A 56,731-nucleotide genomic window follows, 5' to 3' on the forward strand; every position below is an offset into this window, starting at 1 on the left:
ACACGTTCTTCAGGCACTTCTGTCCACACATGATAATCTTTCTGCTCACTTTCTGACAGCATACGCTGCAGCTGACGTTCTAAATCTTGGAGCTGATTTTGTTGCTCCTCATGTTTTTTATTCTGTTTGGCTTTGGTGTAATAGTCATCTTCCTTTTCAACACCGGCTTCTTTAAACAGATCTTGTTGCTGCTCCATATAAGTAGATTGCTTTACTTTGTTTTCTTTCGCACGTTTATACAAGGATTCCAATTGCTGTTCTGCATGGGTAATTTTCTGCCTTCTTTGACTTTGGTCTTGGACCCATTCTTTCAAACGATGCCACTGCTGCTCCATATTCTCTTCGTAGAATTCCCACTTTTTCATCTTGTAAAACGCTTCCAGATTTTTTTGGATATCATTCATTATGGAAAGTTGCTCTTCTTTGTCGCGAAGCATCTGGTTTTGTGTACGTTTTTTTTCTTTCAACTGCACAAGAAGATGATAAAGTTTTTCCCAGTGCTCCACGTTTAAGTATGCTAGGAAAGGATAGAGATTACGCTGTTCATCGAGGGTACTTTCCAATCTTCTTTTTCGTTGTTGAAGATGATTAGCCTTCTCCTGCAGCCGAACCTCTTCCTGGTTCAACTGCTTCCACTGCTCACGTAAATGATGGTACTCATTCATATGTGCATCATATAACTGCAGTTGTCTCCTCGCTTGTTCCATTTCTTCTACTGAAGTGGACTTCGTCACACTTTGTTCGAATGATTTCATAATTTTTTTGTGACAGCTGTAACTGTACAAGGCAAAACCAGCGGCTATGGCCAAACACAAGACGAATAGCCCCATTCCTTCCAGAAGCCCCCCCGACAGCCAGTGCAAGGGCCGCTATTACGCCTCCTAACAAACGTCTATTTCTTAATCCCGTTAAGTCCTGGTCAGACGTGGCTGCCATTTGATAACTCTTCTGCAACTTTTCTTCGTATTCTCTGGCTGTTTCCTCACTAATCCTCTCGTCCTCTATCGAATGTTTATGTTCTTCAATCTTTTGAAACTCCCGGGCGATATCATCTAATTGTTCCTTAATAAACGCTTCTTCTCGTTCTACTTCCTCTTTTTCCTTCTTCAATGCTCGCCATGTCTCTTCAATATAAAATGGCAGAGGGTATTCTTCAATTTCATCTGTATCAAAAGGAACATCGATGTGGCTTTTATATTCTTCCAGCTGTTCATTTAGTCGGCTAGTCTGTTGTAAAAGGCGTTCATGTTCGTAGAGAGCTTGCTCATACTTTGGATATCCAGATTCTACGAGCCTTCCTCCTTCACCTTCTTGAGATGGAACATACCCATCTTTCCAATGTTGAATGGAAGCTTCAAGTTCCTCTATATTTGTTTTCAATAGCTTTTGTTCTGATTGAAGAGGCAAAAGGACTTCCTTTACTTGTTGGTAACGCTCCACACCGGCTTCCGGAAAGGAAACCTTTTGTTGATTCTCTACTTCCGACTTTATTAAATGGTAATCAACAATAATAGCTCTAACTTTCAAGACCTGCTCCGTTATGTAGAGTTGATTGATTGTCTCCTTCCATTCCTTCTCCAACGTACTCATGCGTTCGTTCAATGTTTCTTTTGTTTTTTGCAGACGTAAGTAGACTTCTTCTTCTTCATCCAATGTCTTTTTCTTCTGCTGCAACTCTTCAACCACTTGAAGCTGTTCATTGATGAGTGGCTTTTTTCCTTGCGGCTTGAAACGTTCATCCATTTGTTTTTGCAGCCATTTTTCTGTCTGATAAATTTGATCAGATCCGGTTAACCCGATATTTAAAAGGACTTCACCAAGCTCATGACCGGATATATTCCTTAGCTCCATCAAGGCATCCGCATTAAAGCTATAGGTAGATTCAAAAACTCTACGTTCCATTCCATCCAGTAAATTTCGGAGCCAGGATTCATCCTTCTCTTCCCCTGTCTCCAAGTGACAGACCGCTTTTCCATTCTCATATTCGTGTGTTCTCTCAATCGTCACTCTGCCATACTCTGCCGTTAAAAGGACAAGGCGCCCACCCATGCTCCCTCCGGTTTTAGGTGTGAAAGAGAGCCTTTGCTTTGGAGGTAGTCCAAATAACATAAACAAGATAAACTCATAGAGCGTCGATTTTCCTGCTTCATTTTCACCTATGATGAGATGCGGGGATGAATCGGTTAAATCTAAAGAGTAATCCTTCCATTTCCCAAATCCGTATATGAATAAATGGATGATCTTCAAATCGTCCCCCTCCTCTCATGATTGATCATCCGTTCCATTAGTAATGATTTTGCCTGTTCAATGACATCCTTCGTTTCTTCATTATTCATCGGATGAATATACTTGGACACTTTCCGATGGTTGAACAAAGGAGTAAGCCACTGTTCTACTTCTTCTTCATTTAAATGTGAGATGGTCCGCAATAGTTCCCCTGTAAAATGAGAACCTCTCATTAACTCTTCTTCATCCCAGGTTGTGCGACTTTCGATTTTGACCTCCTCAATCCAGATCCAGTCATCGGAATCAAAATCTTCATTCTCATTAATAACCTCCACCCAGTCTTGAATATCCCCTTCAGTTCCTGCATATCCCAACAATGTGATCGTCAACATCACAGGAGAACCGGCAGCGACTTTTCCTTTCGCCTTCTCCAACACTTTCTCCAACTCTTCAGGCGATGTGGTTTCAAGTTTATCCACAGTAGTAGAGACGTATGTTATGCTTTGCAGCGGGACAAAATGATAGTTCCATTCGCCTGAGCTGTGCTCGACAAGGTAACACCCTTTATCCCCGTCTTCCTTTCGTGATCTCCCCTGGATATTTCCGGGGTATAAGATGAGTGGATCTTCCGATAGAACCGAACGCTTGTGGATGTGACCTAAAGCCCAATAGTCCAGCTCTTGCTCTTTTAACTCCTGTAGTGAAAAAGGTGCGTAAACATCATGGTCTGTATTTGTATCCAAACTTCCGTGAAGCATTCCGATGTGATAGTCCGCCTCCTCTTCTTTGGTAAAGAACGGGACTTTACGATCTCGTACTTCTCTTGCCTCATAGCTGAATCCATAAATGTGCGCCAATACTTCCCCATCCTTTTCAAAAGGGATATGTGCGACATTCTGACTTTGAAAAATATGTACATTTTCTGGCATTTCGATGGGGAGTGTTTTTCCCTCTATATAATCGTGGTTACCATAACTGACATAAACATGAATATCCTTTTCTTGAAGACGTTCAAACCCACGCCTAAGATGGACTTGGGCTTTGATACTCCGAATTTCCTCATTGTATAAGTCACCAGCAATCAATAGAAAATCCACCTTATTTTCTATACACGCATCAATTAGACGGTCGAACGCCTCAAACGTGCTGTTTCGCAACCTTTCTAACAACTCACCTGGGTAGTGCCCCTTTGTTTTAAAAAGGCTGTCGATATGTAAATCTGCGCTGTGTATGAATCGAATCGATGATTCCATCATGATCAGCCTCCTTCTCTATTGTTTCCTTCATTTTAACAGAGGCAAAAACCGAATGCACGTTCTCATACAATAAGAGAGTAAAAGGAATTTTGGAAGATTTTCCGAACCATTCATCCAAAGCTGAGGTGTACATCGTTTAACATCCAAACAAAAACCCCCCTTAAGAAAGGGGGGGTTCTCTATTTCTCTTTTTTGGAAAGCTGTAAAGCCGTTTTTAAATCTTTTAAGGAAGTGGACTTCCCGTACATCAACACACCACCACGATAGACACGTGCTCCAATCAACGCTAGTAAGAGAATGGACCCGATGAGAATACCAATAGATAAGGCAATTTCCCAAATCGGGATTTCCAGCATTCCTACGCGTAAAAACATAATTAATGGTGTAAAGAACGGGAAATAAGAACTGATCGTGATGAAGGTGGATTCAGGAATTCCAAGGCCAAACATCGCAATAAGGAAACCAGCTACAATCAGCATAATCATAGGTGCCAACAATTGCTGCGCATCCTCCAAACGACTGACGAGCGATCCCAAGGTTGCCGCTAAGGTAGCATAAAGCAAATAGCCAAGTATGAAGAAAACCACTGCATAGATGATTGTGCCGGGATTAATGTCATTGAAACCGAAGACTTCCAGCATCGAACCATCTCCAAGGGTCTTGCTTTGTTGAATACCCAAGTACCCAGCCAAAATAAGGATAGCGAATTGCGTCAAACCTAACAAAGCAATGCCAAAAATCTTCGCAAACATTTGGGAAACAGGGGATACGCTGGAAACTAAAATTTCCATGACGCGACTTGATTTCTCTGTTGCTACCTCCGTAGAGATCATCTGCCCATACATGATGACAGAAAAATACAGGAAAAAGAGCATCACATAAACAAGTCCGCGAGTCTGGTTAAGTTCCTCTGCCGTTTTTGCACTCTCTTCAAGAGCTACGAGCTCAAAAGTAACAGGAGTATTCATTTGTTGAATAATCGCAGGATCGACATTGGCCTGCTCGGTTACATACTGTACTTTCACTTGTTGAAGTGCCTGTCTGACAGGGTCACTTTCACCTGTATTGGCAATTTTGTTCGCATAATAAGTCGCTTCAGGAAGCCCTTCTTCTCCTTTTTCCACTTCAACGACAGATTGAAAGTCTCCTTCTTCTACCGCTGCTTGGGCTTCTTCTAGACTTCCGTCGTATTTCTGAAGGGTAAGATTGTCGTTCATCGAAACGACCTGATCTAATGACTGAAACCAGCCCTCATTATCCGTCACAACCGCAACTTTCTTTTCTTCATCCACATCGCTGAAAGTCTCAATGATGGATTGCAAATTCGATAAAGCGAAAATGAGTGCGACAGTAACAATTGTGGTAATTAAGAAAGATTTTGATTTAACACGGTTTTTATAAGTCTGGGCAACCATGATAAAGAACTTATTCATAAGAAGCACCCACCTTCTCAATAAAAATATCATTCAACGTTGGTTCTTCCAGATCAAATTTGCGTACAAATCCTTTTCCTTGCAGTTCCTCAAAAATACGCTGAGCAATTTCCTCACTCTCGATTTGGAGTACACAACCATCCCCCAATGGCTTATATTTCGTAACTCCAGGGACACTCTCCAAAAATGCAAGATCAAAATCTGCGATGACTTTCACATTCTTTTTCCCGAATGATTTTTTTATTTCCTTCAATTTTCCATGCACCACGGGTGAACCGTGATGAAGAATACACAGACTCTCACACAATTCCTCTACATGCTCCATCCGGTGCGAGGAAAACACAATCGATGTTCCGGCTTCTTTCAAATCAATGACTGCTTTCTTCAGCATTTCCACATTAACTGGATCAAGACCTGAAAAAGGTTCATCCAATATCAGCAATTTTGGTTTATGTAACACAGCTGATATGAACTGAATCTTTTGCTGATTCCCTTTCGATAATTCTTCAACTTTCTTATTTTTATATTCTGGTACTTTAAACCGCTCAAGCCAGCGTTCAATCTGTTGAACAGCCTCTGACTTCCTCATCCCTCTTAATTTTGCCAAATAGACCAACTGTTCCTGGACCTTAAGCTTCGGATAAAGTCCCCTTTCCTCCGGTAAATATCCGATTAAATGACTCTGGTCGTAGCCGATATCCCCGCCGTTCCATGATATTTTACCTTTTGTTTGATCCAACAAACCAAGTACCATACGGAAGGTTGTGGTTTTACCTGCTCCGTTCGCACCAAGAAAACCAAAGATCTGTTTTTCTGGAATTTCTAATGATAAATCATCAACGGCTGTAAATGACCCAAACTTTTTCGTCACTTTCTCCAAACGTAATGTCATCATTTCTCCCCCTTTGCACCTTATGTACGTAACTTTTAACCCAATGGTTTCAATAATAATTATCTATCATAAAAAAACTGATATTAAAGAATATGGCAGGATTGTGGAAGACTCAGTTTCGAGATGTGTCCGGGGTTCGTTGCCTTGTTGGGCGTTAGGGGTGGTCGGGAAGCTACTCGCTTTCCTGCGGGGATGACGGCAAGCCTCCTCGTGCTACGCACTGCGGGGTCTCGCCGTCATCCCCGCGGGAGTCTCGCAGTTTCCCAACCACCCCTTTCGATGTATTCGTAAAACGAACCCCTTTGCTCAAAGAGACTGCCTTCCACTCTTCCGCTCTTATAAGCATAAGGCCTTCTCTATTTCAGAATCCAAATAAACATAAGGGTGAAGTGTAACGCCCACATTTCCATCGAGCTTGAAAGCTTCTTATTCCAGAAGTGGTTTCGAGACACTTATAAAATTAAGGGGCGGAGCGAACCTTTTCCCGTAGCCCCTAAAATCACACAAACGTCTCGGAACTGTGTCTTCAAGTATAGGGAGCTATTGTGGAAGAATGGAATGGGTGATTTTTTTAATGGAAATTTGCTGTTCAAGCAGGAATATCGACGTCGTATGACAAAAGTAAATAATGAACAGCTATTCATTCAAGGAGGCACAACAATGAAGACATACTACTTAACTGTATTCGAAAAAGATGGGACCAATGTTCTCGATGAAAACTTCCAAGCAGAAAATGATGACCAGGCAAAGAAAATAGGGGCAGAGAAACTTGAGGAGAAAGGGTACAGCAATCACACCCATCGCTGCGCTGCACCTGAAGGACATTTAGTTTTGTTCCACAGATAACACGAAAAACAATGTAAAACCATAAAAAGTCGCGCTTCTAGGCGCGACTTTTTACTATTTACCTTGAAATTCCGGCTTTCTTTTATTCAAGAAGGCTTCAACCCCTTCTCTATGATCAGCGGTTTGAAGTAACCGCCATTGGTTTTCACGTTCTTTCTCCAAGTAGTGAGATAAACGTTCCATTCCATGCTGGTGATACATTTCTTTTGTAGCAATCATGGATTTCAATGGACGGCTGCTCCACTCTTCCGCGAGACGTGCTGCTTCTTCTTGGACAGGTCCATTGACGACGATATCCACAAGTTTATGATCATAGGCTTCTTTTGCTCTCATTTGCTGCCCTTCCCAAGCAAAATGTTTAGCCTGATGTGTCCCTAAACGTTCCTGCAGCCAAAAATGACCTCCACCATCTGGAGCTAATCCAATACCTATAAAGTTCATAGATAATTTGGCGTCTGGTTCAGCTATGACATAATCAGCCGATAAAGCAATACTTAACCCTAGACCTACCACAGGCCCATGCAATGCGGATATCACAATTTTCTGCATGGAATAAAAGGTTTTCACAATGGTTTCAATATTATCCATGACTTCATCATAAGTATCTCTGTCAGACACCTCTTTCATCATGCTCAAATCTCCACCTGCGCAAAATCCTTCTCCATCTCCATATAAAAGTACAATTTGTGCCTCTGACCGCCTCACTTCACGAGCTGCTTCAGCGAATTCTGCTAATAGTTCTGCATTCAATGCATTGTATTTTTCTCCTCGGGCAATTTTCAAATGAACCACATTTCCCTTTTCCTCTACAATGAAATGCTTCATGATTATGGTTTTCCTCCTATATTTGGAAAAATTCTTCTTGGTTTAGTTTTTCGTCATGAAGCACCCACTTTCCTGCAAGAGACGACAAAAAATCCAATTCATGATTAAGAACTATGTAGACATGAATGATAGAAGGCTTATAGTCTGCGGGCTGAATGCAGGCCTCCCGAAGTGCCCTACAGTTAGGAATGGCCACAAAAAAAGGAGCTGGTTCACCAGCTCCTTTTGATTACTATTTATTGTTGTGGTTCTTCAGGGTTGCCGTAAAGCTCTTCAAGAGGCTTCGTAATGATACGGCTGATATCGTTGATGACAGTGTTCAAGCGCTGCTCTTCTTCCATAAGCTTGGAGATTTGAGGGTGTTGTTGTACAAGCTCAACAACTTTACGAGCCTGTTCTACTTCCTCCTCAGAAATTTCCTCTCCTTGCATCTGCTTTTGTTGAAGAGTGATTTGTGTTTGACGGAAATCGTCGAACATTTTTTTAGCAGCTTCGTCGTTCATAACTGCTTCATATGCTTCTTTCAATCCGTTGAATTCCTCACTATTACGGATTGCTTTTTCTAGATCATACGCGTAATCATATAGATTTGCCATAAAAATAAGTACCTCCTAAGTTTTCGTTCTGATACTCCTCCCCCACTATAACAAACTCCTATACGTCTGTATAGGAATACACCATTATCCGAAAAATAGCACAATAATGGCCTGAAGCAAGCCGATCATTCCTCCTAGTAAAGCACCCAGATAGGTAATCATTTTAAATTCCCTCCTGCAAATACCAAGAACCATTTCTTCAAGACGTTCGACTTGGAAAGCTTCGACTTCCTCTTGAACAATTTCAGATAAACGCAGCTGCGTCATCATGCTCTCCACCTTGGCCGATAATAAATCACTGATTTGATCAACAGCAGCCGGAACGAAGGTTTGAAGAATTTTTTCTTCATAAGGACTTGTCCATTCCTCCACCGTTTTTGCCATCCACTGATCTACAGGTAATGCCTGTGCCACGAGCTCACCAAGCTTCGTGCCAACGGTTTCACGACCGATTTGGTCTTCATACCATGCCACTCGCTTCGTCAAAAGTTTTTCTTTCTCCGTATGCAGCATCGTTTCCAGCCAATCCTTCATTTCCCGGTCAGATACATATTTAAGAATCAGTGGATAAATACGCTCTGTAAGCCCGTCTGGTCCCATGAAAGATGATATCATATTACCGAGAAACCCTTGATTATCCAAGTAGTTATCAATTAAGGCTGCTACTTTCTCTTTCCCTTCGGAACTCCGGAAGTAAGTTTCTATACTCGCTTGAATATGAGCAGCCGCCTGATCTACTCCGCGATTTGTCCTTTCTCTTAACGATGGTGTTAACAACTCTTCTATCGTTTTCTCACGATATTCGTCCATGAGCGATTCATAGCGATGTTCCACCCACTGAGAAACATGACTTTGAATGGATGATGTTGTCACTTCAATATGAAATTTCTCAAGCACTTCATTTAACGTATCTTCTTTTTTTAACAACGTTTGAACTTCATCTTTCGCCCATGTGGTCATCTGTGCCTTAAAACTTGAATGAGTGAGCTTTCGACGGATGCCTTCTGGAGTTAATAGATGGTTGACAACCATTTTACCTAACTGTTGAGCTAATTCCTTTTGACGTTTAGGGATCAGTCCCGGGGTAAAAGGCAGACGATAGCTGCCAATATAAATGGATCGATATGGACGAAATAACATTTTTATAGCTAATGAATTCGTAAGCCCTCCAATTAAGGCCCCGATTCCGATCATCATTAAGATTAATAAAACAGGATTCATGTTCCAACCTCTTTCTACACATGGTGTACCAAGTATAATCCATATAAAAGCCAAGTGCCAACGGTAAAACCCCAAACAAAAAAAGGCCTCATGTAGACCTGGCCTCTAAGCTGGAATTAATTTAATCGCCCATAAATAGTGCCGAACCTAGTCGCATGTTCCATCTCATCAGTCATGGCTGTAAATAATGCATGATAAGCGCCGGGGGTTGGAACCATAAACAGCATCTCCCTGTACATCTCAGCCGATTTAAACTCATCTTGTTGGGCTTTGATCACACCATTCTCAAAAGACCGATAATCGATCGTCTTTGGTTCAAATTCATGATATTTTCCTGTCAACTGAAGATGAAGGTGTTGGAACATTTGATAATGCTTTAATTCATCATTCTCGGCATGCTTAATATAGTCCCTGAATAAACGGTTGCTTGTATCCCCTTTTAGCCGGCTGTAAAAATCATGATCCTTCCATTCTTCTTCAATTGACCTTTGCAGCCTTTGGATAAAGGACTCACGATAGTCCTGCATTTGATCTCCTCCCCTTACTAAAGGAATATGAAGGGAAAGGACAAGTTTATGCTCTGTGTTCGTTCATTGAATTTCGGAATCCGGGCAAAATGAAAAGAGGAGGTGAACTTATGGAAAAGCATCATAAACAAGCAGCACCCGAAGGAAAGGATAAATTCGAACTTGACGTCGATCGGATGATCAATGAAGGGATGGCAGGTGGTACGATTAAACCTGTTTACGGGCATGAGCAAATCGGAGAAGCTCACGAAATTCCTGAGCAAAAAGAGGAAAAATGAAAAGAAAAAGCTGTCTCCTGTTTGCCTTTCATCTGACGCAACAGGAGACAGCTTTCTTCATTAGCGGCTTTTAACAATCATCTGCACAGCTTCGTTAATTAACTCTTCCGCTGATTCGCCTTCCTCATGAGCATCACGAATACAGCCTTCTAAATTTTTTGCAACGATATATCCAATCGCACGGTCCATCGCAGAACGTGCGGCTGACAACTGGGTAATGACATCTTTACAATCTTTATCTTCATCCATCATCTTGAGGACACCACGAACTTGACCTTCAATCCTTTTTAAACGGTTTTTCGTTTCAGGACCGTAAATACTTTTATCCTTCACTTGATCCAATTCTTCTCCTCCTCTCTTCAGGTGCGAAGTTTTATACCTTCAACGCTTTGCGGATTTTGTCCATTGTATTACTATAATAGTAAATATCCAACCAAAAAGGAAGAGATTCATGTCAGTTGTAGACCAACTTAAACGATTATACCCTTCAATCACTATGAATAAACTAGGATTTGACAACCATACGGAATACAAATGGTTCCAAACCGAAAATGATGAAATCGTAGGTATTAAAAAAGATGAACTTGACCACCAATCTTCTGAATTGCTCTCTATCTTTCTCACACCTTTAAGCTCAGAAGAATCCACCATGACAGAAAGGGAAAAGCAATGGTCATCATTCCTTTATAAAAATGAATGGGTACAGGAAATGGTGTGGCCGGTATCCTTTCGCTTTGTCCTTTTTTCCATCGAAGATGTGGAAGCAGAGAAAACTATTGTAAAGGAAGCCCTTCAATCCCTATTTCCTCAAGAAATGCCTCTCTTATGGACATCGGACCGTGAGGGGGTCATCATAGAAGAGATTTCATCCAAAGAGCAGGAAACCATGGAATTCGAAGGCATGGCAGATGTTTTAAGCAGTGATTTTTATACAGATATTCATTTCTTTATTAGTGAATTCACTTCAGCTCCGGAGGATGCCTCAAAAATATTGAAGTGGGCCCAGCACGGAGCGAGAATTGCTAAAGAACATAAACCAGGATCCATTATTACCTATAAGGATATTATCCCCTACTTATATATAGACGCACTTCCAGAAGAGGAATGGGAACATATCCGTCGATCCATCTTTAAGGACATCGAAAAGGACAAGGAATTATTGCAGACCATCCGGATTTTCATGGAATCGGGTTCTAATACATCTTTAGCTGCTAAGAAACTGTATATGCACAGAAACAGCTTGCAATATCGAGTGGAGAAATTCATTGAAAAAACGGGCCTTGATATTAAACAATTTGAGGGCGCGGTCATTACGTATCTTGCATTATTACACATGGAATACTGACAATCGACAAAGTGCACAAACAACCCTCTCCCATGTTTGTGCACTTTGTCCATTTACCGTTTTCAGAAACTTCGATACACTGTAATCAATTAAGAAAGCGATTTCAATTTTTCTAGGGGGATATAAAAATGGCAGAAATTAAACTGAACAATATTGATAAAGTATATGATAAAAGTGTAAAAGCGGTGGATGATTTCAACTTACACATCAAGGATAAAGAGTTTATCGTATTCGTCGGTCCTTCCGGTTGCGGAAAATCTACGACACTTCGTATGATTGCAGGTCTTGAAGAAATTACAAACGGTGACTTCATGATTGATGATAAACGCATGAACGATGTAGCTCCTAAAGACCGTGACATCGCGATGGTTTTCCAAAACTACGCTTTGTACCCCCACATGAACGTATATGATAACATGGCATTCGGTTTAAAACTCCGTAAGATGGATAAAAGTGAAATTGAGAAACGTGTAAATAACGCGGCGCAGATCCTTGGCCTTGAAGCTTTACTTGACCGTAAACCGAAAGCGCTATCTGGTGGTCAAAGACAGCGTGTTGCTCTTGGCCGTGCGATTGTCCGAGATGCGAAAGTATTCTTGATGGACGAGCCTCTTTCCAACCTTGATGCCAAGCTTCGTGTACAGATGCGTGCTGAAATCCAGAAGCTGCACCAACGTCTTCAAACAACAACCATCTACGTCACGCACGACCAGACAGAGGCGATGACGATGGCTACACGACTTGTAGTTATGAAGGACGGGGTTATTCAACAAGTGGGTGCACCAAAAGATGTGTATGACAAACCTGAAAATGTTTTTGTCGGCGGTTTCATCGGTTCACCAGCCATGAACTTCCTAAATGGAACACTTGCTGATGGACACATCGAACTGGGAGAGATCAAAATAGCAGTTCCTGAAGGAAAAATGAAACCTCTTCGTGAACAAAACTATATTGGTAAAGAAATCATTCTGGGTGTAAGACCGGAAGATATGCATGATGAGCCTGTGTTTATTGATGCAAACCAAGACAAGAAAATCACAGCAGACATTGAAGTAGCAGAACTGATGGGATCTGAGTCCTACTTATATTCCAAACTGAATGACCAGGACTTCATTGCTCGTGTAGACTCCCGTTCCGATATTAATGGTGGAGATCAGATTACGTTGGCAATCGATATGAACAAAGTTCACTTCTTTGATAAAGACTCTGAATTACGTATACGCTAAATAAAAAAACGCAGCCTTGTTGGCTGCGTTTTTTATGTGGCTTGAATATCGTTTAAACCACAATCTTCACACACAAATAAATGGACACATTCCTCAGTGATGGATGAATTCAGATCACCATCCACGAGGTCTGTATATTTCTGATCAAGATAAGGACTATAATCATCCAAGAAATCCGTGACACGCCCTTGATCTCGCATCGTTCCTTCGCATTTTGGGCAGGGCCTTTCAGAAGCTGCCCACCCATTGCATACACCACATTCCTGCATCGCTCGCCACTTCTTTCAAAACGACCTGGAGAATTCAATCTTCTTGCAACGTATGAATGCTTTAAGACATCCAAAAAATAAAGAGGAAGGGCGCACCCTTCCTCCTTCGTCACAAATATTTATTTGTATTGTTGTCCGCCGAACTGCTGCTCAGCCATTTGGACAAGACGCTTAGTGATCTCACCACCTACAGAACCGTTAGCACGAGCTGTAGAGTCAGCACCAAGTTGCACGCCAAATTCTTGTGCGATTTCATATTTCATTTGGTCTAGAGCTTGTTGTACACCAGGTACAACCAACTCATTTGAACTGTTGTTGTTAGCCATGTGTCTCACCTCCTGTCTTGTGTAATCGTAGTATGGGTCGGTCTGATTGTTTTTATGTCAAAAAAACAGGTGGTAATTATTGGAGAAATTATATTAGGCTAATAACATGGCTAACAACTTAAGAATTATTTCGCGTTTGGTTTCGTCATCGCTTTAGGATCAACGTATTCCTCAAATTGATCTTCGGTAAGAATCCCTAGCTCAACCGCTGTTTCTTTCAATGTCTGATCTTTTTCAAAGGCTGTTTTTGCGATTTTCGCTGCATTCTCATATCCAATATGCGGATTAAGAGCTGTCACAAGCATCAAGGAATCACGCAGATACTTTTCTATTTGTTCATGATTCGGCTCAAGCCCGCTCACACAACGTTCATCGAAAGAAACGATGCTGTCCGCAAGAAGTTGTGCCGACTGCAAGAAATTATAAGCGATCACAGGTTTGAATACGTTCAACTCAAAGTTCCCCTGACTAGCTGCAAAGCCGATTGTCGCATCGTTCCCCATAACCTGTGCTGCCACCATCGTAACGGCTTCACTTTGAGTCGGGTTCACTTTACCAGGCATGATGGAACTTCCCGGTTCATTCGCAGGAACCGTTATTTCGCCGATGCCACAACGTGGACCACTCGCAAGCCATCTCACATCATTGGCAATTTTCATAAGATCTGCTGCTAATGCTTTCAATGCGCCATGAGTGTGGACGAGTTCGTCATGGGAAGTGAGTGCATGGAATTTATTCGGTGCGGAAATAAATCCTTTTCCTGTGGCCTCATTAATTTGAGACACGACCTGATCCGAAAAATCTTCATGGGCATTCAATCCCGTACCTACAGCTGTTCCACCGATCGCAAGCTCTTTTACATACTCCGTGCTCTCAATAAGCATCTTTTCTGTTTTTTCGAGCATGCGGTGCCACCCACTAATTTCCTGACCGAGTGTCAATGGAGTGGCATCTTGTAAGTGAGTACGGCCAATCTTAACGATATCGTTAAACGCTTCCATTTTTTCTTGTAATGTATGTTTGAATTGGATCAAGGCTGGAAGGACGACATCCTCGATCTTTCTGACAGATGCGATATGCATCGCTGTCGGATAAGTATCATTAGAACTTTGCGATTTATTTACATCATCATTCGGGTGGAGGCGTGTTTCACTGCCTTTCTCCTCCAGCCATTGTGAACCTACGTAAGCGATGACTTCATTCACATTCATATTGGATTGCGTCCCGCTCCCCGTCTGCCAGACGACAAGAGGGAAATGCTCGTCCAGTTCTCCGGCAATAATGAGATCCGCTGCATAAGCAATAGCTTCGGCTTTTTCTTCTTCAAGCAACCCAAGTGCTGCATTTGCTTTTGCCGCGCTTTTTTTAAGGATAGCAAAGCCCTCGACCACTTCTTTCGGCATTTTTTCATCACCGATCGGGAAATTTTGTTTACTTCTCTGTGTTTGAGCTCCCCAAAACTTTTCGCTCGGTACTTTGATTTCTCCTATGGTATCTTTCTCAATGCGATAATCCATGAATATCCTCCCTTTGCTCAAATCATTGCATGCCTTTTCATTGTATCAAGAATCTTTTGAACAATCACCACAAGCCCGTTCTTTTTGACAATTTTCTTCAATTTACAAGTCTGATTATTTACATTTTTCAGATATTTATGTATAATGAACCCATCAAGCAAAGGTACATATCTTCCTTCCTTGCTTGACCTCTCAAGTGGGTAAAAAGTGGTGAAAAAGAGCCTTTGCAGAAAGGCTCTTTTTTTTGAATCCACAATTTCACTAAAGCTCCCTATTGTGGAAGACTCAGTTTCGAGACTTTTGTTGAGTGGATGGGGCTGCGGGGAATAGCTCGCTTTCCGCGGGGCTCCACACGAAGTGGGGTCGTTCGATGTTGGCACAGGACGTGCCGAACTTAATCGAACTTCCTCTATTCTTTTGAGCCTCCTCGGACTGCGTCCTGTGGGGTCTCACCCTGCACTTTTTTCCCGCAGGAGTCTCGCCATTCCCCTCCGCCCCTTTGCCATATAAGTATCTCGAAATCCTCCACATGATAATTGGAGGGAAATCAACTCCCCAGAAAGCTATTCTGCATGCGTAAAGCTTGTTATACAGCGCTTTATGCTTATAACATCATGTTAGTGGAGACCCCACAGTGAAGAGGTTCGTTTCTCTCCAACACCGAATGGGGTGGTCGGGAAGCTGCGAGACTCCCGCGGGAATGGATTGGCTGGCGAGACCCCACAGTGCGTAGCACGAGGAGGCTTGCCGTCATCCCCGCAGGAAAGCGAGTAGCTTCCCGACCACCCCTAACACCCAACAAGGCAACGAAACCCGGACACATCTTGAAACTGAGTCTTCCACAAACCTGCCATTTAGTGGAACAATTTTTATAAGGAATGGAGAATGACGATGCCTAATATATGGACACACATACTGTTTGTGGATGAGTTATGTGAGGAACTCGATAGAAAAGACCTTTTAGAAACTTCCTCAGCCCCTTTACATATGGGAGCTCAAGGCCCTGATCCGTTTTTTTATCATAATTTCCTGCCTTTTCTACCAAATAAAGAGGTAGCAGAAATTGGGATGCTGCTGCATACGGAAAAATGCGGACCCTTTTTGTTGGATATGATTGAACGAGGACTCTCAGAGAAAAATCTACTTCAAGCCTTTATCCTGGGATTTGTAAGCCACCACGTCCTTGACCGCCATACTCACCCTTACGTTCACTACCACGCTGGTTATGAGAAAAATAAACACCAGGAACTAGAAGTGCTCTTAGACACAATCATGCTTGGTCGAGAGAGGAATTTGGCAACATGGAGAAACCCTGTACATGAGAAAATAAAAATCAGGAAGCAAATCCGCCCGATTTCTTCCTTTATACATTCATTGCTTTCCAAACATTATCCAGATATTACGACGAAACATAAGAAGAAAGTAATTCAAGAATCTTTTTCCCATATACAAGTGGCGCAAAGGGTGTTGTATGACCCTTGGAAATGGAAGAATCAATGGTTCGGATCGCTTGTATCTTCGTTCTCACATCAACCAATTACTGAAGAAAAAGATTTTTTGAATGAGAGTCGTAAAGAGTGGTACCATCCCGCTACGAGTGAAAAACGCAATGAATCTTTTCTGGATTTATATGAACAGGCTAAGAACGAGGGTATCCTTCTATTTCAGTATATCTTCAAATATTGGGAAACAGGTTCTCCTGACGTTTTGGCGGACATTAAAGAAACCGTGGGAAACATTTCATATGATACAGGAGAACCTCTTGAAAATATGGTGATCAACCAGCTTAGTCAGCCGATTGTGTAAAATTATAAACGAATGACGGGTTCTTCCTCAGAGCGGGTGTAGGCTTCCGCCTGCTCTACCCCTTTATCTACATCAAGCAAATATAAAAGGATCATACCAACGATAAAGAAGAACACGAGCGATAGAATCCCAAGTCGGCTCGACCCTGTTAATTGCCCGACGAGTGCAAAAGCAAACGGTCCAAAGATGGCAGCGAATTTTGAAGAAATTCCATAAAAACCAAAAAACTCCGCATGACGGTCTCCTGGAACCATTCTTCCAAAAATGGAACGGCTTAAAGCCTGAGCTCCCCCTTGAACGAAACCTACACACACAGCCAGGATGTAAAAATGAAGGGCCGATGTCATAAAATACCCTAGTGCTACGATGACCAAATAAATAGATAACGATATCATGAGGGCACGCTTAGGAGTGATTTTACCTGCCAGCCAACCAAAGAAGAATGTACATGGGATTCCGACGAATTGAGTGATGAGTAAAGCTGTAATCAGAGAAGTGCTGTCAATCCCAATATCCCTTCCATAAATCGTGGCCATTTTTATAATTGTCGAAATCCCATCATTATAAAGCCAAAACGCCAATAAGAAGATGAGGAGCTGCTTAAACTGTCTCAATTCTTTCCATGTCCGACGAAGCCGCTGAAAGCCGATGGACACATAAGAGCGCTCTCTTTTTTGCTGCGTCTTCTTTTCCTCTACAATGTTTTTCAAGAGTGGAATGGAAAAAATAAACCACCAAATACCAACAGATACGAAAGAAAGCTTCGTACCGATCAAGGTATTTGGAAGCCCGAACCACTCATACTTCATAATCATAAGCAAGTTGATGGCAAGCAGGACCCCGCCCCCAACATACCCTAACGTGAATCCAGCTGCAGAAACCCGGTCTATATCTTCCTCTTTAGCCACTTCGGGTAAAAAGGCATCATAGAATACATTCGCACCTGAAAAACCGATCGTCCCCACGATTAATAATATAGAGGCAAAGATGTAATCCCCTTCTCCGACAAAGGCAAGCAAGATGCTGGCAATCATCCCCATATAGGCAAAGAACATCAAAAAACTTTTCTTCGCTGCTGAGTAATCACTGATCGCCCCAAGAATTGGAGCAAGGATTGCAACGATTAAAACGGCAATGGATTGGGAATATCCCCAATAGCTTGCTGCTAAAGATTCTTGAACACCTTTAGCTGCTACATCATAATAGAATACAGGCAACACAGCAGCCATGATGGTCGTTGCAAAAGCTGAATTAGCAAAATCATAAAGCATCCAGCTCCAAACGGGCTTCCTTTTCATGGTCATATCCCCCATCTACATTCTTTTTTAGTCAAGCTTAGCAAAAGATTTTCATATGTTACTTAGTCAAAATCAAACTTTACAAATCTTTGAGGTGGTTTAATGAAACTGGCAGTATTCGGTGGGACAGGAAGAGTCGGATCTGAAATTGTAAGATTAGCATTGGGTGATGAGGTGGAAGTAAAAGCACTCGTTCGTGATGAAAAACGGGCGATGGAAGTTATTCCTGGTGTGGAGTTCGTGATAGGCGACGTGAAAAATGAAGAGGACATCAAAAAGACCATTGCCAGTTGTGATGCGGTCATCAGTGCCTTGAACACAGATAAAACCGACACGCTATCAAAGAGTTCTCCTTTGATCATTAAAGCGATGAAAAAAAGAAGGGATCAAGCGTATCGTCACAATCGGAACGGCAGGCATTCTGAACAGCAGGTTCGAAAAAGGAAAATACCGCTACCAGACCAATGAGTCCAAACGAAAGAAAACTTTTGCAGCTGAAGAACATGTTAAAGTATATGAAGCTTTACAGAAAAGTCAGCTGGATTGGACCATCATCTGCCCAACTTATTTGCCTGATGGAGAAAGATATGGCAATATCCGATCTGAGCGTGATTTACTCCCGGAAGGCGGTAAAAAGATTACCGTAGCAGATACAGCATTTTTTGCCTATGAAGAATTACAAAAGAAAGAATTCTTAGCTCACCGCGTTGGAATCTGTTATTAAAAAAAGCCATTTCTCTCTTTGTTGAGAAATGGCTTTCTTTCATTCATCCGAAGGGTATAGGCCAAAAAACTCCTCTAACGTTACGGCCTGTTCATGGACATCTGAAGAAATCTCTTTCCCTACATACCTCAAATGCCAGGGTTCGTACATGTAACCTGTAATGTCTTTGGCACCTTCTCTATAACGGATGATAAACCCGTATTCATGGGCATGGTCGGCAAGCCATTCTCCCTCCGAGGTTTCACCGAAGGATTGCTCCAGTTTAAATGCCACCTGAGCAGAAGTAACATCCATAGCAAGGCCTGTTTGATGTTCGCTCGTACCAGGTTGTGCTGAGAATGTATCCGTTTCCTCTTTGCCATAAACTTCTACATTTCTATCATAAATCCTTTTTTGACGATCATAGGAACGATAGCCGGAAGCGGCTACTAACTCAATTCCATCCTCTTCAGCAGCTGCAAAAAAGCCCTTCTAAAGCACGAGCTGCTTCTTCTCTCATCTGTTTTTTCGGGTGATCTTCTTGGAAATAAAAAGGTACATTTGGGACAGTCAAATCGTCGGGCACATAATCACCCGGCAGCTTTCTGTTTTTATTGACGACCACCTGTAAACTCTCGGGTTCTCCGACTTCGACTGTACCGTCCTCCAAAACTTTATCTTTTTCCGTTTTAGCAGAGGCCGGATCTTTCGTCCCGTCAGCATTAGCCTGCTCTGTTTCCTCACCAGAAAAGGTTTGATCCACTTCTTTTTGGGAAGAAACGGGAGCATCTTCTTTCGATTCTTGTTCGTCCCCCGTTGATGCGAGCGAACAAGCGGCCAAGCTGATACTTAATAATGTTAAAATCCATACTTTTTTCAATTGTATTACCTTCCTAGTCTATGATGGTACCCTTACTATAACATTCACAGGAAGATGTTGTATATCTGCTCCCTTTCATAATGCTGTTTTCCTAAAACTCAGTCATTTACTGTTCGATTTGTTACAAAATTGCTTTGAACGAATTCTATTTGGTCATAAAGAAGCCCTTCATTAATGACCTAAAACTCTACAAAAAAAACCGCTGCATCAGCAACGGTTCTATCTTATTCCCATGTAAAGGGTTGATATTCAAAACTTAAACGTTCAAATTCTTCGCGGTCATTGTTATCAATGGCCTGGTTGATTTCCTTGTCCAGACGTTCTTTATTAAACTGATAACTTAGTTGATCTAAAAGCAGACGTGAGGCTAACTGTATTCCAAAGGACAACTCTCTCTTTGCCGTAATCTCTTTCCCTTTGTACTCGGGGTGGCGACGGATAACATAATCAATCTTTTGCTTTCTCATGAGACTACCCCCTTCATGCTTTTTTTCATTATGCAGGATATAATAGAATTTCGCAACAAGTTTTCTGAATATTTAGTATTATGGTTCCCATATTTTAAATATTTAAACCTCTCAGCCCTATTGCTAGAGGGATTTATCATGATTTACTATCACAAAATAGTTACTAAATCCCTAAGAGGGTTCATTGAACATCTCTATTTTCTCGAAAAAAATAGGATTCGCTCACCTTCCCTTGTCACATTTAAAAGAAAGAATAGCAATGATAGGCTTCTTTCCATAATACTCATAAAACAGCCCTCATTCTCCAATCTTCCTATAAAAAGGATCGGTTTTGTCTCACTGATGTTTCATATAAGTTCCTCATAAAAAAGAGTATGAAACTCAAAAAGGTTCCATACTCTTTCCTCTATTATTTAATTGATGAATTTACTTGCCACATCTAGTGTACGTTTGACTTGATGACGTACGCCGCCTTCAACTTCTTCTTTCATATTTCCTTCTCCATCTACGCTCACGCTTGTTCCGTAGGGATTACCTCCGGAAGCAAAGACGGCATCATCTGTGTAACCTGGTGCTGCAATGATGGCGCCCCAGTGGAACATCGTAGTGTAGAAGTTCAACAGCGTCGCTTCTTGACCACCGTGCACATTTTGTGCAGATGTCATCGCACTGACTACCTTATTCACAAGTTTTCCTTGGAACCATAGTCCACCCGCCTGATCCATAAATTGCTTCACTTGACCTGGAACGTTACCAAAGCGGGTAGGCACACTAAAAATAACAGCGTCAGCCCAATCAAGATCGTCGATTTTCGCCTCTGGCACAACGTCTTTGGTAGCTAAGTAATGCTCTTTCCATGCAGGATTCTGTTCAATGGCCTCCATAGGAGCTAGCTCTGGGACACGTACCAGTTTCACATCTGCCCCTTCTTCTTTAGCTGCCTCTTCCGCCCATTGCGCCATTTTGTAGTTCGTACCTGTTGAACTGTAATAAATGATCGCTAATTTTACGTTTGCCACTAAAATCTCTCCTTTTGCATACTATTGGAATCCAAGAATGCCTGTTTATTGTTTCCTAAGATACGACCAGGATTCACAAATAATATATACCCGCACCTATTAAAACTCAAACTCAAGACTCTCAAAATCGAGATATTTTATAAAACCTTTACAATCTCTAATCTCTCCATAATGGTTAAAATAAAGTTGTTTTTTGCGCGAAGGCAATTAACATGATCATGGAAAGCTTTTTTTCTCTAGACCCACTGAACTTCTATTTGGTAAGCTATATCAAGCCTTAATTGATCGATCTGGAGGTAAAAGTCCATGAATGACTATGCAAAGCTTAAAAAAGGGGAACGTGGGGCCTGGGTAAGTATTATTGCATACCTTGTGCTTGCTACTACAAAATTGATCATCGCCTCCGTTGGAAACTCTGAAGCGCTCCGAGCGGATGGGTTAAACAATACGACTGATGTCATTGCATCTGTGGCTGTCTTAGTCGGGCTTAAGATATCTAGAAAACCACCGGATGAAGATCACCACTATGGGCATTTTCGTGCTGAAACAATCGCTTCTCTCATCGCCGCTTTCATTATGATGACCGTCGGCATAGAGGTAATCATTGGTACGGTTCAGGATATTATTCAGCAAAAAGCCAGTGAACCTTCATTGCTTACGGCATGGACAGCTCTAGCCGCTGCCGTTGTCATGTATGTTGTTTATCGGTACAACTTGAATCTATCGAAAAAAAGTGGACAGCAATGCTTTATATGCGGCTGCTCAAGATAATCGATCAGATGCTCTTGTCAGTATCGGCGCAAGCATTGGTATCTTCGGCTCTCAATTTGGGGTATCCTGGTTGGACCCTCTTGCTGGTTTGATTGTTGGTCTCATCATTTGTAAAACAGCTTGGGACATTTTTGTCGATGCCACCCACAGCCTGACAGATGGTTATGATGAAGAGGGCATTGAACACATCAGAGAGAGCATATCCGATCATCCTGACGTTTGGGCCGTTAAAGATGTCAAAGCACGGATGCAGGGCAATAAAACACTTGTCGAAGCTACTATTCATGTCAACCCTGATATTACTGTTCAGGAAGGTCACGAAATCACCGATGAAGTAGAAGAACGATTAGAAAAAGAGAAAAATATCGGTTACGCCCACATCCATATCGAACCCTATGAAGAAGAAGAAACATAAAAAAGCCTGCCGGTGACGGCAGGCTTTTTTAACGAATATCATGTGGATTATGCTAGACGATCGGTCAAGCTTTTTAACTCACTCCAACCATAAGCCGTCTCTTCATAAGTTCCTTGTCCGATTGTGACTCTTTCTGCTTCTACTGGGTCTGCTCCATATTTTATGTAAAATTGACTGGAAGGGTTATTGGTCAGCACCCATACAAGCAGGGATTGATACCCCGCTTCAAGCATCCCATTCGAAAAAACCCGGAGCATTTCTTTTCCATACCCTTTTCCCTGATACTCATCCAACAAATATATGGCATAAATTTCTCCATCAAATCCATAATTCTTTGTGCGCTCTTTTCCACCAGAAACAAAACCGACAACTTCACCATGATCGTTTTCAATAACATAGGCAATCTGGCCATTTACAGGAGTTCTGAGAACCGTTTCCCAAAGTGCAATCCGGTGTTCAACCGTGGTATTGCTCAGGTCCCTTTCATCAATCAAATCCTTATATGTTGATTTCCAACTCTTCACATGGATTTCTGCAATTGTTTCAGCATCCTCAAAGCGGGCAGCTCTTACTTCAGGCATATGGAGATCGTCCCTTCTTCCTCTAATTAATTCTTATTGTAACAAAAAGATGATGCCAAGAGTGACATCACCTTTTATTTGCGGTTTATCTACATTGGAAACTAGAAATTTGTCGTGTGTCAAAGCCTGTATAAACCCACTGACGACGACGGCGCTGCCAACGATAACCAGCTACAGAAGTGCGGCCGATGAATGTTGGGTAAAACCAGAACGAGCGTCCGTTAACAAGAGTGATCCACGTGTATCGATAGAGGCAGCCATATAATGATCCGGGGTCAACAGCAAAGAGAGATGCCCCTTGTGAACTAGGCGGCTGATCCGGTGGTGGTGGAAGCTGAATGCCAGGCCCGCCTGGTCCTCCAGGTCCCCCAGGTCCTCCAGGTCCTCCAGGCCCTCCACCAAATGGCGGCTGCCCTTGCCCGCCTCCAAAAGGTGGTCCGCCTGGAGGTCCAGGAGGGGGTTGGCCCGGGCCGAACTGTCCCCCCCTGATTGGGCGTTGGAAATCCGAAAATCTGCCCGAAAGGAAATCCAAATTGTCGGTGCATAACGATCAATTCCTTTCTCGGAAGTATCCCTATACGATATGCACCTTCTAGGCAGGTGTGATTATAATGTCATCAAGAATACAGAGGTAATGGCTCCAAGCACTACGAAAATAATATGGACATTTAACCACGCAAGTAATATCCCTACCAAACCTGCTATGATACCGACTTGTGGTGCATCGGGCTTTACTGACATGATACCAGGAAAAATCAGTGCTCCGAGTGCAGCGTAAGGAATGGCGTTAAGCCATCGGTCCACCCATTTTGGGAAAGTGACAAAACCTACGATCAATGCGGGCAAAAACCGCGGAACAGCTGTAACGACTGCCATCCCGATAACCATCCAAATGATCATTCCGTCACCTCCTCATCCTCAAGTATCCAAATTCCGCTGAATCCTGCAAGAACAGTACCTATAACAATAGCCCAACCTTGACTCATTCCCCAAGTTTGACAAATAAAATTGATCAACATCGCAAGTAGAGCGATACCGGCAATTTTAAAATCCTTTTTCACGGATGGAATCAAAAGGCCAATGAACATGGCATATAAGGCTACCCCCATGCTGTCACTTAACCTCGCTGGCATGACATCGCCTAAAACACCACCAAGATAAGACCCTCCCACCCACGATAAATACGCGGTCAATATTAAAGAAGCATAAAATAAGCCCCCATATTTCTCTTTTGCTTCGTCCTTATACAGAGCGGACATCGTGAAAGTTTCATCCGTCAAACCTAAGGAGAGAGGAAGTTTTGCTTTCAGGGCCACACCTTTCAAACGGTTGACGAAAGATAAACTCATGACAAAATGCCTGAAATTCAGAACAAATGTAGCAATAATGATTTCGATTATCCCTGTCCCTGCCGCTACCATCCCTACCGCTAGAAATTGAGCAGCGCCAGCGAACACAAGCACACTCATCAATGTAAGCTCAAGATTCGTCATACCTGTCCGGCTCGCTAACACACCATAAGTCAAAGCGATGGGTAGATAGCCCAGCATGATTGGGAAACCCGCAATCATCCCTTTTTTGATCATATGTACACGAGTAGAAGAAGCCGTTGTACGAATAACTTGTGGTTCCATCCTTCCTCCCCCAGTCCATCCAAATTTCCACTATTATACAACAACGAACGGAACAATTTGAAGCATCGCCTTGTAAAAAAATTCGTTGACATCATATTAAAAGTGTTCTATTATAAACTCACAATACTTCACTACTTAAAAGCGTTTAAGCAAAAAAGAATAGATCGTATCATGAGTTCCGAAGTAGATGGTTCGAGAGCAGCAAAACAGAGACCAAGTGGTTGGTGTGAACTTGGGCGTCCTTCCATCGAATTACAGAATTCCAGACCAAATGATACACCAACAGAGTGGGTAAAGAAATTTACCAACAAGGGTGGTACCGCGGAGTGAAAGCTTCGTCCCTGTTTGTTCAGGGGCGGGGCTTTCATTTTTTATTAACACCGCCCAGAAAGTACAGAATAATAAACATTGAGGGGGAATTCATATGCTTCACCTGCAGCCAAAAAAGCTACCAGGCATCATTGAATCAACATTACTATTACTCGTAACCATTGGAATGATCAGTTATTTCATTATTGAAGTACAAACCGTTCCACACATCCCGATCCTAATCGGAATTCTCATTATGATCGCCTATGGGTCCTTGAAAAAAAATGAGCTTTAAAGATCTACAGTACGGAATGACTCAAGGAGCGCAGACAGGAATGGGGGCTGTACTTCTATTCTTTGTCATTGGTGTCTTAATTGCGAGCTGGATGGCAAGCGGAACCATCCCGGTATTGATGAATGCAGGCTTTCTTCTAGCTGGAGGCCCATGGTTTTTAGCGATTGTGTTTGCTGTAACAGCTGTTGTCGGTGTTGCCTTAGGCAGCTCATTCACAACAGCAGCGACGGTTGGGGTAGCGCTCATCGGTGTCGCTCAATCGATGGATGTATCCTTAGCCATGACAGCTGGAGCCATTGTATCCGGGGCATTCTTTGGTGACAAAATGTCCCCACTATCCGATACGACCAACCTGGCATCCACTGTTGTTAAAGTCGATTTGTTTGACCACATTAAAAACATGGCATGGACTACGGTTCCTGCTTTTGTGATTACCTTTATCCTGTTCATGATTCTGTCTCCAGACGGAAGACCAGACGTTGAGCAACTGAACACCTTCCAAGCCGGTCTTAGTGAAACAGGCTTGATGCACTGGACCTCATGGATTCCATTGGCTTTACTTGTGCTTATGACAGTCACCAAACGCCCGGCTTTTCTATCCCTTGCCATCAGCAGTATTGTCGCCACACTAATCGCCGGCTTCCGCGGTGTCATGGAGTGGGGCGCTCTCTTCGGGACATGGTTTGACGGCTTCCAGGGAGATTCCGGAAATGACATAGTCAACGAACTTTTGACACGAGGTGGAATGAACGGCATGCTCTTCACGGTATCTCTAGTTATTCTTGCCCTAGCTCTTGGGGGACTGTTCTTTGTTACCGGAATCATTCCTTCGATATTAACCCGCGTACAGGAGTCGCTAAAATCAGCACGATCCGCTACGCTGTCCACTGCTTTTACAGCAATCGGAATCAACATTGCCATTGGTGAACAATATTTGTCCATTTTGCTTACAGGAGAAGCTTACCAGTTCAGGACATTTATGAAAAAGCAGGACTAGCAAGGAAGAACTTGTCCAGAACACTAGAAGACGCCGGAACCGTCATCAACCCGCTTGTACCTTGGAGTGTGTGTGGTGTTTTCCTATCCGGTGTTCTCGGTGTACCTGTTCTTGATTACCTGCCATTTGCTTTCTTCTGCTTACTCAGCCCTTTGCTCACCATTTTATTTGGAATGACAGGGAAAACCCTAACCCCAAAGCAAGCGAAGGTTCAACCACTTGATAAAGCGAATTAATAGACAAAGGACCGCCTCTCCCCTTAGAGGCGGTCCTTTTTTTTCTGCGTGAAGTTTGGCACCGGACGCACACGCTTTGGTGCCGGACACCGGAAATGGGTGTCCGGCACCTGGTACGGTCACGGCAGCACGAGCCTCTAATGGTTAAAGCAAGGGACGGTGAATAATTCCCCTTTTCTGACTTACACTAAATAAAAACACTGGGAGATTGAGGTGATGGGCATGGATCAAATGGAACATGAGGATCATTCGAACGAAGAATATCATATGGGGCATGCAGAAGCTGAACAAGTACTGGATGATATCGCCTTTTACCGTACGCTAATTGTCAACGTTATCTTTATTGGTAAAGAGGGGAGCTGATGATTGGGTCCTCATTGATTGTGGAATCGGACATTATTGCAAACGGATTATGGAAGCCGCGGAAAAGAGATATGGACAGGCAAAACCGAAAGCCATTATTTTAACGCATGGTCATTTCGATCATGTCGGTTCAGCAAAACAACTAGCAGAAAAATGGAAAGTTCCTATATACATTCATCCAATGGAAATGGATTATGTCACAGGTAAACGAGATTACCCCGTAGGCGATGCAACCGTCGGGGGCGGGTTATTTTCGCTTCTATCGCCTTTCTTTCCCACTCATCAAGCCGATTTGAGTAAATACATCCATCCGCTCCCAAACGATGGAAGCATTCCTTTCCTTGAAGAGTGGCGCTTCATTCACACACCTGGACATACACCGGGCCATATCGCTCTGTTTCGAGATAAGGACAAGACGCTCATTGCAGGTGATGCTTTTATTACAGTTAAACAGGAATCCAGTATGGCTGTGTTTATTCAACACCAGCACGTTCACGGACCGCCTGCATACTTCACTCATAACTGGGAGGAAGCGGAAAAGTCAGTGAAAGAACTCTCATCTCTTCAGCCATCAGTAGCCATTACCGGCCACGGTCTGCCGATGGAAGGAGAACTGCTTTCCAAACAACTAAACGACCTAGCCGCTAATTTCAAAGAACTGGCTGTTCCTAAACATAAACGGAAGCTTCACTAAACAGCAAGTAAGTACAATTACTTGCTGTTTTCGTGTTTGACAATATCAAAAATTTTTCTAAGTCCTTCAAGTAAACGGGGACTTGGACGGCAAAAAAGGGACTCTTCCAGCACATGAATACGATCGTGCTTTACAGCTTTGAGTTCAGACCACCCCGGTCTTTTCTTAATAAGTTCAGGCTTCATTTTTTCTTCCTTCACCCCTACCCACACCATACATATATGATCAGGATCACGTTTTTTGACTTCTTCCCAATCCGTTTGAAAGCTGGCTACTTCTTGATCACAAAAGAGGTTAACCCCGCCTGAAAGTTCACTGATTTCATTCAACCAGTTCAATCTCCCTGGTGTGAATACCGGTTTCGGCCACCATTCCCAATACAAAGAAGGCTTTTTTTCCACCTGCTTGGAACAATGTCTGAACTCTTCCAATTCTTTCAAAAAAGCATCCGCATGGTGATTTCCTATCTTTTCTACTCCAATCGCCTTTCCTACACGACGAATATCTTCAGAAATCTCATATAACGTGTTCGGATTCAATATGATATAGGGCAGGTCGTAGTCGTCCAGCCCTTCAATGTTTTTTTCCATTCCAGGCACAGACAAGGATGCTAATACAAGGTCCGGCTTCAGAGAAGCAACCTTTTCGATATCAATGGATAAATCAGGACCAAGCTTCGGAAGGTGTTCCACTTCTTCGGGATAATCAGAATAATTATCGACACCAACCAACAGGTGGGTCTGCCCAAGATTAGCGACAATTTCAGTATTGCTAGGACAAATCGACACAATTCTCATTTTTCAACCCCCTTTTTCAGAATCGTCTGATGTTTCATTTTCTTTCATTATAGCTTATATTGAATGTATGGAAAAATGAAGAAAGAAAGGGATGAACCCATTGACGACGATGCTCCTCGATACATCCAAAGGAATAGTAGAGTTTACATATAAAGGGTCCGGCCCTCCTGTTTTGTTATTGAAAGGTGGACACTCCACAAGAGATACAGACTTATCTCACAGCAGTCTAATTTATGAAGGGTTCTCACTACTCACGATCTCTCGCCCTGGTTACGATTACACAGAGGTTTCCACAGGTCGTACTCCTGAGGATTTTGCCGATACAATCGTTGAAGTACTCGATCATCTCCAACTAAAAAAAGTGAATGTCATCTCTATATCGGCGGCTGGTCCTACGGGCATTGCTCTAGCAGTTCACCACCCAGACCGGGTGGACCGTTTGCTTCTTGAAGCAGCACTCCTTACTTCATGGGAAAGTGATATCAAGAAAAGAGCCTCGCTCCTTTTTGGACCAGCCGAAAAAATCGTTTGGAGTAGCCTCCGAACCATGCTGAAATTTTTCCCTGATTTGGTGTTGAAACAATTGCTTGCTGATTTGACAACAGAGAATGTTGAAGATTACTTGAACAACCTTACCCCTAACGACCGCCGTTTTATTGTAGATATGCTAGCGAGTTCTCAATCCGGAAGAGGATTTGTCACAGATCTTGAACACGAAACCCCGGATATAAGCAGCATTCAGATACCTGTTCTTGGTATGTATTCTCAGAAAGATCGCAGTGTTCCCTACACGAATGCTCTATTATTGAAGTCTTCCGTACCTGATTGCGAAATTTTTGAAGTCGACTCCGATAGTCATTTGATTTGGATAGGTAAAGACGCACACACCGTTTGGAAGAAACGCCTGGAATTTTTGACTAATACTTAAACATTCGGAGGGATCATCATGGATGATGTCAAATGCAAACAAATGTTGGATCGTTTCCTTACGTTTTATGACCAAGCCTCCCAAACACCGCTTCACAAACGCTATGAATTGTGGACCGATCAATATGCTTTTCCCTACACCCCACCCGGCTATCAACAAGGGCAGCTAGCTAAAGAAATGATTGACTATGCATGGAATAGATACGAACAAGTCTATGACAAAATTCAATATTTTGATATTGGCCCTTTAGAGGTGAATGGTTATGTAGAGTCCATTAAACAAATCCTCCACTGTACATCGCCCGTAAGAATGACCGTCATATTTTTTGTTGGAACGTTTGAAACAGATCCATTCATCATGGAAAAGAACCAGCATTATACCCTTTGCTTCCCTGTCGAACTATCATCCAGCCGGACACGATTGATTCAAGAGTTGACACGTGTCGTACACTGCAGCCAATCCGGACTTGCTCCAAGCCATACACGAACATTAGGGCAGTTGATCTTCCGGGAAGGGATGGCAGCCCACACAACCGAAGAAGTCCTAGAAGAGAGCGGCATGATCGACTTCCCATTATGCTGGGAACAGGAAAAATGCAGTCGTGAACCGAACCGTGTCATGATGAACATCCAACCGCACCTCCACCGCACCGATTATGAAGCCCTTTATTCGTTTACAAAAGGTACAGGTGCTTCCGGTTTTGAAAAAGAGGCCAATTACACCGGCTATCTGATCGTTGAACATTTATTGGAGCAAGGACGTCCACTCTATGATCTCGCCCGCATTCAGAACACTGAGGTCGATGCCATTGTAGAGAAGTCTCTATTCTCCTTGATGAATCAAGCTTACCTCACCCAGCCCCAGGAATGAACATTCCCAGTAGTTGGGAAAACTTTTTCCTAACAGGGCTTTCATTCCTTTAGTCCATCTGTTATACTAAGGTTAATTATTCGTTGTTCGATCAGATTCATGCAAGAGAAGATGTTTCGTAAGATGTCGTCTTGATGGAACTTGAAGAGCAAGAATAGTAATACAATGTGGAGTTTTTCCACGCAGGAGGTAACGTACATGGTTGAAGGTACAGTAAAATGGTTTAACGCAGAAAAAGGTTTTGGATTTATCGAAGTAGAAGGTCAAGACGACGTCTTCGTACACTTCTCCGCTATTCAAGAAGAAGGTTTCAAGTCTCTTGAAGAAGGACAAGTTGTAACTTTCGAAATTGAAGAAGGTCAGCGTGGACCACAAGCAGCTAACGTTCAAAAATAAGAACGTATAAAAAACTCCCCTTTCATAGGGGAGTTTTTTTTATTACTTAAATGAAACAACCTTCCTTCACTAAAGCTCCCTATTCTGGAAGACTCAATTTCGAGACAATTGAGTGGTTCTAGGGGCTCCGGGAAAAGGTTCGCTTTCCATGGGGCGGGCGGTGAGCCTCCTCAGGCTACGCCTTCCGGGGTCTCACCTGTCCCACACGTCCCATAGGAGTCTCACCGTTTCCCTCCGCCCCATTGCCATGAAAGATTCTCGAAAACACTCCTAAAAGGTCAGCTTCTATGATTATGGGAGGTGGATGACTAGAACACCTCAACAGTACGTTAAAGCTTAATCCACTTCGCTTTACACCTCTAACAGTTAGATAGTGAAAGACCCATCCAATTTGGTACAAGGGTTCGTTTCTCCCTTACACCGAAAGGGGTGGTTGGGAAGCTGCGAGACTCCCGCGGGAATGGATGGACTGGCAAGACCCCACAGTGCGAAGCACGAGGAGGCTTGCCGTCATCCCCGCAGGAAAGCGAGTAGCTTCCCGACCACCCCTGACGCCCAACATAGCAACGCCCCCCGGAAACATCTCGAAACTGAGCCTTCAACAATCATGCCATATTCTTCAATAAAAAAAGAAGGCTCAATGGAGAGCCTTCTTTTTGCTTATTCTTCGTCCTGTTCAGTAAGTATGAAAGGACCTTCTTTTGTAATGGCTACGGTATGCTCGTATTGAGCAGAAAGCGAACCGTCGGTCGTACGTGCTGTCCAGTCGTTTTCATCCATCTGGCTTCCCCAAGCACCAATATTAATCATTGGTTCAATCGTTATAACCATCCCCTCTTTCAATCGCGCTCCTTTTCCAGCAGCACCAAAGTGAGGAATATAAGGGTCTTCATGAATGGAATCACCAATTCCATGTCCTGTGAAGTCACGGACTACGGAATAACCTTCTGCTTCTGCATAGGACTGGATCGCATGGCCGATATCGCCAATGCGGTTCCCAGGTACAGCTTGCTCAATCCCCTTATAAAGAGAAGTTTTCGTGACATCCATCAACTTTTGAGCTTCTTCACTAATCTCTCCGACGGCATGCGTCCAAGCGGAATCTGCGAGAAAGCCATTCAAGTTAACGACCATATCAATGGTCACGATGTCGCCTTCTTTCAATTTTTCCTGGCGTGGGAAACCGTGGCAGATTTCATCATTGATGGAAGCACATGTAGTGAATTCATACCCCTGGTAACCTTTTTGCTCACCCGTGGCTCCACGTTCGGCTAAGTACTTTTCAACGAAATTTTCGATTTCCATAGTCGTTACGCCGGGTTTAATAAACGTGCGCAGTTGTTTATGAACACTCGCAAGAAGCTTTCCAGCTTCGTGCATCTTTTCAATTTCTCTTTGACTCTTACGTTTGATCATTTGCTCAATCCTCTCTTTTTCTATTACGTATGCATGTATCCTCTAGTATGATAACGAAAAATTGGAGGAACGACTACCCTTTTGAATTCAGTCTACCCTTCGAATTTCCTTTGCAGGGTTTCCAGCTACAAACACATTAGGCGGAACATCTTTCGTCACCACTGCCCCTGAGCCAATTACGACGTTCTCTCCAATGGTCACTCCTGGGTTGATGACAGCACTTCCTCCGATCCATACATCATCACCGATGGTAATCGGTTTGCCCGACTCCAATCCACTTGCCCTTGTTTTTCGATCCATTGGATGAGTGGCCGTGTACAATTGGACATTGGGGCCAATCAACACTCTTTTTCCGATTCGAATATCACAGACATCCAAAAATACACAGTTGTAATTAGCAAAAAACCCGTCCCCTACATGAATATTGTAACCATAATCACAATAAAATGGGGGTTCGAGTCCCATCTCCCCTTCAATCGTACCAAAAAGGTCTTGAATCAACTGCTTACGATAATGGTCTTCTGTATCTTTCGTCTGGTTCAATTGATACGTCAGTTGTTTAGCGCGTGAACGTTCCATCGTCAATTCTTCGTCCCAGGATTTATACAATTGGCCTGCCAGCATCTTTTCCTTTTCAGTCATAAGATCACCTCAGTCATTGAATACGTTCTCTCTTTACTTTACCATAGTTTTTCGCTAGTCTAGGAACAACCGAAGGAGGTCATCGACTATGCAAGTACGCGAATTGAATCAAGCGGATGCTAAAGAATATTACGATTTGAGACTTGAGGCGCTACTCACCAATCCTGATGCGTTTATCACTACATATGAACAGGAAAAACAACGGCCTGATCCGATCAACACCATTGCAGAGAGGCTTGAAGGTGAGACCTCCCGTACGTTTGGGCTATTTGTTGAGGAAACGCTGGCAGGTGTCGTCACCTTAGTGAAAGAAACTCATCCAAAGTTTTCCCACAAAGCTTCCATTGTAGCCATGTACATAACCAAAGATCATAGACGAAAAGGTGGCGCAGAACTTTTGATCAACGAGTTAATTCAATTTGCCCGTGCCATTGAGCTGGAAGTCCTTCATTTGAGCGTAGTTACAGATAATCACCCAGCACAGGAGTTGTATAAAAAACTCGGCTTCCACACGTACGGCACAGAGGAAAAAGCCATCAAGTTACCTGATCGCTATTTAGACGAAGATCATATGGTCCTCTTTCTATAATCAATTAGACAATTCCACATAAGCTCCCTATTGTGGAAGACTCAGTTTCGAGACTTTTGTTGAGTGGATGGGGCTGCGGGGAATAGCTCGCTTTCCGCGGGGCTCCACACGAAGTGGGGTCGTTCGATGTTGGCACAGGACGTGCCGAACTTAATCGAACTTCCTCTATTCTTTTGAGCCTCCTCGGACTTCGTCCTGTGGGGTCTCACCCTGCACTTTTTTCCCGCAGGAGTCTCGCCATTCCCCTCCGCCCCTTTGCCATATAAGTATCTCGAAACCACTTGCGGAAAAGGGAGCTTTTATCTTCTAAGGAAAACAAGCCATATACATATTTCCACCGCTATTATGAATAAAAAAAGCATGTTAAAGAGCGCTTTATGACTATAGATCATGATTTGTTAAAGATTCATATACTCGGTAAGGGGTTCGTTTCACGCATATATCGAATGGGGTGGTTGGGAAGCTGCGAGACTCCCGTGGGAGAAGGAGATAGGCGAGATCCCGCAGGACGAAGTCCGAGGAAGCTTGCCACTCCCCCACAGGAAAGCGAGTAGCGTCCCAACCACCCCTGGCGCTCAACCCGGGCAACGACCCCCGGAAAGTCTCGAAACTGAGTCTTCCACAATCCTGCCATATTCTTCAATAAGCAGAGGAATTGAATAAAGGCAGCGGGTTGGAAAATTGAAACATTTCCCCTTTTCTTTCGTATAGAAAAGAGGAAAGCAACTTAAGCAAAGGGTGAAATTATGATAGAAATCAATCGCATCTCTAAAAGCTTCGCAGGTAAGCAAGCGGTGAAAGACCTTGATCTTTCTGTTCCAGATGGTAAAATCTTCGGCTTCCTCGGTCCGAACGGAGCTGGAAAATCAACAACAATCAAAATGATGACCGGAATCTTGCCCATTGATGAAGGTTCGATCATTATGAATGGTATCGACGTGGCGAAAGAACCGATGAAAGCAAAGCATCAATTTGGGTATGTCCCTGACCGTTCTGACATCTTTCTCAGGTTAAAAGGAATCGAATATTTGAATTTCATTGCTGATGTGTTCGAAGTCCCAAAAGATATCCGAAAAGAAAAAATTGAACATTTGACGAAAAGCTTCGGGATTTATGAGGCGTTGAATGATCATATACAGACCTACTCCCATGGTATGAGACAGAAGATTGTTGTCAGTGGTGTACTGCTTCATGACCCAGACGTATGGATTCTTGATGAACCGTTAACGGGGCTTGACCCGAAGTCTTCCTACACACTAAAGGAAATGATGCGCGACCACGCCAGAAGAGGGAAAATCGTCTTTTTTTCCACCCACGTTTTAGAAGTAGTAGAACAGTTATGTGATGAAGTCGCAATCATTAACAATGGCCATGTGCAGTTCAAGGGAAATATGGCTGAGATGAGACAGCAATTTAAAGATGATGATAATCTGGAGCAATTGTTCATGGAGCTGACGCAGAATGAATAAAGCATGGAAATTGATGCGTGTCATGGTCAAAATGCAGTTGTCCATGGCTAATAAAAGCAGCACGGAAAAATTCGGGTTTGTCATCATTGGTTTAATGATGATTCCTTTCGGTCTGCTCATCTTATTTTTCATTCAGGGCATCATTGGTAACATGTATGCTGCCCTTGAACCACTAGGAAGCGAAGGGGTCATTCTTGGATTATTGTTTGTCATGATGACTTTTATTTTCTGTTTCACAAGTATAGGGACTGTACTCAGTTCTTTTTACTTCGCCGAAGATGTAGAGTCATTTATTTCTTTACCTTTTCAACCGTATCAAATATTATTCGGAAAATCTGCTGTTCCATTTCTATCATTATACGGTTTAAATACGATATTGCTGCTCCCTTCCCTCGTATTTTATGGCTTACATAGTGGGGCTGGAGCTCTATATTACCTACTTGCGGTCATCGTCTGGGCTTTGACGCCGATTATTCCTTTCGTATTGACTGCTATCGTCTTAATGTTTATCATGCGTTTCGCTAACATTTCAAGAAATAAAGATCGGACGAAAGTTCTCGTTGGACTCCTTGGGTTTGCCTTTGCTATCGGGATCAATGTACTGCTACGATTGGATTCAGGTACAGCTAATGTCGCGGAAATGTTGACCCAGCAAAACGCTCTCCTTGAACTTGTTACGAAATTTTTCCCAACTGCTTACTTCAGTAGTATCGCACTTACTGAAATAGGGTCCTGGACTGGACTTTTTTACTTTTTAGTGTTTATCGCCTTATCTTTAGTGGCGATTGTGTTGTTCCTTACAGTTGGACAAAAATTATACTTTAAAGGTGTATTAGGGTTATCCGGCGGGAAGCGCAGCGAGTTTGACGAGGAAAAAGTTCAGAAGCATGTAAAGCAGCAGTCTCTATTAACGAGCTTATGGCAAAAAGAAATGCGTATCATCTTTCGAACACCGACTTTCTTTACACAAATTGTCGTACAGAGCCTTTTCTTTCCTATATTTTTGATTGTTATTATTCTGTTGGACCCCAACGGACCACTGACAGGATGGGGCACGCAGCTCAATGTAATAGAAGGGAAGAAAGTCATTCTAGGGATGTTTGGGCTCACAGTTGTCGCACTTGGAATCAACCCCGCCTCCTTTTCTTCCATTTCCAGAGATGGAAAGAGCTGGTTCAACCATTTGTACTTGCCGATTCCATCATCGACGGTCATTTTAAGCAAGTTACTCGTTTCTTTTTTCATGAATTTACTTTCCATCCTGCTTTTAAGTTTGGCCGCATTAATCGTCCTTAAAGTACCTTTTATCATCTGGCTGCTCTGGTTTGTAATTTCTTTAATTACAGGCTGGGTCGCAAGCATTGCTGGGCTTATGATCGACTTATACAGTCCTAAGCTGAATTGGACGGATGAGAGAGAAGTATTTAAAGGAAGGTTTATTGGAATTGTTCCTCTAGCCCTGGAAGCTGCGGTCTTCGGAGTCGTCATTCTTATTTTGTGGAATAGTGGCTTGGAAGGGGTTTGGTCTGTGAGCAGTATGCTGATCCTTATATTGTTGATCATCACTGCCATTACCCAATATTTCCTGAATCGCATGGTTCAAAAAAAATACTATAAAATTGTTTAAAACTTTAAAAAAGCTCTGAGTAAAAACTCAGAGCTTTTTTATATTCCACTATCGTCCCATTGATATTTAGCCTCCAAAGAAAAAGTCAAGAATGTTACCTGCTTTGGAAGCATTCTGATACCCCTTTTAGGTTATCATGAACTCATTTCACAATCATTACTGGGCATTTCGCTCTCTTCGCCACTTTATGGCTTACACTTCCTAATACCATTTCCTGCAGGGTGTTCAAACCTCTACTTCCAATGACTACAAGATCAAAGTTATTTTCATTTGCATATTTAACGATCGTTGGACCCGGTTCACCATGTTGTATGTTTATTTGATACGAAGCATTTTTCTCCTGAAGAATTTCTTCAATTGGTTTCAACCTCCGTTGCCGACGCTGTTCTACTAAAACTTGATCCCCTTCGGATAAAACATCTGATTTCGATTGCTCGCCGTCGATCACATAAACAATTGTAATCTCTCCGTCCCCTTGCAAGTTGGCAAGCTCCGCAGCACGTTCGGCCGTCCGTATGGAGTGTTCGGATCCATCTGCAGCTACTAATATCTTCTTATACATCGGAATTCCCCCAGTCCATATTCATCTATTGCTTTCATTTTACCATGTTCATTTATTATAAAGGTAAAAAAACTGTCATTAAATAACAACCAATAAAATAAATTTTGTATAGTTTGGGTCTATATAAGCGAAAAAGAGAGAAAAAAAGAGAGAAATATTTATTTATGCGCTTACATGGGGTTATGTAATATCCCTTATAGGTGATATAATCTGATCGTTCTTGCCGGATTTCCGTATTGTCACGGACAATACAAAACAAAAATAATAGAAAGAGGTGCGCAATTGAACACAGAAACAATTAAACAACAATGGTTTGGAAACGTAAAAAACGATGTGCTTTCAGGCATAGTTGTCGCTATGGCGCTCATCCCTGAAGCGATCGCTTTCTCTATCATCGCTGGAGTCGACCCCATGGTAGGATTGTACGCTTCCTTCTGTATCGCTGTCGTCATTGCTTTTATGGGTGGTCGTCCAGGTATGATTTCTGCCGCGACCGGAGCTATGGCCGTCCTGATGGTTACTTTAGTCAAGGACCATGGTTTAGAGTATCTACTGGCTGCTACAATTTTGACGGGAATTCTACAGTTTACTTTAGGTGCATTGAAGATTGGTCAGCTTATGAAGTTCATTCCTAGGTCTGTCATGATTGGATTTGTGAATGCCTTAGCCATTCTTATTTTCTCATCACAACTTGTCCATTTTGAAGGGGCAGGGTTAGCTATGTATGCGATGGTAGTTGGTTCATTAGCTATTATTTATATACTACCTAGGTTTACAAAATCCGTTCCATCACCACTTGTGGCTATTGTTGTAATGACAATCATAGCCATTACGACAGGAGCTGGATTGAAAACAGTAGGAGATATGGGTGAATTATCCAGTACGTTGCCTATTTTTCTACTACCAGATATCCCATTGACGTTTGAAACACTACAAATTATTTTCCCTATCTCATTAGCTCTTGCTTTTGTAGGGTTACTTGAATCATTATTAACTGCACAGATTGTAGATGATATGACAGATACTGTGAGTGATAAAAACAAAGAAGCCAGAGGACAAGGAATGGCTAACGTTGTTTCAGGGTTCTTTGGTGGAATGGCTGGTTGTGCCATGATCGGTCAATCCGTTATTAACGTCTCTTCAGGCGGACGTGGACGATTATCAACACTCGTAGCAGGAATATTCATGATGCTGCTGATTATTGTATTCAATGATCTCCTCGTTCAAATTCCTATGGCCGTCCTTGTTGGAGTCATGATTATGGTATCCATCGGAACGTTTGATTGGAGCTCGCTCACACGCTTCAAAAAGACGCCAATTACAGACAGTATCGTCATGGTAGTAACCGTTGGTACAGTAGTACAAACTCATGACCTGTCTAAAGGTGTTATTGCTGGTGTCATCTTGAGCGCTATTTTCTTCGTTGCTAAGATCTCAAAAGTAAAAGTTGAGGAAGTATTCGACAAGAATGCAGAAAGAATGGTTTACCATGTCAGTGGGCAAGTCTTCTTTGCTTCCACAGACAGCTTGATTAAGCATTTCGACTATGATGTTCAAACATCTCATGTAGTCATCGATTTTACCCATGCCCATGTTTGGGATGACTCGGCTGTGGCTGCTATTGATAAACTTGTAACGAAGTATGAAGAACGTGATATTAATGTTGAGATGGTTGGATTGAATAAGGACAGCTCTCAACTTGTCCAACGACTTACAGTCAATGACAAACTAAATGCCTCATAATAAAAGCGCAAGGCTTAAAGCCTTGCGCTTTTATCTATCCATTCTTCCCTCAACATACTGTAGACACAAGAATCCTGCCACTTCCCTTTCACAAGCAAATCCTTCCTAAGAGTTCCCTCTCTAATCATTCCGACTTTTTCAAGTACCTTGATCGATCCGATATTCTCCGGATTTGATGTTGCCACCACTCGTTGAAGTTCACAGTGTTTAAAACAATAATTGACCATCAATTGAACGGCTTCGGTCGCCAAACCTCTTCCCCAATAATCATGGTGAATGATAAAGCCGATTTCCCCAACACCATCCCAGTCTCTGATATTCATCTCTATATTACCAACCACTCGGTCGATTTCTTTCTCTATAATAGTAAACACGTGGCGGCTTCTATGCCTTTGTTTTCGATCAATAATCACTTGACGGACGAAAAAGAGACTGTCTTCCTCTGTGTTTGGTCCCCACGGCTGGTGTTTTACCGTCTCTTCATTCGATGAATAAGGGTGAAAAGCTGACCAATCTTCAAGTAAGACTTCCCGAAGATAAATACGGTCATTCTCTTCAATCACTTTCACTCCATCACGTCCTATATCCTTTAATTTATATCACTTTTAAGATAGGCTTTTAACTTTTTCATCCAAGGACTAGGATCTTCTTTCACCATATAAGCGCGTACACCTTTGTGCGTATGCAGATAAAGTATTCCATACATGGGCGAAGATTTTCGATATGAAACATCATGGATAGCATGAAGAGGAAAAGTTTCCTTCGGTGACACGACCCTCGTTTCAAACAGCTTCAGTTTGTCTTCTTTCTCTAAATAAAGCTGCTGATTATTTTCTATGACACGCGTTCTCTCAAATATTGGTTGAGAACATATCAACTTCTATCGCCCTTTCCTTCTCCTTGACTACCCAAAGTATACCGCATTTTTTAAGGTTGTGTATATACACAATCCACTATGTTCTATTATGTTGTTTCCGGGGTTCGTTGCTATGTTGGGCGTCAGGGGTGGTCGGGAAGCTACTTTCTTTCCTGCGGGGATGACGGCAAGCCTCCTCGTGCTACGCACTGTGGGGTCTTGCCAGTCCATCCATTCCCGCAGGAGTCTCGCAGCTTTCCCAATTACCACATTCGGTGTAAGGGAAAAACGATCCCTTGCACCAAATTGGATGATTCTTCCATCATCAAACTATTAGAGGTGTAAAGCGCTGTGGATCAAGCTTTAATGTACTGTTGAGGTGTACTAGTCATCCACTTCCCATGATCATACGAGCTGACCTTTTAGGAGTGGTTTCGAGAATCTTTCATGGCAAAGGGGCGGAGGGAAACGGTGAGACTCCTATGAGACGTGTGGGACAGGTGAGACCCCGGAAGGCGTAGCCTGAGGAGGCTCACCGCCCGCCCCATGGAAAGCGAACCTTTTCTCGAAACCCCTAGAACCACTCAATTGTCTCGAAACTGAGTCTTCCACTAACGGGAGCTTTTGTGGTAGAAGTGCATCTGGCTTTCTTTCAATGATTTTTTGTATTAGGATGGTAAAGGTGTTTTTTTTGCACAACCTAAGTACAACTGGAGGAACCATCATGAGCAATCGAAATAAAGGAATCATACTTCTACTCATATCTGCCTTCGGATTCTCTATGATGGCGGCACTCGTCAAGCTGTCTGGAGACGTTCCGACTGTTCAAAAGACTTTGTTCCGTAATATTGTATCAGCCATTATCGCTTTTTGTTTTGTCCTATACAACAAAGAACGTTTATTTGGTAAAAAGGAAAACCAAAAGCTGCTGCTCTCACGTTCTGCACTTGGTACGATCGGAATGGTTTTGTTTTTCTATGCCATTGACAATCTCGTGCTGTCAGACGCGGATATGCTTAACAAACTCAGCCCGTTTCTGTTAATTATTTTTTCAGCCATCTTCTTGAAAGAGAAAGCACGTTTGTATCAAATCATCGCAATTATTATCGCGTTTATTGGTACTCTGTTCATTATTAAACCGGCATTTTCAGTGGAATTCATCCCTTATCTCGCAGGGATTTTCTCTGCTGTGTTTGCGGCTGGCGCTTATACTTTGCTTCGTGTTTTGGGAGATAAAGAAAAGTTTTATACCATCGTCTTCTATTTTTCATTTTTCACAACGGTCACCCTGCTCCCTTTCACCATTGCTTTCTATGAACCAATGAGCCTGAAACAATGGGTGTACCTACTATCCGCTGGTGCATTTGCTACGTTAGGACAATTCGGCTTGACCATCGCTTACAAATTCGCACCGGCACGAGAGATCTCTATCTTTTTCTATTCCACAGTCGTCTATTCAGCACTCATCAGTATCATTTTATTTGATCAAGTACCCGATATCTTTAGCATCCTCGGTTACTTCACGATCTTTGGTGCTTCGCTTTATATGTTTTTGAAAAATAACAAAGAGGCCAAGAAAGTCGAGAGGGCTCGGTAGCCTGGAAAAGCAATCGCGAGATGAACACAAAGACCTTCCTTATCATAAAAAAAGCGACCATGGCCATGGTCGCTTTTTTTCAATCCATTTTCAGCTTCTTTAGTTGGGACAACGTTTGTTGATACTCAGACTCCAAATCGTCAACATCATCATTCGGGCCAGGCATGCTCAGTCGACTGATGAGTTCCGACAATCTTGTTTCTAATGCCATCTGGTCATAGACTTCTTTGTCTGCAACGGGTGGATTCTGTACATACTCTTCCCATTGCTTCCAAGTACCGTCAAAAGTTTTCAGTCTCGAATCTTCAATCATCCATAATTGGTCCGCTGTTCTCTCGATGAAAGTGCGATCATGAGTCACAAAGAGAATCGTTCATGGGAAATCACAAATCAACCTTTCTAAAGCTTGAATAGCCTCGAGGTCCAGATGGTTTGTCGGTTCATCCAGCAGGAGGAAAGTCGCCCCGCTAGCTATGAGTTTCGCGAGAGACAGCTTCACACGCTCTCCTCCACTTAACTGGGCTATGGTTTTGTTCATATCATCAGCAAAGAACCGTAAGCGTGCAAGAATGATTCGAATGGTAGTTTCGGATAGTAAACTTCCTGCACTTGCATAGTCGTACACTTTCTTCTCTAAGGGCAAATCTTCCAAAGTCTGGTGAAAGTACCCGACTTCTACTCCTGGAGAGAGCCACTCCGTTGTTCTTAAAAGGTGTTGGATAAAGGTGGATTTTCCTGTTCCGTTTCCACCGATGAAGGCTGTTTTCGCCCCATTCTTCAATGACAATTTAGGGCTGGTAAAAAGAAACTTAGATCCCGCCTGGACTTCAGTTTCTCCCACCGTCCCCAATACTTTTTTACTTGATGGGTTCAATTTACTGAACTCCATTTTCACTTGATCCCATTCCATCGGCTTTTCTGTCTTCTCAAGACGATCCAACCTGCGTTCCAAGGTCTTACCGACACGCTCTACCTTCTTTTGGTGGGCCGCCGCTTTGTTTTTTCCCAGCTGCCACTCAGAGCTCCCCATTCTTTTCGGAGGTTTTCTCATCCCCTTGGATTGGGACTGCTTCTGGCGGATTCTTTCTTCTATTCTTTTCTTTTCCTTTACATACTGTTCATGCTTTTCGTATTTCTGCTTTCGTTCAAGTTCCTTTTGTGCTTCATAAAAATCATAATCCCCGTGGTATTCTGTTATCTCACCTTGCTCAAGTTCCCAGATTTTATTGCAGCACCGATTGAGCAGCATTCGATCGTGGGAAACAAGGATATAGGCGCCTTTATGATGGAGAAGGTCTTCTTCTAATGATTCGATATGCTCCCAGTCCAGGTTGTTGGTTGGTTCATCAAGAAAAAGCAATGAATGGCCCTTTTCAAACACTTGCTCCAGACGCGCGAGTGTTTTTTCTCCACCACTCATCGAGGAAGTTTTCCATTCTTCTTCATTCATCTGTTTCAGCCATGCATAGGAAGTGTGCCATTCCACTTGAGGGTCTACATCGAGTTCCCCTAACAAGTACTGCAACAAGAGACTTTTTCCTTCTCCATTCCTTCCTACTAGACCAATACGGTCCCCTTCATGAATCCTCAATTCTTTTATATCCAGAATGTCCCGGCTCCCGATCTGATATTGTATATTGACTGCATGCATGTTTAACATAAATAAACCTCCCTGAATCGTTCCAGAGAGGTTTAAGTCCGCCATCGCTTTTGGGCACACCACAACATACGTGAAGAGTGATGTTAAAGCAATAGAATCCTTCTTTTAAAAAAGGACAGACCAATCCTGTTTCTGGAACGAGTGTTGTTTCTTATTCTCATACTCGTTTAGCAACAGAATTAGTACTTCATTGCTTTAACCGTCAGTCCCTTCTTTTTTAGTTACGTTTATTATATGATGAAGTGGCTTGGAAATACAAGACAAAAGAATGGAGGAGTTCGTATGGGTAAAGTCACTTTATTCATTGCTCAAAGTGCTGATGGTTACATCGCAAGAGAAGATGGCAGCATCGACTGGCTGCGGGATGATACAGAAGAAGACTATGGATATGAAGAATTTTTCCACACAGTTGATGCCGTATTTTTGGGAAGAAAAACGTATGATCATATCTTTGAATTAGCTGAAGAGTTCCCTTACAAAATGAAAGATGTCTATGTGGTTAGTAACACGCGGGAAGGCCACGACGAATACGCAACATACCTCCAGCCTGAACAAATTCTCCCGCTTGTGAACATGCTGAAGAATGAACAGAATAAAAGCATCTGGGTCGTCGGAGGAGCAAATCTGATTCACTATTTCATATCCGCAGGCTTGATTGATGAATACCGGATTTTCATTCAACCAACATTGATCGGCAAAGGCATTCCACTTTTTCAAAAACATGACCAGGAAGAAGAATTGCAGCTTACAGAGACAAAAGCATACCAAGACGGTATGCTTGCGATTACTTATGACAGAAAGGAAGAGAGTCATTGATTCCGCAAGATCTAAAAAAGAACCTCTCTGAAGCGTATGACCGTCAGTCGAAACAACGGAATCAATCACCTACACAAGATTGGAAAATCGATGAGCGAATGGCTTTCTTGCAAAGATTAAGGGATGAGAAGAAACACTCGTTGCTTGAAATTGGATCCGGACCAGGAAAAGACAGTCTATTCTTTTCACGGGAAGGTCTCGACGTTTACGCAACGGATTTATCTGATGAAATGGTGGAACACTGCCGTGAAAAAGGTTTGAAAGCAGAGGTCATGAGCTTTGATGACTTACAGTTTCCGGAAGAATCTTTTGATGCTGTCTGGGCGTTGAATTGTCTGCTTCATGTACCCAAAGAGAATCTCCCTGAAGTTCTCAGAGGTATTCGGAGTGTTCTTAAAAAAGATGGACTCTTTTATTTAGGAGTTTACGGCGGGATCAGCCACGAAGGGATTTGGCAGGGAGACTTTCATGAGCCTAAACGCTTTTTCTCTTTTTATGAAGACAATATTCTTCAATCTCTTCTGAGCACTGAATTCAAGCTTGAAGCGTTTCACAAAATCCCATTGGATGAAGTTGAAAATGGCCCCACTCATTTTCAGGGAGTCGTTCTAAGAAAGTGAATGGAGAGTTACGATTCACTCGCCTCCCCCATCTCCACCTCCATCTGAATGATCGAACTGATGAAATCCAGGCTGCCACGTCGCGTCATCTTTTTTAGAGGAAAGAGTTCGACTACTCGTGGACTGGCCTAAAAACCTGAAGATAAGAGCTAAAAAAACAACAACAAGGATAATCCCGATAATGGTTGAGAACATAAAACTCCTCCTTTCTTATACATACGATCCGCTTTCAGGAGTATTTTCAAAATATTCTTATTGTGGATGGACGCAGACCATACTTTTTGGTATAGTTGTGTAATTTATTAATGAACGAAGGAGGAAAATCCATGATTCCTGAGAAATTGAAAAAAGGAGATGAAATTCGAGTAATCTCCCCCGCCAAAAGTTTATCCATTGTAGCACCTGAACAGCAGGATCTTGCCGTTGAGCGATTGAATCAGGCGGGTTTCAAGGTAACCTTTAGTACATATGCAGCAGAAAGCAGCCGTTTCATCTCCAATCCTGTCGATCACAGAGTTGCCGATATTCACGAAGCTTTTTCTAATCCGAATGTCAAAGCTATTTTAACTACTCTCGGTGGATATGACAGCAACCAATTGTTGAGCCATCTGGATTTTGAACTCATCCAAAAGAATCCAAAAATTTTCTGTGGCTATTCTGATATTACGGCTCTGTCTAACACGATATATCAAAAAACAGGACTGGTCACATACAGTGGTCCTCACTTCTCCACTTTTGGCATGGAAAAAGGTATCCACTATACGTTCGATCATTTTATGAAAGTATTCACTAAAACAGAACAGCTACACATACCCCCAGCGCTTGATTGGAGTGACGATCGCTGGTACTTGGATCAACACGAACGACAATTTCACACCAACCCTGGCTATGAAGTGCTTCATGAAGGAGTAGCTGAAGGAACCTCCTTAGGTGGGAATCTTTGTACATTGAACTTGTTACAGGGGACGCCATTTATGCCTTCACTCGAAGGTACAATCTTGTTCCTTGAAGATGACCTGTTATCAGACCCCGCCACCTTCGACCGTGATTTACAATCTTTGATCCATCAACCTGACTTCGATGGTGTACGGGGAATCATATTCGGCCGCTTCCAAAAAGAATCAAACATGGATGATGAAACGCTTGTTCAGATCCTCAACTCTAAGAAAGAGCTCGATCAAATACCAGTCATCTATAATGCCAGCTTCGGACATACGACCCCGATTTTCACTTTCCCTATCGGAGGCCGGGTAAGAGTAGAAGCTCACAACCAATTTCCAAGAATTGAACTGCTGGAATATTAAAAGGAGCCCGGTTTAACACTGGGCTCCTTCACTCATTTACCTATTAAATCATACAGCTTATACACCTGACCATTTTCGATTTTATCCGGTTCTTCTAAAAGGTTCATCAATACATTGGCCACTTCATCAGGAGAGCGTAATTCCCCTTCTTCTTTCAATTTGCGGAACTTCTCCACATCAGCAAAAGCATCCTCTGAAGAGGAACGAATTTCGCCTTGCATGTCTGTATCGATAACACCTGGACTATAGGCAAGTATGCTGTGACCCCTCCCTTGCTGCTCAAGGGCCAGAGTTTGTGTAAAACGATTGATGGCTGCTTTGGAGCTGCTGTATGTACTCCAGCCATGGATCGTCTTCTCTGCTGCACCAGAAGTAATATTTATGATCCCAAGAGAGATGTCTCTTTCATTCGCTTCCTTAACGAATCGGTTCACGGTAAGCATGGGCGCAGTTACATTGACTTGCATGTGTTTTTGCACAGCATCTGCTTCCAATTGACCTACTGTATCAATAGGTTCGATGACCCCGGCATTATTGACAAGATAAACATAATGCGTGTCTTTGTGGAAAACATATTCGACCATTTGATTAAGCCCTCGATTTAAATCGTCTATGTCACTCAAGTCACAGCTGACATGATGAAAATCCACCCCTTTTTCATCTGCCAAGTCCTTCAATTCTTCATTACCTGAGCGGGAAACAGCCACCACATTCACACTCTTTAAAATGAACTGACGTGCAATCGCTTCTCCTAAGCCACGAGAAGCCCCTGTTACAACGGCGTACTGCATATGTATCATCCTTTCTTCCAGTCTCTTTCTTGCTTTCCCTTCTAAACAATCGGCAAACGCTCCGTTCAGAAACTTTACATCACAGAATCCAAACGATATGATAAACGGAGCACAAGTGGACACATAAAGGAGTCTACCTATGAAGTATTTGTTTCTGTTTATCATCTATGTTGCAGGACTTGTCGTTTCAAGTCTTGGCCTTGCGCTGATCATAAAATCCGGTTTAGGAGTCGGTCCGGGAGACAGCATTGCTGTCGGCCTCTCCATGCATTTTCCTGTCACTGTCGGAAGCGTCATGATTGTCGCTTTTGTCATCCTATTACTTGTCAATGCAAAGTTGGAGCATAAGCGACCCAAATTCGAATCATTAATCCCAATTATCATCCGCGGAAGAACATTAGATATCTTCCTATACGGAATGCTTGAGAATATGGAGTATGAAGCATGGTGGGCTCAATGGGGCATTTTTTCACTCGGTCTCTTAGCCACGGCTGTGGGAATCTCTGTTTATTTACGAACTCCATTCCCACGTATCCCTTTAGATCACTTCATGATGATTATGAATGAAAAAACCAACCAGTCAAAAAGTACGGTGCGCATTTTCTCCGAGTCCGGAATGGCTCTCATTGGTTTTTTGCTCGGAGCCCCGGTCGGTTTTGGGACATTGATTGTCGCCTTGCTATTAGGGCCCCTCATTCAATGGTCGTTCCAATGGGCGAGGCCGATTGCTGCTCTGTGGACAGAACCGAAGAAAAAAATGCCTCAAAAAGCGTGATGCTGTCATCACGCTTTTCTTCATTCTTCAAAGGAGAGCTTCGTCACGCCTGTCTCTTCAAGTTTTAGACCGATTTCTTCCTCAATAGCTAACCGCTTTTCCATTTGTTCTTCTGTCAACTTCCCGTCCATCGGGCCGTAGATTTCCGTCATTTCTTTTTCGGCGAGTTTCTCGACCAGCTTATCCCAGAAGCTAAACTCATCATATTCTTCCACGTGCGTATCTAATAGTTTTGATTCATAATCCACATCAAGGTCATGAACACCGATTTGTTCCTGATAAGAAACCTTATCCTCAAGATCCGCTTCTTTATATTTTGACAACACAAGTTCTCTTACATCTTCGAACTGTTCATCCAGCTCCAATTTCGTCGAATTGACCATCCATGTTCCTAAGAACACCATTTCAACAAGAATTTCATATTGTTCTTTTGTCATTTCAAGTTTTACATTACCCATAAAAGACCGCTCCTTTCCTCTTTTCCTTAGCATTATAGCATATCCCCAGTCCTCCATTTATTATGCCGCTTGCTCTCTTTTCGTGTGACTTACCCTCGTGATGTCCCTTACCGTGACGTACCAGGTACCGAATGAGGTTTACGGGTGCCAGTTATGATTCTCATCCCTTCACATATAAAATAATAAAAAGCCCGGCAGCCGTAAGGCTGTCGGGCTTTCTACTATTCAGCTGCCGTCTGGCTTGTAAAGATAGAATCTTCCTGAGTTATATGAGCATCTGCCTCATAACACTTTTGCAGCTTACGTGTTACAGAGCCAGGTTGACCATCTCCGATGGTTTGCCCGTCAACTTTCAGTATCGGCATGATTTCTGAGGTACTGCTGGACAAAAACAGTTCATCCGCATAAGCAAGGTCTTCTAGTTGGAAGGCTTCTTCAATAAATTCAATATTTTCTCTCTTACAGAAAGCCTCCACCCTCATTCTTACACAGCCATGCAGAATGTTCTTCTTTGCAGGGTGGGTGTACACTTTCCCCTGACGGACAAAATAAACGTTGGAAGAGCTGCACTCTGTCACTTCTCCATTTTTGTGGAGGATCGCCTCATAACACCCTTGTTCTTTTGCTGTCTGTTTAGCTAAGACATTCGGGAGCAAATTTAAACTCTTAATATAACACCAGTCCCAGCGAACATCTTCCTGAGTAATGGTACTGACGCCATCACGTAAGAATGAATCCGGACGAGGAAGATCTTTCACATAGGCATATAAGTTGGCTTGTGTTTGATCAGGAAAGGCGTGATCCCTCGGTGCAGAGCCTCTGGTGATTTGCATGTACACTTTAGCATCTCCATCGATTCCATTTTTCTTAAGCAGTTCATCCAGCCGTTCGTACATGTCTTCCTTTTTATAAGGGACATCGATTTTAACAGCTGCCGCTGAACGGTACAGCCGATCGATGTGTTCATCGATTAAGTAATAATTTCCGTTATACACACGGATGACTTCATAAATCCCGTCACCGAACTGAAGTCCCCGTTCCTCAAACGGGTACTTCAATGTATCCTGTTTTACAAAATCATCTTCTGTCAAAATGTGGTCATAAATCGTCATCATTTTGCCTCCTCAAGTCATCTCTAGGTTTAACGAATAGTTTATCAGAAAAAAGGCCTAGGATGGACCCTCAGTTGAAAAACTTTTTAAATGGTACCGTTCGACCTATTCCATTGTTTGAAGCTTGGATGGTCGATGTGAAATGAGAGTACCCTCATCTATCCCCGTACAAACTCTCTTTATCAGCCCTGGATGATCAAAATTGAAAATGTGTACAGGGAGCTTAAAGTCTCGTGCAAGAATGAGAGCGGACTGATCCATGATTTGGATGTTATGAAGAAGTATATCATCATAATTTAAACTTCCGTACATTTTCGCTCCTTTATGTTTTACAGGGTCCGACGTGTAGACACCGTCCACGCCTTGCTTCGCAACAAGAATGGCATCACAATCCAATTCAATCGCCCTTTGTACCGCAGGATAATCGGTCGTCACAAATGGCTGACCGTTTCCTCCCGCCAAAATGAGGACCCTTCCTTTATCCAGGTGATGTAAACCCTTCAAACGAATATACGTCTCTGCTACACTTGCCACAGGAATGGAAGTCATGACCCGTACTTCTTTCTTTGATTTTTTCTTCAACACACCTCTTAACATCAGACTGTTAATAATCGTGCCGATTGTCCCTATATTATCGGCCTCGACCCGCTCAATTCCCCAGTCTTCAGCGGTTCTGCCTCTGAAGATATTACCTCCTCCGACGACGACCGCAACCTCCAATCCACTTTCTAGAAGCGAGAGAATTTCGTTTGCGATATGTTCCAGTCGTTGATTGTCAAAGCTGTCCTTGCTGTCCCCTTTCAAGGCACCCCCACTAATTTTAAGTAAGACACGAGAATATCTCATTATGAGTCCCCTTTTCTTCAACCATTGTTTATTAGAAAAAAAGAGCCTAGACCTGTGTCTAAGCTCAATACAATACGAATCTTACCTCTGACGCTCTTCTATACTACCTTATGCTTTTGAAAGCTTTATTCATTCCACTTCCACCGTGGTTTCCAACCAGGGATGCTCGTAGGGGACGCCTCCCTTGCCATCATCCATCATAGGATAAAAAGCTAAATCAAGCTTATCCAGTTCCTTGTCATATCGGAAGTCATCAAATTGAATATACCGGAACGTCGTAAACGTCCCTTCCGTTGTACCAATGGTGGATCCATTATACGTTGTTCCATTGGAATCTACAGCCTTCACTAAGAATTCAATATGACCTTTGTCTCTCAACCAATCTTCTTCATTATTTTTCATCAGAGCATTTCTATCTCCATACCACATGCCAAGATATAGTCCCTTCGCATCGTTACGACTGTATAATTTCGTTAGATGAACCTTTGTCTCTCCGATTTCATGAGTAGAAACCGTGATCGGTTCAGGGTGTTGCGTCGGCTCACTTACCATTGGATATACCTGATGATTTTTTAGTGCATTGACTTCCTTGTTATCCATATAGAAAAGTACAGCGGCAATCAATACGGCCATCAAGCTGAATGCAGCCACGCGGACCTTTTTCATCCATTTCACCTCTTTAGTTATTGGAAGGTAAATCTTACCGTCATTATATCAAATTACATTTCTGCACGTTGTCAAATGAAGGGAGAGGTTTTGTCGATTTCTTATCGATTAAGTCTCTCACATTCTCAAAAGCACAAAAAAACTGCTCTTTCTTTAAAGAAAGAGCAGTTGGCTTTCTATAAATACTTCTTCTGTACTTTTTTACCACCGTAGCTGAATACAACATCCCGTCCTTCGACTTTCGTTTCTATGTGGACATTGCGCCCCCACAGTTGATAAACATAAGGCAGTGTTTTTTCCAAATACCCGACATCGAGTTCGACGTCTTCAAAGTGGTGTTTTAAGTAAAGTTCTCCGCCCTTAACATAATCGCCGTCTTGGACAGTGATATACGGAAATCCTCCATTTACTCTCATGGTGACAAGTTGATCGCGGACGGCTTCATGGTCTTTATCGGTTATTTTATACTTTTGACCTTGTTTCTGGAAAAGGTATAAATCCTCTCTTCGAGCTAGTTCTTTGGTCAAATAATTACGGATGAAGCTTTGATCAGATTCGATTTCGCGAACCTCGAACATTTTTTCTCTTCCTGAACCGGGTTCGACCCCATGCTTGATCATTTCCTCCGTCGGATTGTCATACCGATCTTCAATATCCTCAAAAATCTTCAACCCTAGATAATACGGATTCAGCTGGGTCTTACTTGGCTGTACAACGCTCGCATTGAGTTTAGCGAATTCAATGGACTCATCACTCGTCAAATCCATTTCCCTTAAAATTCGCGCATGCCAGTAAGAAGCCCACCCTTCGTTCATAATCTTCGTTTCCAACTGCGGCCAGAAATACAACATTTCCTCGCGCATCATCGTCAAGATATCCCGCTGCCAGTCCTCAAGTTCACGACTGTACTGTTCAATAAAGAGCAACAAATCCTTTTCAGGCCTAGGTGGGAATTTCTTTTTCTTTCTAAACCTTGGCTGCTCTTCTGAAGAAGATTCATCAATCTTCCAGATATCATCATATTCTGTTTGAAGCGGTTTTTCTTCACTTTCTTCTTCATCCATGGACCAGGCAAGTTTCGGTCTAACCAAAGATGGATCAATGTGTTCCTGAATAGCAAGGACTGCATCAAGGAATGATTCGACCTCATGTTTGCCATATATTTTATCGTAAGTAGCAATTCGTTCTGCCGTCGCCGCCATACTTTCAACCATGTCCCTCTTCGTATTTTGGAACCGGGCATTATTCTTAAAGAAATCACAGTGAGCAAGGACGTGGGCAACAATCAGCTTATTTTGTATCAAACTGTTTGAGTTCAGCAAAAAGGCATAACAAGGATTCGAGTTAATGACAAGCTCATAAATCTTGCTTAATCCGAGATCATATTGAAGCTTCATCTTGTAGTATTGTTTTCCAAAACTCCAGTGGGAAAAGCGTGTCGGCATCCCGTACGCTCCGAATGTATAAATAATATCATCAGGACAGACTTCGTAACGCATTGGATAGAAATCAAGCCCGAAACCTTTAGCGATTTCCGTTATTTCTCTGATCGCATATTCGAGCTTCTTTTGGTCATCTGGTCTCAAAGATGCCCCCTCCTTCGATTTCGCTTATCTTACTATATGAGGGTAAAGCAGCGAACATGAAGGTTCAGTCCATCTTCTTGTCCTCTATACTAGAATTTTAGCCATGACATACTCGTCGATGGGACTTCCCTTGATGATCAGGGACCGTCTCTTCACACCTTCTTTTTCAAAACCCATGCGTTCATAAAAGTGGACAGCCCTTTCATTATGAACCATAACCGAAAGGTCAAGCCTCGTCACTCCTTTTTCTTCCGCCCATTGAAATAAACGATGGAAAAGATCTACAGCGATTCCTTGGCCATGAAAGTCCTTTAATACACCCGTAATTATGCTTGCTGTATGTAAATTCCTTGGTGCACCGCCTCCAAAAACCGTCACATGCCCGTTGACTCCACCGCTTAGTTCGGATAGGAAGATGGTAGAGTTTTCTTCCTTCTCAATTTTTTGAATCAAACCTTCCACTTGTTCGATCGTGGATTTTCTTTCGCTTTTCCCATATAGTAAAAAATCGGATTCTGCCTCTAATTGCTCAATAAGATTCCGATAGACTGCTGCATCAAAGACCTCTGCCGTTCTAATCATTTTTTTCCAATCCCCCCTCTTTTACCATTTTACCAGAATAGAGGCTGGCTAGATGTCACCCTCTTCCATCCGTTTCCCTGAAAAACAATAATTTGACCAGCTGTGCTTTTAACCCTAAGGACGCAGAAGGATTTTGAATGACGACAATTCCCCAGGAATCCTGAACAAAAAAAGAGAGCAAATTGCTCTCTTTTTAGGCTGCCTCCTCCTGAAGGAAAACGTTTTGTTTTCGATTTTTCAATATGAAATAGATCATCGTTAGTACAGAAGCTCCTAAAATGAACCCTGTTAAAATAGAAGCATTTTGCCACATTAAGTTGAAATTACCATCAGAAATGATCGATTTGAACCCTGCCACTGAGTAAGTCATCGGTAAGAAAGGATTAAACCACTGCAAAGGTTCTGGAATCAATTCCAACGGGAATGTCCCTGCACTCGTCGTCAGTTGAAGGATTAAAATCAAAATAGCCACGAATCTTCATGGGTCACCGAGCCATGTCACGAGCATTTGTACAAGCGTCATAAAAGTCAAACTCGTGAGAATACTGAACAAGTAGAAAGCTCCTACATGAGTAACTTCCAGGTTCAACCCATACAAGATGACACTTGCTGCAATGACAGCTTGTACGGTACCTGCCACCAACAAAATTCCAAACTTGGCCGAAAACCATCCAAGTCCGCTTCTTGGACTTTCGAAAGGTTCACGGACAGGGTAAACAATGGTAATTAACAATGCGCCTACAAATAAGCCTAAAGACAAGAAATAAGGGGTAAAGCCTGTCCCATAATTTGGCACGTGGTTCAGGGATTCTTTTTCCACACCTACAGGAGATCCCATCATTTCTCCTGTCTCCTCGTCCGCTTTCACTTCATTCGCTTCCGATGAAGCGGTGGCCAGGTTCGATTCAAACTCTTGCGTTCCAGATGTTAATGCACCTGTTCCCTCTGACAACTCACCTGCTCCTTCTTGAAGTTGTTTGGAACCGTCTGCCAGCTGGTTAGACCCATCGAAGATCCTACTTGCTCCCTGGTTGATTTCAGAGGCTCCAGACGCTACTTTCACAGCTCCCTCCTGAGCTTTAGCCAGTTCTTGAGAAAACCTACCCATGGAGGTCTTCAATTTCCCTTGCCCATCGGAAAGCTTAACAGCTCCCTCATAAAGATCACTTTGACCTGCGACTAGTGTATCGGCTCCTTTTTGCAGTTGAGTTTGAGCTTTAAGGAGTTCTTCAACTTTTCCATTTAACGGGCCAGTTGCCTCGCTAATTCTTGTTGTTGCTGAGTTAAGAGAACTTGCCCCTTCTGCGAGTTTGCCAGCTCCAGCCTCTAGTCCCTCAATCTTTTGGAGAAGAGCCTTCTGTTGTTCTTCAGGCATGTTTTCAACTAAAGGAACCAATTCTTTCTTCAGGCTTGTGATCCCTTCAGCTACTTGCTGGGCAGAAGTAGATACCTGATCTGCGCCTTCATTCACTCCGTTCATACTTTCATTGAGCTTTTCTGAACCACTTTTTAACGGGGAAGTTTTTTCAATCATTAAAGAGATTCCCTCGCTTAAAGATTCGGCTCCTTCTTTAGATTGAGCTATTCCGCTTTGTAAGTTTTCCGCGCCACCTTCGGCGTCAGCGGTCCCTTTTTCAAGCTGTGCAAACCCTTCTTGCAATTTTCCTAGTCCATCACGTAAATCAGAGGACCCGTCAGCCAAATCAGAGGCACCATTCCTGAGTGTTTGCGTCCCACTTGCCAGCTCCAATTGTTTATCAGTAAATGTTTTTAAACTGTCTTCCAATTGTTTCGCTCCCTGATCCAAGTCAGCTGCTCCCTGGTCCAAGCTTCCTGCTTTTTCACTTGCTTCTGCCAGCCCTTTTTGAAGTTCATTGAATTGCTCGAACATGGCATTCGCATAGGTTTCTGTCATTTCACTGGATAATTTAGCTTTCATCTTTTCTGTTGCCGATTCTCCAATTTGGGCAGATAAGAAGTTGAACCCTTCATTCGGTACGTATTTCAACTGTAATGGTTTCGGCGTATCATCCATCACCGTTGTAGCATCCGCAGAAAAGTTTTCCGGAATTTCAACAAGCATGTAATAATCTTGCTCTTCAAGACCTTCATAGCCCTTTTCCTCTGAGACTACGTGGTATTCAAAATCTCCTCCATCATTCAATTGGTTCACGAACTCTTTTCCTACTTGAAGAGGTTCTCCATTAAATTCCGCCCCCTCATCGAGGTTCACGATCGCTACAGGCAATTCATCCATGCTGCCATAAGGGTTCCAAAACGCCCATAAAAACATCGCACTGTAAATCAGTGGGATGAGAAGGACCGCTAAAAACGGTACCAGTACTTTTTTATTTTTTCCAATATGCTTCCACTCTGAGATCCAAAGCTTCCAACCATTCATTTTCCTACCTCCTAATAACATATGACTAAATTATTCATTTGGTCATTTTCTCTCAAAAAAAGAGGACCATCATTCGGGTGATAATCCTTTAAACACGTAACCATCAAATAAATGAAGGACCTTTTCCTTGGGTAAGGGATCATGTCCTTCTTCCCAATCGATAATCAGTGCGGTGTATAACTTCAACATCATAAAGGCCGTGATTTCCGGGTCACATTCGCGAATATCTCCCTCTGCTACAGCTGTTATTATTTTTTCCTTCAGATAATCCAAAATTAAAGCCTCTACATTTTGAAGGGCTTCCTTCACAGCTGCCGTTCCTATTTCACGGGCTTCATACACGAGTTTCACCGTCAACTGGTGGCTCTTACGGTATTGAAGAAGCTCAATAAGGGCTAAGTGTACATTTTCCTTCAGGGATCGCTCGTCATCCATAACAGATTCCGCTTTTCCCTTCATCTCTAACAGAAGCTCTGCGATAATATCCTGAAACAGTTCTTCTTTGTTTTGAAAGAAATTATAAATCGTCCCTTTTCCTACATTTGCAGCTTTGGCGACATGGTCCATCGTTGTAGCTTTATAACCAAAGATGGAAAAAGATTGACGGGCGGCTTCGCGGATTTCTTCTTTTCTGTCCATATTCATTCTTATCACCTGACCATTTGAACGATTTAGTCACTTATACTACAGAGATGATTATACGCTTTTTTATTAGAGTTTCAACCTTTTTTTGAGGTACACTGAATGAACCAAGTACAGAAGGGAGTTTTAATTTGAAAAAGAATGTCCTTCACGCCTATGAGCATCTATCTTCACATTATGAATTTGATGTTGACCGAAAGCCCTACAATGCTTATCTCGAACGCCCTGCCATGGTAAACCTACTGCCAGAACTCCAAGGAAGAAAAGTTTTAGATGCTGGTTGTGCAGCAGGATGGTATGCGCGTTACATGGCGGATTACGGGGCAGACGTAACAGCGATTGACCTTAGCCCTTCAATGATTGCTGCAACCCAGCGGAGAGCTGGAAATGCCAAAATCTGTGCTTTCGTTCACGACTTGGTGGACCCTTTGCCAATAAATGACGAATCGTTGGATTTTATTATCAGTTCACTCACTCTCCATTACATAAAAGAATGGGAACCGATTTTTCAGGAGTTCCATCGAACATTAAAACCAGGAGGCACCCTTCTATTCTCTACCCATCATCCGATCATGGATTATATGAACCATAAGGTGAAGAATTATTATGCCTGCCAGCAAATGCAGGAGGAATGGACAGTAGACGGTGAGAAAGTTCCGATGACTTTTTATAGGCGTCCACTTGAGGAGATTATTTCTGCTGTGACCGATCGTTTTCATTTCATTCAACTCTCTGAACCAAAACCTACTCCGGAGTTTAAAGATGTGCATCCAGATGGGTTTCATAAGGTGTCAACAAAACCGAATTTCATGATAGTAAAAGCGAAAAAGCCAGGACCTATCTAAAAGGTCCTGACTTTTCTTTATTATGAGCGTTGGTCAGGGAAAATCCGGTCAACCATTTCTCCGAATTCACGGAAAAATCCTTTGACTGGTTCACCATTTTGCGCATCTTCTACATAATTGTTCGTCAAGTCAACAAAATCTGGGTTTGTTGAAATATAAACATTGTTTATGTCCTGATCCGATGCTTTAACCGCTTTTTTGATTTGCTTTTCCATTTCATCAGAGACTTCGTTCTTGTCTCCCTTTGGATTATCAAGCTCTGCCGCTACATAGGCATTGTCACGTGTTTTCAACACATAAACACGATCCACGCCATCGACATTCTTTTCGATACGATTTGCTGCATCCTTGGCTACTTTGTAATTCGTGTTATGAACCATTCCGCGATCATTGTCATACTGGTTCGCTTTTTGACCATTTTCAGACATGTCATCAGCAGTACGTTCGAAGCTTGTATTTTCCACTCCGTTGTAGTTACCATTGTCACCAGCTTCTTGTTCTGCCTGACAGGCCACAAGAGACCCAGCTGCTAATAGACCGATGGCTAATACTTTGATTTTCATGATATTCAACCTCCTTCCATCCATGTTTACGGTTAGTATGTGTGGTTGAAAGGCAAATATGCGATTGCCAAAAACAGGAACATGGATGGAACAAAAAGAAAATCCTCAGTTGAAAAAGAACTGAGGATTAACGATTCAGGAACGGAATGCTCCACCATATTTGAATGAAAATTAAATAAACGAAAAAAATACCATTAATAAATAAAAGGAAAGCAATAACAAGCTTATAATGACCTTCCACTTTTTTATAACCGATCCGAATAAAGATAAAGCCAGTTATGAGAAGGATATACAAACCGATAAACCATATCCAAGTATAGG

Annotated in this window: 61 protein-coding genes and 3 pseudogenes (2 of these 64 cut by a window edge); 23 read left to right on the forward strand and 41 right to left on the reverse strand. The window is 42.6% G+C overall.

Annotated features, from left to right (window positions below):
• From LC065_RS19370 to LC065_RS19390, 5 genes are all read right to left on the reverse strand, one after another.
• Nucleotides 1-755, reverse strand: the 5' portion of a protein-coding gene (locus tag LC065_RS19370; RefSeq protein ID WP_306163642.1) for an ATP-binding protein. It extends 646 nt beyond the left edge of the window; 755 of the gene's 1,401 nt are visible here — the first part of the coding sequence; its start codon is at nucleotides 753-755; the stop codon falls past the left edge of the window.
• Nucleotides 673-2,247, reverse strand: a complete 1,575-nt coding sequence (locus tag LC065_RS19375) for an AAA family ATPase (RefSeq protein ID WP_306163643.1) — start codon at nucleotides 2,245-2,247, stop codon at nucleotides 673-675. The genes LC065_RS19370 and LC065_RS19375 overlap by 83 nt, the downstream gene beginning before the upstream one ends.
• Nucleotides 2,244-3,482, reverse strand: a complete 1,239-nt coding sequence (locus LC065_RS19380; protein ID WP_226587938.1) for a metallophosphoesterase family protein — start codon at nucleotides 3,480-3,482, stop codon at nucleotides 2,244-2,246. The genes LC065_RS19375 and LC065_RS19380 overlap by 4 nt, the downstream gene beginning before the upstream one ends.
• Before the next feature lie 179 nt (nucleotides 3,483-3,661).
• Nucleotides 3,662-4,915, reverse strand: a complete 1,254-nt coding sequence (locus tag LC065_RS19385) for an ABC transporter permease (RefSeq protein WP_226587936.1) — start codon at nucleotides 4,913-4,915, stop codon at nucleotides 3,662-3,664.
• Nucleotides 4,908-5,807 (reverse strand): ABC transporter ATP-binding protein, encoded by a 900-nt coding sequence (locus LC065_RS19390; protein ID WP_226587935.1) that lies wholly within the window; start codon nucleotides 5,805-5,807, stop codon nucleotides 4,908-4,910. The genes LC065_RS19385 and LC065_RS19390 overlap by 8 nt, the downstream gene beginning before the upstream one ends.
• 558 nt (nucleotides 5,808-6,365) lie before the next feature.
• Between LC065_RS19390 and LC065_RS20640 the strand changes: the two genes are divergently transcribed.
• Nucleotides 6,366-6,653 carry a YhzD family protein gene (locus LC065_RS20640; protein ID WP_371933375.1) on the forward strand — a complete coding sequence of 96 codons (288 nt, stop codon included), beginning with the start codon at nucleotides 6,366-6,368 and terminating at the stop codon, nucleotides 6,651-6,653.
• Nucleotides 6,654-6,707: 54 nt separating this feature from the next.
• Here the strand turns inward: LC065_RS20640 and LC065_RS19400 are convergent, their stop codons facing one another.
• The 4 genes from LC065_RS19400 to LC065_RS19415 all read right to left on the reverse strand — a co-directional run bounded on the left by LC065_RS19400 (nucleotide 6,708) and on the right by LC065_RS19415 (nucleotide 9,822).
• Entirely contained in the window at nucleotides 6,708-7,478 is a 771-nt protein-coding gene (locus LC065_RS19400; protein ID WP_226587933.1) for an enoyl-CoA hydratase, read from the reverse strand.
• 236 nt (nucleotides 7,479-7,714) lie between these two features.
• Nucleotides 7,715-8,074 carry a YlbF/YmcA family competence regulator gene (locus LC065_RS19405; RefSeq protein WP_089653229.1) on the reverse strand — a complete coding sequence of 120 codons (360 nt, stop codon included), beginning with the start codon at nucleotides 8,072-8,074 and terminating at the stop codon, nucleotides 7,715-7,717.
• Between the two features lie 84 nt (nucleotides 8,075-8,158).
• Nucleotides 8,159-9,295, reverse strand: a complete 1,137-nt coding sequence (locus tag LC065_RS19410) for a DUF445 domain-containing protein (RefSeq protein WP_306163644.1) — start codon at nucleotides 9,293-9,295, stop codon at nucleotides 8,159-8,161.
• A gap of 116 nt (nucleotides 9,296-9,411) precedes the next feature.
• The gene (locus LC065_RS19415; protein WP_226587929.1) at nucleotides 9,412-9,822 is read right to left on the reverse strand and encodes a ferritin-like domain-containing protein; all 411 of its coding nucleotides are present in this window, start codon (nucleotides 9,820-9,822) and stop codon (nucleotides 9,412-9,414) included.
• 110 nt (nucleotides 9,823-9,932) lie between these two features.
• Between LC065_RS19415 and LC065_RS19420 the strand changes: the two genes are divergently transcribed.
• Nucleotides 9,933-10,100 (forward strand): hypothetical protein, encoded by a 168-nt coding sequence (locus LC065_RS19420; protein WP_226587927.1) that lies wholly within the window; start codon nucleotides 9,933-9,935, stop codon nucleotides 10,098-10,100.
• Nucleotides 10,101-10,160: 60 nt separating this feature from the next.
• Here the strand turns inward: LC065_RS19420 and LC065_RS19425 are convergent, their stop codons facing one another.
• Nucleotides 10,161-10,442: a metal-sensitive transcriptional regulator gene (locus LC065_RS19425; RefSeq protein ID WP_174787809.1), complete on the reverse strand. Its 282-nt coding sequence runs from the start codon at nucleotides 10,440-10,442 to the stop codon at nucleotides 10,161-10,163.
• Between the two features lie 109 nt (nucleotides 10,443-10,551).
• On the opposite strand from LC065_RS19425, the gene LC065_RS19430 reads away from it, so the two are divergent.
• A complete protein-coding gene (locus LC065_RS19430; RefSeq protein ID WP_306163645.1) occupies nucleotides 10,552-11,445 on the forward strand; it encodes a PucR family transcriptional regulator in 894 nt (297 codons plus the stop codon).
• Between the two features lie 128 nt (nucleotides 11,446-11,573).
• Nucleotides 11,574-12,671: an ABC transporter ATP-binding protein gene (locus LC065_RS19435; RefSeq protein WP_226587923.1), complete on the forward strand. Its 1,098-nt coding sequence runs from the start codon at nucleotides 11,574-11,576 to the stop codon at nucleotides 12,669-12,671.
• A 388-nt stretch (nucleotides 12,672-13,059) separates the two neighbouring features.
• Here the strand turns inward: LC065_RS19435 and LC065_RS19440 are convergent, their stop codons facing one another.
• Nucleotides 13,060-13,266: an alpha/beta-type small acid-soluble spore protein gene (locus tag LC065_RS19440; RefSeq protein ID WP_146814316.1), complete on the reverse strand. Its 207-nt coding sequence runs from the start codon at nucleotides 13,264-13,266 to the stop codon at nucleotides 13,060-13,062.
• Nucleotides 13,267-13,391: 125 nt separating this feature from the next.
• A complete protein-coding gene (gene fumC, locus LC065_RS19445) occupies nucleotides 13,392-14,783 on the reverse strand; it encodes a class II fumarate hydratase (protein ID WP_226587921.1) in 1,392 nt (463 codons plus the stop codon).
• 891 nt (nucleotides 14,784-15,674) lie between these two features.
• Between fumC and LC065_RS19450 the strand changes: the two genes are divergently transcribed.
• A complete protein-coding gene (locus LC065_RS19450; RefSeq protein WP_226587919.1) occupies nucleotides 15,675-16,589 on the forward strand; it encodes a zinc dependent phospholipase C family protein in 915 nt (304 codons plus the stop codon).
• Between the two features lie 2 nt (nucleotides 16,590-16,591).
• Here LC065_RS19450 and LC065_RS19455 read toward each other — a convergent pair whose 3' ends face one another.
• On the reverse strand, nucleotides 16,592-17,887 hold the full coding sequence (locus tag LC065_RS19455; RefSeq protein ID WP_226587916.1) for an MFS transporter: 1,296 nt from the start codon (nucleotides 17,885-17,887) through the stop codon (nucleotides 16,592-16,594).
• Between the two features lie 102 nt (nucleotides 17,888-17,989).
• Between LC065_RS19455 and LC065_RS19460 the strand changes: the two are divergent.
• A pseudogene (locus LC065_RS19460) lies at nucleotides 17,990-18,611 on the forward strand (NAD(P)-dependent oxidoreductase).
• A 39-nt stretch (nucleotides 18,612-18,650) separates the two neighbouring features.
• Here LC065_RS19460 and LC065_RS19465 read toward each other — a convergent pair.
• From LC065_RS19465 to wrbA, 4 genes are all read right to left on the reverse strand, one after another.
• Complete coding sequence (locus tag LC065_RS19465) at nucleotides 18,651-19,049, reverse strand: M15 family metallopeptidase (RefSeq protein WP_306163964.1); 399 nt, start codon at nucleotides 19,047-19,049, stop codon at nucleotides 18,651-18,653.
• A 10-nt stretch (nucleotides 19,050-19,059) separates the two neighbouring features.
• A complete protein-coding gene (locus LC065_RS19470; protein WP_306163646.1) occupies nucleotides 19,060-19,470 on the reverse strand; it encodes a M15 family metallopeptidase domain-containing protein in 411 nt (136 codons plus the stop codon).
• Nucleotides 19,471-19,694: 224 nt separating this feature from the next.
• The gene (locus tag LC065_RS19475; RefSeq protein WP_226587910.1) at nucleotides 19,695-19,937 is read right to left on the reverse strand and encodes an IDEAL domain-containing protein; all 243 of its coding nucleotides are present in this window, start codon (nucleotides 19,935-19,937) and stop codon (nucleotides 19,695-19,697) included.
• Nucleotides 19,938-20,350: 413 nt separating this feature from the next.
• Nucleotides 20,351-20,956, reverse strand: coding sequence for an NAD(P)H:quinone oxidoreductase (wrbA, locus tag LC065_RS19480; protein WP_226587909.1), 606 nt, complete (start codon nucleotides 20,954-20,956; stop codon nucleotides 20,351-20,353).
• A 306-nt stretch (nucleotides 20,957-21,262) separates the two neighbouring features.
• On the opposite strand from wrbA, the pseudogene LC065_RS19485 reads away from it, so the two are divergent.
• A pseudogene (locus tag LC065_RS19485) lies at nucleotides 21,263-22,142 on the forward strand (cation diffusion facilitator family transporter).
• 47 nt (nucleotides 22,143-22,189) lie between these two features.
• Here LC065_RS19485 and LC065_RS19490 read toward each other — a convergent pair.
• The 4 genes from LC065_RS19490 to LC065_RS19505 all read right to left on the reverse strand — a co-directional run bounded on the left by LC065_RS19490 (nucleotide 22,190) and on the right by LC065_RS19505 (nucleotide 24,357).
• Nucleotides 22,190-22,723: a GNAT family N-acetyltransferase gene (locus LC065_RS19490; protein WP_226587905.1), complete on the reverse strand. Its 534-nt coding sequence runs from the start codon at nucleotides 22,721-22,723 to the stop codon at nucleotides 22,190-22,192.
• An 85-nt stretch (nucleotides 22,724-22,808) separates the two neighbouring features.
• The gene (locus LC065_RS19495; RefSeq protein WP_306163647.1) at nucleotides 22,809-23,255 is read right to left on the reverse strand and encodes a hypothetical protein; all 447 of its coding nucleotides are present in this window, start codon (nucleotides 23,253-23,255) and stop codon (nucleotides 22,809-22,811) included.
• 74 nt (nucleotides 23,256-23,329) lie between these two features.
• Nucleotides 23,330-23,623 carry an AzlD domain-containing protein gene (locus LC065_RS19500; RefSeq protein ID WP_226587901.1) on the reverse strand — a complete coding sequence of 98 codons (294 nt, stop codon included), beginning with the start codon at nucleotides 23,621-23,623 and terminating at the stop codon, nucleotides 23,330-23,332.
• Nucleotides 23,620-24,357: an AzlC family ABC transporter permease gene (locus LC065_RS19505; protein ID WP_226587899.1), complete on the reverse strand. Its 738-nt coding sequence runs from the start codon at nucleotides 24,355-24,357 to the stop codon at nucleotides 23,620-23,622. The genes LC065_RS19500 and LC065_RS19505 overlap by 4 nt, the downstream gene beginning before the upstream one ends.
• 424 nt (nucleotides 24,358-24,781) lie before the next feature.
• Between LC065_RS19505 and nhaC the strand changes: the two are divergent.
• From nhaC to LC065_RS19520, 3 genes and pseudogenes are all read left to right on the forward strand, one after another.
• Nucleotides 24,782-26,194, forward strand: a pseudogene (nhaC, locus tag LC065_RS19510) (Na+/H+ antiporter NhaC).
• Between the two features lie 216 nt (nucleotides 26,195-26,410).
• Complete coding sequence (locus tag LC065_RS19515; protein ID WP_306163648.1) at nucleotides 26,411-26,557, forward strand: hypothetical protein; 147 nt, start codon at nucleotides 26,411-26,413, stop codon at nucleotides 26,555-26,557.
• Entirely contained in the window at nucleotides 26,538-27,251 is a 714-nt protein-coding gene (locus LC065_RS19520; protein ID WP_306163649.1) for an MBL fold metallo-hydrolase, read from the forward strand. Before LC065_RS19515 ends, LC065_RS19520 begins: the two co-directional genes overlap by 20 nt.
• A 17-nt stretch (nucleotides 27,252-27,268) precedes the next feature.
• Here the strand turns inward: LC065_RS19520 and LC065_RS19525 are convergent, their stop codons facing one another.
• Nucleotides 27,269-28,048 (reverse strand): cobalamin-binding protein, encoded by a 780-nt coding sequence (locus LC065_RS19525; protein WP_226587895.1) that lies wholly within the window; start codon nucleotides 28,046-28,048, stop codon nucleotides 27,269-27,271.
• Nucleotides 28,049-28,139: 91 nt separating this feature from the next.
• Between LC065_RS19525 and LC065_RS19530 the strand changes: the two genes are divergently transcribed.
• The 3 genes from LC065_RS19530 (at nucleotide 28,140) to LC065_RS19540 (ending at nucleotide 30,242) form a co-directional block, all read left to right on the forward strand.
• Entirely contained in the window at nucleotides 28,140-28,976 is an 837-nt protein-coding gene (locus LC065_RS19530) for an alpha/beta fold hydrolase (RefSeq protein WP_226587893.1), read from the forward strand.
• 18 nt (nucleotides 28,977-28,994) lie between these two features.
• On the forward strand, nucleotides 28,995-29,846 hold the full coding sequence (locus LC065_RS19535) for a hypothetical protein (protein WP_306163650.1): 852 nt from the start codon (nucleotides 28,995-28,997) through the stop codon (nucleotides 29,844-29,846).
• A gap of 198 nt (nucleotides 29,847-30,044) precedes the next feature.
• Nucleotides 30,045-30,242 (forward strand): cold-shock protein, encoded by a 198-nt coding sequence (locus LC065_RS19540; protein ID WP_035510016.1) that lies wholly within the window; start codon nucleotides 30,045-30,047, stop codon nucleotides 30,240-30,242.
• Between the two features lie 660 nt (nucleotides 30,243-30,902).
• Here LC065_RS19540 and map read toward each other — a convergent pair.
• Together map and LC065_RS19550 are read right to left on the reverse strand one after the other, a co-directional pair.
• Nucleotides 30,903-31,658, reverse strand: a complete 756-nt coding sequence (gene map, locus LC065_RS19545) for a type I methionyl aminopeptidase (protein WP_226587889.1) — start codon at nucleotides 31,656-31,658, stop codon at nucleotides 30,903-30,905.
• Nucleotides 31,659-31,745: 87 nt separating this feature from the next.
• On the reverse strand, nucleotides 31,746-32,300 hold the full coding sequence (locus tag LC065_RS19550) for a sugar O-acetyltransferase (protein WP_226587887.1): 555 nt from the start codon (nucleotides 32,298-32,300) through the stop codon (nucleotides 31,746-31,748).
• Nucleotides 32,301-32,388: 88 nt separating this feature from the next.
• Between LC065_RS19550 and LC065_RS19555 the strand changes: the two genes are divergently transcribed.
• From LC065_RS19555 to LC065_RS19565, 3 genes are all read left to right on the forward strand, one after another.
• Nucleotides 32,389-32,889, forward strand: coding sequence for a GNAT family N-acetyltransferase (locus LC065_RS19555; protein WP_226587885.1), 501 nt, complete (start codon nucleotides 32,389-32,391; stop codon nucleotides 32,887-32,889).
• Between the two features lie 746 nt (nucleotides 32,890-33,635).
• Nucleotides 33,636-34,358, forward strand: coding sequence for an ABC transporter ATP-binding protein (locus LC065_RS19560; protein WP_306163651.1), 723 nt, complete (start codon nucleotides 33,636-33,638; stop codon nucleotides 34,356-34,358).
• Nucleotides 34,351-35,985, forward strand: coding sequence for a putative ABC transporter permease subunit (locus LC065_RS19565; RefSeq protein ID WP_226587883.1), 1,635 nt, complete (start codon nucleotides 34,351-34,353; stop codon nucleotides 35,983-35,985). Before LC065_RS19560 ends, LC065_RS19565 begins: the two co-directional genes overlap by 8 nt.
• Before the next feature lie 142 nt (nucleotides 35,986-36,127).
• Here the strand turns inward: LC065_RS19565 and LC065_RS19570 are convergent, their stop codons facing one another.
• A complete protein-coding gene (locus LC065_RS19570; protein ID WP_226587881.1) occupies nucleotides 36,128-36,547 on the reverse strand; it encodes a universal stress protein in 420 nt (139 codons plus the stop codon).
• A 282-nt stretch (nucleotides 36,548-36,829) separates the two neighbouring features.
• Between LC065_RS19570 and LC065_RS19575 the strand changes: the two genes are divergently transcribed.
• The gene (locus LC065_RS19575; RefSeq protein ID WP_226587879.1) at nucleotides 36,830-38,290 is read left to right on the forward strand and encodes a SulP family inorganic anion transporter; all 1,461 of its coding nucleotides are present in this window, start codon (nucleotides 36,830-36,832) and stop codon (nucleotides 38,288-38,290) included.
• Nucleotides 38,291-38,304: 14 nt separating this feature from the next.
• Here the strand turns inward: LC065_RS19575 and LC065_RS19580 are convergent, their stop codons facing one another.
• Complete coding sequence (locus LC065_RS19580; protein ID WP_226587877.1) at nucleotides 38,305-38,859, reverse strand: GNAT family N-acetyltransferase; 555 nt, start codon at nucleotides 38,857-38,859, stop codon at nucleotides 38,305-38,307.
• A 1,011-nt stretch (nucleotides 38,860-39,870) separates the two neighbouring features.
• On the opposite strand from LC065_RS19580, the gene LC065_RS19585 reads away from it, so the two are divergent.
• Nucleotides 39,871-40,743 carry a DMT family transporter gene (locus tag LC065_RS19585; RefSeq protein ID WP_226587876.1) on the forward strand — a complete coding sequence of 291 codons (873 nt, stop codon included), beginning with the start codon at nucleotides 39,871-39,873 and terminating at the stop codon, nucleotides 40,741-40,743.
• Between the two features lie 79 nt (nucleotides 40,744-40,822).
• Here LC065_RS19585 and LC065_RS19590 read toward each other — a convergent pair whose 3' ends face one another.
• Both LC065_RS19590 and abc-f read right to left on the reverse strand, forming a co-directional pair.
• Entirely contained in the window at nucleotides 40,823-41,104 is a 282-nt protein-coding gene (locus LC065_RS19590) for a hypothetical protein (protein WP_306163652.1), read from the reverse strand.
• 12 nt (nucleotides 41,105-41,116) lie between these two features.
• A complete protein-coding gene (abc-f, locus tag LC065_RS19595; protein WP_306163653.1) occupies nucleotides 41,117-42,403 on the reverse strand; it encodes a ribosomal protection-like ABC-F family protein in 1,287 nt (428 codons plus the stop codon).
• Between the two features lie 282 nt (nucleotides 42,404-42,685).
• On the opposite strand from abc-f, the gene LC065_RS19600 reads away from it, so the two are divergent.
• Complete coding sequence (locus tag LC065_RS19600) at nucleotides 42,686-43,219, forward strand: dihydrofolate reductase family protein (protein ID WP_226587872.1); 534 nt, start codon at nucleotides 42,686-42,688, stop codon at nucleotides 43,217-43,219.
• Complete coding sequence (locus LC065_RS19605; protein WP_226587870.1) at nucleotides 43,216-43,839, forward strand: class I SAM-dependent methyltransferase; 624 nt, start codon at nucleotides 43,216-43,218, stop codon at nucleotides 43,837-43,839. Before LC065_RS19600 ends, LC065_RS19605 begins: the two co-directional genes overlap by 4 nt.
• Nucleotides 43,840-43,854: 15 nt before the next feature.
• On the opposite strand, the gene LC065_RS19610 is transcribed toward LC065_RS19605, so the two are convergent.
• A complete protein-coding gene (locus LC065_RS19610; protein ID WP_226587868.1) occupies nucleotides 43,855-44,034 on the reverse strand; it encodes a hypothetical protein in 180 nt (59 codons plus the stop codon).
• 131 nt (nucleotides 44,035-44,165) lie between these two features.
• Here LC065_RS19610 and LC065_RS19615 point away from each other — a divergent pair, with 131 nt between their 5' ends.
• A complete protein-coding gene (locus LC065_RS19615) occupies nucleotides 44,166-45,143 on the forward strand; it encodes a S66 family peptidase (protein ID WP_226587866.1) in 978 nt (325 codons plus the stop codon).
• Nucleotides 45,144-45,175: 32 nt separating this feature from the next.
• Here the strand turns inward: LC065_RS19615 and LC065_RS19620 are convergent, their stop codons facing one another.
• Complete coding sequence (locus tag LC065_RS19620; protein ID WP_226587863.1) at nucleotides 45,176-45,934, reverse strand: (S)-benzoin forming benzil reductase; 759 nt, start codon at nucleotides 45,932-45,934, stop codon at nucleotides 45,176-45,178.
• Between the two features lie 139 nt (nucleotides 45,935-46,073).
• On the opposite strand from LC065_RS19620, the gene LC065_RS19625 reads away from it, so the two are divergent.
• Nucleotides 46,074-46,709 (forward strand): YczE/YyaS/YitT family protein, encoded by a 636-nt coding sequence (locus tag LC065_RS19625; RefSeq protein ID WP_226587861.1) that lies wholly within the window; start codon nucleotides 46,074-46,076, stop codon nucleotides 46,707-46,709.
• A gap of 20 nt (nucleotides 46,710-46,729) precedes the next feature.
• On the opposite strand, the gene LC065_RS19630 is transcribed toward LC065_RS19625, so the two are convergent.
• The 9 genes from LC065_RS19630 to LC065_RS19670 all read right to left on the reverse strand — a co-directional run bounded on the left by LC065_RS19630 (nucleotide 46,730) and on the right by LC065_RS19670 (nucleotide 55,005).
• On the reverse strand, nucleotides 46,730-47,167 hold the full coding sequence (locus LC065_RS19630) for a hypothetical protein (protein WP_226587859.1): 438 nt from the start codon (nucleotides 47,165-47,167) through the stop codon (nucleotides 46,730-46,732).
• 221 nt (nucleotides 47,168-47,388) lie between these two features.
• Nucleotides 47,389-48,279, reverse strand: coding sequence for a D-amino-acid transaminase (gene dat, locus LC065_RS19635; protein WP_226587857.1), 891 nt, complete (start codon nucleotides 48,277-48,279; stop codon nucleotides 47,389-47,391).
• Between the two features lie 105 nt (nucleotides 48,280-48,384).
• Nucleotides 48,385-49,125, reverse strand: coding sequence for a UMP kinase (gene pyrH / locus LC065_RS19640; protein WP_226587855.1), 741 nt, complete (start codon nucleotides 49,123-49,125; stop codon nucleotides 48,385-48,387).
• A 129-nt stretch (nucleotides 49,126-49,254) separates the two neighbouring features.
• Nucleotides 49,255-49,791 carry a hypothetical protein gene (locus LC065_RS19645; protein WP_226587854.1) on the reverse strand — a complete coding sequence of 179 codons (537 nt, stop codon included), beginning with the start codon at nucleotides 49,789-49,791 and terminating at the stop codon, nucleotides 49,255-49,257.
• Nucleotides 49,792-49,967: 176 nt separating this feature from the next.
• Nucleotides 49,968-51,377 (reverse strand): SpoVR family protein, encoded by a 1,410-nt coding sequence (locus tag LC065_RS19650; protein ID WP_226587852.1) that lies wholly within the window; start codon nucleotides 51,375-51,377, stop codon nucleotides 49,968-49,970.
• Nucleotides 51,378-51,461: 84 nt separating this feature from the next.
• A complete protein-coding gene (locus LC065_RS19655; protein WP_226587850.1) occupies nucleotides 51,462-51,959 on the reverse strand; it encodes a GNAT family N-acetyltransferase in 498 nt (165 codons plus the stop codon).
• 193 nt (nucleotides 51,960-52,152) lie between these two features.
• Nucleotides 52,153-52,431 (reverse strand): ABC-2 transporter permease, encoded by a 279-nt coding sequence (locus LC065_RS19660; protein ID WP_306163654.1) that lies wholly within the window; start codon nucleotides 52,429-52,431, stop codon nucleotides 52,153-52,155.
• A 6-nt stretch (nucleotides 52,432-52,437) separates the two neighbouring features.
• Complete coding sequence (locus LC065_RS19665; RefSeq protein WP_306163655.1) at nucleotides 52,438-54,360, reverse strand: YhgE/Pip domain-containing protein; 1,923 nt, start codon at nucleotides 54,358-54,360, stop codon at nucleotides 52,438-52,440.
• A 69-nt stretch (nucleotides 54,361-54,429) separates the two neighbouring features.
• Nucleotides 54,430-55,005: a TetR/AcrR family transcriptional regulator gene (locus LC065_RS19670; RefSeq protein ID WP_226587846.1), complete on the reverse strand. Its 576-nt coding sequence runs from the start codon at nucleotides 55,003-55,005 to the stop codon at nucleotides 54,430-54,432.
• Nucleotides 55,006-55,133: 128 nt separating this feature from the next.
• On the opposite strand from LC065_RS19670, the gene LC065_RS19675 reads away from it, so the two are divergent.
• Complete coding sequence (locus LC065_RS19675; RefSeq protein ID WP_226587844.1) at nucleotides 55,134-55,847, forward strand: class I SAM-dependent methyltransferase; 714 nt, start codon at nucleotides 55,134-55,136, stop codon at nucleotides 55,845-55,847.
• Between the two features lie 20 nt (nucleotides 55,848-55,867).
• Here the strand turns inward: LC065_RS19675 and LC065_RS19680 are convergent, their stop codons facing one another.
• Complete coding sequence (locus LC065_RS19680) at nucleotides 55,868-56,410, reverse strand: YhcN/YlaJ family sporulation lipoprotein (RefSeq protein WP_226587842.1); 543 nt, start codon at nucleotides 56,408-56,410, stop codon at nucleotides 55,868-55,870.
• A gap of 127 nt (nucleotides 56,411-56,537) precedes the next feature.
• On the reverse strand, nucleotides 56,538-56,731 hold the 3' portion of the coding sequence (locus LC065_RS19685; RefSeq protein ID WP_226587840.1) for a hypothetical protein. The gene runs 277 nt beyond the window's last position; only the last 194 of its 471 coding nucleotides appear in the window; its start codon lies off the right edge, out of view; it ends in the stop codon at nucleotides 56,538-56,540.

Source organism: Halobacillus litoralis, from assembly GCF_020524085.2.
In the GTDB taxonomy this organism is placed as follows: domain Bacteria; phylum Bacillota; class Bacilli; order Bacillales; family Halobacillaceae; genus Halobacillus; species Halobacillus litoralis_E.

Excerpts from the sequence above, each read along its gene's own strand:
- LC065_RS19380 (WP_226587938.1), bottom strand. The coding sequence starts at position 3,482 with ATGATGGAATCATCGATTCGATTCATACACAGCGCAGATTTACATATC.
- LC065_RS19385 (WP_226587936.1), bottom strand. The coding sequence starts at position 4,915 with ATGAATAAGTTCTTTATCATGGTTGCCCAGACTTATAAAAACCGTGTT.
- LC065_RS19390 (WP_226587935.1), bottom strand. The coding sequence starts at position 5,807 with ATGACATTACGTTTGGAGAAAGTGACGAAAAAGTTTGGGTCATTTACA.
- LC065_RS20640 (WP_371933375.1), top strand. The coding sequence starts at position 6,366 with ATGGGTGATTTTTTTAATGGAAATTTGCTGTTCAAGCAGGAATATCGA.
- LC065_RS19400 (WP_226587933.1), bottom strand. The coding sequence starts at position 7,478 with ATGAAGCATTTCATTGTAGAGGAAAAGGGAAATGTGGTTCATTTGAAA.
- LC065_RS19405 (WP_089653229.1), bottom strand. The coding sequence starts at position 8,074 with ATGGCAAATCTATATGATTACGCGTATGATCTAGAAAAAGCAATCCGT.
- LC065_RS19410 (WP_306163644.1), bottom strand. The coding sequence starts at position 9,295 with ATGAATCCTGTTTTATTAATCTTAATGATGATCGGAATCGGGGCCTTA.
- LC065_RS19415 (WP_226587929.1), bottom strand. The coding sequence starts at position 9,822 with ATGCAGGACTATCGTGAGTCCTTTATCCAAAGGCTGCAAAGGTCAATT.
- LC065_RS19420 (WP_226587927.1), top strand. The coding sequence starts at position 9,933 with ATGGAAAAGCATCATAAACAAGCAGCACCCGAAGGAAAGGATAAATTC.
- LC065_RS19430 (WP_306163645.1), top strand. The coding sequence starts at position 10,552 with ATGTCAGTTGTAGACCAACTTAAACGATTATACCCTTCAATCACTATG.
- LC065_RS19435 (WP_226587923.1), top strand. The coding sequence starts at position 11,574 with ATGGCAGAAATTAAACTGAACAATATTGATAAAGTATATGATAAAAGT.
- LC065_RS19440 (WP_146814316.1), bottom strand. The coding sequence starts at position 13,266 with ATGGCTAACAACAACAGTTCAAATGAGTTGGTTGTACCTGGTGTACAA.
- fumC (WP_226587921.1), bottom strand. The coding sequence starts at position 14,783 with ATGGATTATCGCATTGAGAAAGATACCATAGGAGAAATCAAAGTACCG.
- LC065_RS19450 (WP_226587919.1), top strand. The coding sequence starts at position 15,675 with ATGCCTAATATATGGACACACATACTGTTTGTGGATGAGTTATGTGAG.
- LC065_RS19455 (WP_226587916.1), bottom strand. The coding sequence starts at position 17,887 with ATGAAAAGGAAGCCCGTTTGGAGCTGGATGCTTTATGATTTTGCTAAT.
- LC065_RS19475 (WP_226587910.1), bottom strand. The coding sequence starts at position 19,937 with ATGAGAAAGCAAAAGATTGATTATGTTATCCGTCGCCACCCCGAGTAC.
- LC065_RS19490 (WP_226587905.1), bottom strand. The coding sequence starts at position 22,723 with ATGCCTGAAGTAAGAGCTGCCCGCTTTGAGGATGCTGAAACAATTGCA.
- LC065_RS19500 (WP_226587901.1), bottom strand. The coding sequence starts at position 23,623 with ATGATCATTTGGATGGTTATCGGGATGGCAGTCGTTACAGCTGTTCCG.
- LC065_RS19505 (WP_226587899.1), bottom strand. The coding sequence starts at position 24,357 with ATGGAACCACAAGTTATTCGTACAACGGCTTCTTCTACTCGTGTACAT.
- LC065_RS19515 (WP_306163648.1), top strand. The coding sequence starts at position 26,411 with ATGGGCATGGATCAAATGGAACATGAGGATCATTCGAACGAAGAATAT.
- LC065_RS19525 (WP_226587895.1), bottom strand. The coding sequence starts at position 28,048 with ATGAGAATTGTGTCGATTTGTCCTAGCAATACTGAAATTGTCGCTAAT.
- LC065_RS19530 (WP_226587893.1), top strand. The coding sequence starts at position 28,140 with ATGAACCCATTGACGACGATGCTCCTCGATACATCCAAAGGAATAGTA.
- LC065_RS19535 (WP_306163650.1), top strand. The coding sequence starts at position 28,995 with ATGGATGATGTCAAATGCAAACAAATGTTGGATCGTTTCCTTACGTTT.
- LC065_RS19540 (WP_035510016.1), top strand. The coding sequence starts at position 30,045 with ATGGTTGAAGGTACAGTAAAATGGTTTAACGCAGAAAAAGGTTTTGGA.
- map (WP_226587889.1), bottom strand. The coding sequence starts at position 31,658 with ATGATCAAACGTAAGAGTCAAAGAGAAATTGAAAAGATGCACGAAGCT.
- LC065_RS19550 (WP_226587887.1), bottom strand. The coding sequence starts at position 32,300 with ATGACTGAAAAGGAAAAGATGCTGGCAGGCCAATTGTATAAATCCTGG.
- LC065_RS19555 (WP_226587885.1), top strand. The coding sequence starts at position 32,389 with ATGCAAGTACGCGAATTGAATCAAGCGGATGCTAAAGAATATTACGAT.
- LC065_RS19560 (WP_306163651.1), top strand. The coding sequence starts at position 33,636 with ATGATAGAAATCAATCGCATCTCTAAAAGCTTCGCAGGTAAGCAAGCG.
- LC065_RS19565 (WP_226587883.1), top strand. The coding sequence starts at position 34,351 with ATGAATAAAGCATGGAAATTGATGCGTGTCATGGTCAAAATGCAGTTG.
- LC065_RS19570 (WP_226587881.1), bottom strand. The coding sequence starts at position 36,547 with ATGTATAAGAAGATATTAGTAGCTGCAGATGGATCCGAACACTCCATA.
- LC065_RS19585 (WP_226587876.1), top strand. The coding sequence starts at position 39,871 with ATGAGCAATCGAAATAAAGGAATCATACTTCTACTCATATCTGCCTTC.
- abc-f (WP_306163653.1), bottom strand. The coding sequence starts at position 42,403 with ATGTTAAACATGCATGCAGTCAATATACAATATCAGATCGGGAGCCGG.
- LC065_RS19600 (WP_226587872.1), top strand. The coding sequence starts at position 42,686 with ATGGGTAAAGTCACTTTATTCATTGCTCAAAGTGCTGATGGTTACATC.
- LC065_RS19610 (WP_226587868.1), bottom strand. The coding sequence starts at position 44,034 with ATGTTCTCAACCATTATCGGGATTATCCTTGTTGTTGTTTTTTTAGCT.
- LC065_RS19615 (WP_226587866.1), top strand. The coding sequence starts at position 44,166 with ATGATTCCTGAGAAATTGAAAAAAGGAGATGAAATTCGAGTAATCTCC.
- LC065_RS19620 (WP_226587863.1), bottom strand. The coding sequence starts at position 45,934 with ATGCAGTACGCCGTTGTAACAGGGGCTTCTCGTGGCTTAGGAGAAGCG.
- LC065_RS19625 (WP_226587861.1), top strand. The coding sequence starts at position 46,074 with ATGAAGTATTTGTTTCTGTTTATCATCTATGTTGCAGGACTTGTCGTT.
- LC065_RS19630 (WP_226587859.1), bottom strand. The coding sequence starts at position 47,167 with ATGGGTAATGTAAAACTTGAAATGACAAAAGAACAATATGAAATTCTT.
- dat (WP_226587857.1), bottom strand. The coding sequence starts at position 48,279 with ATGACGATTTATGACCACATTTTGACAGAAGATGATTTTGTAAAACAG.
- pyrH (WP_226587855.1), bottom strand. The coding sequence starts at position 49,125 with ATGAGATATTCTCGTGTCTTACTTAAAATTAGTGGGGGTGCCTTGAAA.
- LC065_RS19645 (WP_226587854.1), bottom strand. The coding sequence starts at position 49,791 with ATGAAAAAGGTCCGCGTGGCTGCATTCAGCTTGATGGCCGTATTGATT.
- LC065_RS19655 (WP_226587850.1), bottom strand. The coding sequence starts at position 51,959 with ATGATTAGAACGGCAGAGGTCTTTGATGCAGCAGTCTATCGGAATCTT.
- LC065_RS19665 (WP_306163655.1), bottom strand. The coding sequence starts at position 54,360 with ATGAATGGTTGGAAGCTTTGGATCTCAGAGTGGAAGCATATTGGAAAA.
- LC065_RS19670 (WP_226587846.1), bottom strand. The coding sequence starts at position 55,005 with ATGAATATGGACAGAAAAGAAGAAATCCGCGAAGCCGCCCGTCAATCT.
- LC065_RS19680 (WP_226587842.1), bottom strand. The coding sequence starts at position 56,410 with ATGAAAATCAAAGTATTAGCCATCGGTCTATTAGCAGCTGGGTCTCTT.